This is a genomic window from Rouxiella aceris (genome assembly GCF_012933545.1).
GTDB classification, from domain to species: domain Bacteria; phylum Pseudomonadota; class Gammaproteobacteria; order Enterobacterales; family Enterobacteriaceae; genus Rouxiella; species Rouxiella aceris.
The window spans coordinates 173,015-230,685 of the sequence record NZ_JAADJU010000005.1; the positions used below are offsets into that span (position 1 = coordinate 173,015).

Sequence of the window (57,671 nt, forward strand, 5' to 3'; positions counted from 1 at the left end):
CATGTTTGAGGATAACGCTGCGTTCACGCAGTCCTTTTGCCCGTGCAGTGCGAATAAAGTCCATACGCACGACGTCGAGCATACTGGCTCTGAAATATCGGGTCAGACTGCCGGCCTGCAGCATGACCAACGCCAATACGGGCAAAATCAGGTGGGCACCAACCTGCATCACCCAGCTCCAGCCCGTGGCATCACTGCCGGTATTGGTCATGCCGCCCACCGGCAACCAGTGGAGATCCACGGCAAACCATTTGATCAGCAACAGACAGAGGAAGAAGGTGGGGAAGGACATTGCGGCGAAAATCACCACGCTGACCCCATGATCGAATAGTGAATAGGGTTTTATGGCCGATACAATGCCAACCGCCAGCGCGATGCTCCAATAAAGGATTAAGGCAATCACCGCCAGCAGGAATGAGTTCCAGATATACTGATTAAGCAGTTGGCTGACCGGAATTTGATATTGCAGTGAAAAACCGAGATCGCCGCGCAGTAACAGGCCAAGCCAGTGCAGGTAGCGGCTTAGCAGCGGCTGATCGAGACCATAAAGCGCTTTAAGCTCAGCAGCGCGCTGCGCCGTCAGGGTGACGTTGCCATCAATAAAATCACCGGGGGTTAGCGCAAACAGCATAAAGATCAACAACGAGGCAAGGAATAGCATCGGGATGGTCTGCAGCAATCGTCGCAGAATGAAATTTCTCATGACTTTCTCATTACCGCTGCCGGAACGTATACCGGCAGCGGCTTTGGTGCTGATGATTTAACAAGGCACTATAGCGCCATTATTTGACGATTTTGACGTCCGGTAGGCTGCCGGTAAGGCCGTTATAAATATCCGGTTTGAAACCGGTGACGCGGGCGCTGCTGGCAGAAAGAATTTTACGGTTAGCCAGCAGGATCACTGGCGGATCGTTAGCCAGCACCTGATACAGTTGGTGATAAATCGGCTTACGTTTTTCGATATCCAGCTGGGCGTTGCCCTCATTGATCAACTTATCAACTTGCGGGTTGTGGTAACCCCCATGAGTCGCGGCCTCGGTGCTGTAGAAATCCCAGACACCATCGTGCGGATCGTTAAGGGTGCTGGTGCTGAAGGAGGCCAGGTCGTAATTGCCTGACTTACGCTGTGACATCAGCGCATTAAAGTCCAGCACCTGGGGTTTTAGCAGCACGCCAATCTGGCGGTAGTTTTCTTTGGCAATGGGGATCAGTGCATCGTTGAGCACTTTTTTACTGACCAGCAGCGTCAGTTCAAGACGTTTCCCGTCTTTCTCGCGAATGCCATCGGCACCCACTTTCCAGCCCGCTTCCTCGAGCAGTTTTTTCGCCTGTTCAGGATTGTATTTATACGGGTTAACATCTTGAGCGTTATAGGCCCATGAAATCGGGGCTATAGGTTCATTGGCCACTGAACCATAACCTTGATAAACCGCATCAATCAGTTGCTGACGATCAAGACCGTAGATCAGGGCCTGACGAACTTTCACATCCTGCAGGGCCGGACGTCTGAAGTTAAATTCGATTTCGCTGTAATCACTGGAGCCATAAAGATTGATATTGGCGAAGCCGAGCAACTTTAACTGTTCGATATCATCGGGACGTGAAGTAAAAGCGTCATAATCCGTTTCGCCGGTCTGGAACAGCTGGAAATTGGTGGACGGGTTGGTCACCCGATAGATAAAGCGCGGCGTGGGCGGGACACCTTTGTAGTAATTTGGATTGGCGTGGAAACGGATCTCCTGGCCGGGAATGTATTTGTCGTAAATATAGGGTCCGTTGCCAAGGGGTTTGCCGTGCAGAGTGCGTAAGGTGTCGAGGTTGCCGCGGCTGTAACCTTGGCCGTAGTAGGCTTTCGACAATACCGGCCCACCGATTTTCTGCAATGTGGTGGCACCCACTTCGCTGGTGGTCACCTGCAGAGTTTGCGGGTCGATAACTTTCAGGCCGCTGACGCTGTCCGCTTTTCCTGCCTTGTAGTCATCACCACCAACGATATGTGCGAGGGAAATGTCGGTATCCCCGTCGTATTTCGGGTCATAAAGCACCGTCAGCGTGAAAGCCACATCTGCGGCAGTAAGGGGCGATCCGTCACTGAATTTCAGGTTGGGGCGCAGTTTGATGGTGTAGGTCTTGCCATCCGGCGTAACCGTCCAGCTTTCTGCCAATCCGGGCACAGACTCACCGTGACTGTTCCAGTCAATCAGTCGGGCGAAGATTACGTTAGTAACATTTTCATCCCAGCCATTAACGAAGAAGTAAGGATTGAATATCCCCTGCGGTTCCGAAATACCCGCTACCACCGTGTCTTGACGCAATTTGGCGTTGGCCGGGATTTGGCTGGCGTCAGTCGCCGGGGTAATTCCCTCGTTGAGCAGTTCGGCAGCCATAATGCCAGAGGAGAATAAAATCGTTCCGCACAACAAGGCGATTTTCAGCGGCGTAAAGTGTGACAACCGGCGGGGTTGAAAATGTTGTAGAGACTTTGCCAAATGACATTCCTCATCAAGGGATTAGTTGATTGATATACAAAACATGACAAAGAGTAAGGTCGTGTTTTCTGATTGTCTAACAACGAAAAAATATGGCTTATAGCTAATTTGTACTTGGAACGTGCTGAATAAGGCGAAGGGTGTGGCAGGTTATGCTTTGGATGGGGGTATAAGGGGAGACGTTGGTCTTTATTATTGACAGCGGCCTGCAAAACAAGGCCGCTACGGTATTAGGCTAAACCGATTTTTATTTAAAAATCATATTCTAACGCCAGGCGGTTCTGCCAGAAATCTTTCTCTGATGTTGAGGTAGTCTGCACGCCTGCAAAGTCTGTAATGCTCAGCCCTTTGAGCACACCATCGAAACTGTAGGTGCCATACACCAGATACTCGGACTGATTGCTGCTTGACGCACCCGCGCTGGCGGTTAAATCCATAAAGGAGTAACGGCTGCCCAATGAGATGTGTTCGCTGGCAGTCCAGTTCAGGTCGGTTGAGTAAGCATTGCCGCTGCCGAGATCCTGAGTGCTGGTGAAGAAGGGTTGTGCAAAGTACGGGCCGGAAGAGGTGTTGTGCGCGTAAGGCGTCACCAGCGCACCGTTGCCGTAAGCATTAGCATTGGCAGCGATATGATCGTAATTTAGCGACCATTTCAATACCGGGGTAAAGTTCATCGCAAACTGCGCGCCGTAGCTGGTGCTGTTAACTTCACCAGCCAGCGCTTTGCCTTCGCTCAGGCCACGAATAAACTGAATGCCGATCTTTGGCTGGGAGGCAATGTCTGACCACGACAGAAAGCTGTCGCCATACACCATTTTGCTGTAGTTGTTGTAATCCTCGTACCACAGCTGGCCATTAAGCTTTTTATTATCAAACTTGGCGGCGCGGCCGCCGCCGATACCCCACATGCCGTTGGTGGTGCCATCGGCGTCAGTATAGGCCGTGGTGTCGAGGAACTGGTCGTCGCCCCAGGGTTTATAGCGGGTGATTTTAGTGGCGTGCAGGAAGTTGTCACTGTCTCCGTAGTTGGCGTCAACGCCGCGGAACAGAATCGGGGTGATGCGCCAGTCGTAGTCGCCAACAAACGGGATATTAATACGCTGATCACCGGCAGTAATGCGCAAGTCCTGATAGTGCCAGCTCAGATAGGCCTCTCCCACACCGGTCTCGTTAGGGCCAAGCTCGGTAATCAAATGGTCATCGTTATGAGCGATACCGCGCTGGAAAATACCGCTGACGCCAAGGCTCAGGCCGTAATATTCCGCCGTGGCATACTTCACGCTGCCGCCGTAGCTGACGGTGTCCTGAGAATAGCCCGGTACGAAATACGCATTGTGGGTCGAATAATACAAGGTACGCAAACTGCCGGTTACCGATCCGCAGGTGAACATTTCGCTCAGGGAATCCGCAGTACCCGCGCTGCAACCAGAAGCGACCGGTGTAGCCGCCAGGGCGTGACCCATTAGCAGTGCCTGAGAAACGACAATGGCACCCAACTTTAGCGTAAAGTTGAATTTGTTACTTTTCATTAATATCTTCCTGTCAAAAAATATAAGCTGTTCAGCCGGCAGAAAAGACGGCTAATAATTTTTTATCGGGTAATACGCAACCGTTTGCCACGCTGTTTTTTTATAAGCGGGGAGGATAATAGTTATTTTTATCTGTCAGTCAATAAAAGAGGATCATTATTTAAAACCAAGGTGTCGCGAACTTCCCAGCCCCTGAGCTTGCCGGGGTTAAGTAACCCGTTGGGATCAAGAGATTTTTTCACGGAAACTACTTCGGATTTAATTTCTCCCTGTTTACCATCTTCAATTTTATATACATGCGGGTTATTTATTTTTACGTCATTATCACGGAAAGTAACCATTATTTCATTCAGTCGTTCTTCGCTGGAATAACGTACTAATTGCAATCCGCTGGCGGTTATATTTCCATCATTGTCGCGCAGGAATTCAATATGGGAAATAACTTCATCGCCGAATAAAGCAGCCATATCGATAATCTGCTGACGATAATTTGTATAATTAAACGCCGTCTGCAAATAAGTGAGGGAACTGTCAATTTTAAGCGCGTGCAATGTGGTGTGGTTCCAGCAATATTCCATCAGGGAGGTATTGGTTTCTCGCGCCTCGGCGGCGGATTGGCGCACCGCGCTGTGCCCGCGATATTTCTCCAGCAAATTGCTGCCAACCCCTTCACTTTCTTCAGCAATGACACTGATGACCGCGTGCTGATGTGCCTGATAATGGCCGTTCAGATGGGTGAAATAAGTCGGGATCGGCGCGGCAAACAGTGCCAGCTGGCGTTTTACCAACCCCGGGGATCGGGCAATGGCGTTGGCATAATCCAGTGCGTCACTAAAGTCATCGAACACGTCCAGCCGTTCTATCCATTGGTGAACAGGTGCCAGCGCCAGCTCAACTTCAAGCACGATGCCATTGCTGCCATAGGCGTGATGCAGCAGCAGCGCCTGCGGGGCAGGAATATGCAGAATACGCGGCTCGGCCTCCATGGTCATGACTTTGACACTGAGTACATTGCCTGGCGCACCCAGCGGGCCATAGTTGATGGAGCCAATACCGCCGAAGCCGCCGCCGTAAAGACCGCCGAGGGTGGCAAGCCGGTAAGTTGAAGGCATGCAGCGCAGCTCCCAGCCAGTCGGGCGGGTGATGGTTTCAATCTCGGCCAGACGGCTCCCGGCCTGTGCACGCACCACGCCATTACCCGGTTCACCGATCTGATTGAATCCGGTCATATCCACCAGAATGCCGCCTTGCAATGGCACCAACTGGCCATAGTTGCCGGTGGCACCACCGCGCAGGATCAGCGGTAACTGATGCTGAACGCAGGCTTTAACCACTAAACTCAACTCTTCTTCGTTGCGTGGCCTGACCACGGCATCTGCCTGTTTATCTTCCAGTTGCTGTTTCAGAATCGGGCTGAACCAGTGAAAATCGCGCGAAAGGCGTTTGACCTTTGTCGCCTGCAAAGTCCAGTCGAGATCGGGAAGCGCCTGCTGTATCAGGGCAAGCGCCAGCTTACGTTGTTCACTGTCCATATTTTCCTGCCTAAAGAGTGGATAATGTTAATGAGATTGCACGGCTTCGCTTTCATGCCACGCGCCCAGAACGCGTCGGGTGATCCACGACATCACGCCAAACAATGCGATACCGGTGAGTGAAATTAACAGCAGTGCGGCAAACATCAGGGGAATGTCCAACTGATAACCCGCCTGCAATATCTGGTAGGCCAGACCGGTGTTGTTGCCGCCAGTGCCGGCAACAAATTCGGCGACCACAGCACCAATCAGCGACAGACCGCTGGAAATCCGCAGCGCGCCGAAAAAATAGGGCAGGGCAAAAGGAATGCGCAAACGGATCAGGATCTGCAAGCGGCTGGCGTGATTCAACTGGAAGTAGCTCAGCAGACCAGGCGATACACTCCGCAGCCCCTGGGTGGTGTTGGAAATAATGGGGAACACCGCCATCAGCGTCGAGCACACCACCAACGACAAGGTGGTATCTTTGACCCAGATAATGATCAGCGGAGCAATGGCCACAATGGGTGTCACTTGCAGAAACACGATGTAAGGAAAGATCGCGGTTTCAACAAAGCGGTTTTGCACCAGCACGAAGGCCACCGCTGCGCCGATGATGGTCGACAGCAAAAACGAAATCAGAGTGATTTTCAGCGTAAACAGCAGCGACATCATCAGCGAGCCCAGATTAGTCCACAGGCTTTGTAGCATCACCAGCGGTGACGGCACCAAAAACTGAGGGATTTTGAAATAGCTCACCCAGCCTTGCCACAGCAAAACCACGACGATCGCCACCACCGCCGGATAAAGAACTTTGCGAAACGTGGGGTTATTGATCCACGGTGAGGATTTTTGCGTTTGCATACCGTTACTCCATACCCGATTGGCTGGCTTGCAGCAGGCTATCTTGCAACTGCTTCGCATAGCGTGAAAAACCCGGACTCACACGGAAATCTTCGCTGCGCGGGAAGGGCTCGCTAATGGCGATATCTTCCACCACCCGGCCTGGCCTTGCGGCCATCATGATCACCCGCTGCGAGAGAAATACTGCTTCATGAATCGAGTGGGTGACGAACAGCACCGTCAGTCCCTGCTCACGCCACAGGCGCAACAGATCGCTGTCGAGCTTGTTGCGGGTTATTTCGTCCAGTGCGCCAAAGGGTTCGTCCATCAGCAGCAGTTTTGGACGTGTCACCAGCCCGCGGGCAATAGAGACGCGCATCTGCATGCCGCCCGACAGTTCGCGCGGCAATACATTGGCAAATTTCCCCAGCCCCACCAGTTCCAACGCTTCGCTGACGCGGGTGTTGGCTTCGGCACGAGAGACGCCCGCAAGATCCAGCGGTAAACGTACGTTGTTATGCACCGTGCTCCATGGCATCAGCGTGGCTTCCTGAAACACAAAGGAGAGCGGCAGCTGCGCTTTTTCACGGCTGTCGTGACGCCACAGCACCAGCTTGCCGTCGCTGGGTTCAACCAGACCGGCGACCATTTTTAATAGCGTACTTTTGCCACAGCCCGACGGACCGAGCAGGGTCACGAACTCCCCCTGATTAATGGTGAGATTGACTGGCAGAAGTGCGCGCGTGCCATTGCTGTAAATTTTCTCTGCCGACAGCACCTCGATGGCTGCCACCGGCGGCGGATTTGCTGAGCGGACATGGCTCATCATGGTCAGTTTGGGCGCTGAATTCATGGCATGACCTTCGCGTCTTTAATCATATCGAGGGTATAGGTCTGCTCAAACGGCACTTTATCGGCATCAATCAGTTTGTTTTTCACCAACATGTCCCAGGTCTTTTTCAGACGCGGTTCAGTGATAATGCCGATACCAGCGGTTTGCGCATCGCCGCCGGTGACCAGCTCATACTTTTTCATTTGCGCGATGCCGAAAGCGATCTGGTCGGCTCCCATTCGCGGGTTGTCCTTGGTGATCAGCACATTGCCTGCTGTCGGATCCTGCAAATACTCTTTCCAGCCCTGCATGGAGGCTTTGACAAAGGCGGCTACCGCAGCCGGGCGTTTTTTGACGGTGTCGGCCATGCAGATAATCGAGTTGCCATACGGCGGGTAACCCCAGTCGCTGAGCATGTAGACATAGAAAGGTTTACCGCCTTTTTCGACCGAGAAAGGCTCCGAGGTAACATAGCCTTGCTGCACCAGATTATTGTCCGCCAGGAAAGGCTGCACGCTGAAGGTGTAAGGGCGGATTTTGGCGCTGGCCAGCCCCAGCTCACTCTTCGCCCAAGGCCAGAAGGAGGTGTAGGCCTCGGTAGCCAGCAGGAAGGTTTTATCTTTTAACTCCTGCGCCTTTTCTACTTTGTCATGGCTGATAAAGACGGTTGGTGAATGCTGGAACACCGTTGCTATCGTCACGGCGTGGACGCCAGCCTGCCAGGTTTCCAGCGCCTGACCGTTATCGCCGAGGGTACAGTCAGCCTGACCGGCAGCCATCAGTTGCATCACGTTAACCTGCGGGCCGCCCATTTTGATGCTGACATCCAGCCCTGCCGTTTTGTATAACCCCTTGGCTTGTGCCTGATAAAAACCGCCATGCTCCGCCTGAGCGTACCAGTTTGTGAGAAAGGTAAATTTCTCTTCTGCCATGCTGGTGGTAGAAACCCCGGTCAACAGCAAGGCGAGCAGGGGGTAAGTGGATGTACGCCGTGTTTTCATGGTAAGAGTTCCTTTATTTAGAGGCAAAAGATGACGAAGGTGGAGTAAAAGTGGTTTGCACAAAACCGTTCCAGTGGTGTTTTCCCCAGGTTGGCTCGCTGCGGGTTTTCCATTCCATATGGTGGATTTCAGCGATCGCTTGTGCCCAGCTTGCCGCCAGCGAGTCGAGGATCGCATGTCCCTGTTCGGCAGTTGCCCCGGTCGGGTCGCCGATAACGCCGCTAGGGCCAAAATCATAGGAGACCCAGGCGGCGGCAGGGCGGCCAGATGACAGGGTCGGGCAAGGAAATTCCGGTGGATAATTGGCGACCGCGTGTTCGATGTGGACACATTCCGGTGCCAGTGCCAGCATCACTGCTGTTTCGCTATGACCGGCGTGCATTGCCATTTTCTGCTCCTGTGCGCTCAGGAACTGGTTTTCAACGTTGGGCACACGAAACACGTCGTGGGGGATCATAATCATGTCGCCGTGACGCAGGCGCATTTCCCGCGATGCCATTTGCAGCACCTGCGGCTGCCCGCCGTGGCCATTAATCATCAATAATTTGCGGAATCCGGCGCGGTACAGGGACTCGGCAATCTCTAAAATAGTTTGCAGCAACGTATCACCGGTCAAGGTCAGCGTGCCGGGGAAATTCAAATGTTCATCCGATTTGCCGTAGGTAATTGGCGCAATGGCATAAGCCGGGATCGCTTTTGGCAGCCGTGCCAACGCATGACCCGCCACCCCGGAAGAGATCACGCTGTCAACCGAACACGGCAGATGCGGACCGTGTTGCTCGATAGCGCCGGTCGGCAATACGATCACGGTATTGGCCTTGTCTGGCAGGGCAGCAATCGCCGTCCAGCTCAGAAAGGGGAGAAAACGCTCTGCGGGAATATAGCCGTTAATCATGCGGTGCCTCGTCGTCGGACATTATTGGGTTAAGCGGGATTGCGGTAACCAGGCGGTGGCTTCAACTTCAATCAGCACCTCGGCGCTGGGCAGCATTTCACTGACTTGCACTACGGTAGAGACCGGCGGTTGTCCGGGGTAAAAAAGCTTTCTGACTCGGCTGTAGTACGGGAAGTGATCGAGATTGCGAAAGTACTGCACCAGCTTGATCACATCACTCATTTGCCCTCCGGCCTCTTCAATCGTGTAGCGAATGCTTTCCAGCACATACCAGCTTTGCGCCAGAATCGGCCCCTGTTTGGCATCGGTGGAAAATTCGCCGGTTTCACCCAGCAGCAGGCGTGCTTCCACTGGGATATCCTGAAAACCGCGGACGATAGTCGCGCTCTGCGGGTTGACGGGAATAATGCCGGAGAGAAAGACAAAATCACCGGCGCGACGCCAGGCGGCATATTTGGCGAGCGGTTTACCCGCTCCGCTTTCAAGACTCATGGGATAACTCCGCATTCCAGGTACGTTGCCGGGTCAGCTGGCCGTGGTTGATAACCAGACGGGCTGCACTGTTTAAAGGCCAGGTCGCGCTGTCGCTGCCCGGGAAGATGATCAAGCTGGCGTCGCTGCCGACGGCCAGCGGAAGGGTTGTCTGTTTCTGGCCGGTCAGTGCCGCCACATCGCAAATAAGTCGCGACTGCTGGTCAAAGACATTTGCCAATTGCAAGGCAAACAGGGCGCAACTTAGCGTATCCAGTGGGTCATAGCTGCCTGCCGGACAAAAGGCATCTTGTACGTTGTCGCAACCGAGCAGCACCGGAATGCCCGCTGCCTGTGCTTCCTTCAACAGGGTGATGCCACGCTGGCGCGGCGTACGCTGAGGGACGGCGTCCTGCAACAGCAGGTTGGTCATCGGCAGCGTAATCAGCGTGACAGGTTGTGCTGCCAGCAAGGTCAACACCTCCTGCGCCTGTTGTTCACTGCCGGAGGCCAGTGCACAGCCGTGGCTACAGCAGATGTGGCCGCTAAATTCATTTTCTGACAAGTAGCGCGCCAGCCAGGTCAGGCCGTTTGCCACCGAAGTCAGCTCCTCGTCAATGTGCAGATCCAGATCCAGTTGCCAGCGTGAGGCGCTGCGCATCAGGTTAGTCATCGCCGCCGGATCCCAGTTTGAGGAGTGGATAAAGCCCCCCAACAGACTGTGCTTGCCGCTTTGTGCGACCGTGCGGGCGATACGGTCAGCCGCTTCGGCATCAGCGAAGAAGCTCAGCGGTGCCAGAGCAACTCGCTCCAGCGTGACACCCGGCTGCACGATATTTGCCAGTTCAAACCAGGCCAATGGCGGAATGACGTCGAACCAGTCAATGTGGGTACGCAAATGGGTCACGCCATTAGCGGCCGCCCACGCCAGTCCCTGTTTTGCCCGCTGATGGAGGTCGGCGGCGGTCCAGTGTTGACGGTCTTGATGCATTGTTTCAATGGCGGCCAGCAGACCGGGTTTTGACGGGCGGCTGCGGCCAATGGTGAATGTTTTATCGAGATGTGCGTGCGGCTCAATCAGCCCCGGCAGCGCCAGTGCGCCATGAAGGTTCCATAAATCATCCTGCCGTGGCCGACTGGGCATCAGGGCCGAAATTTTGCCCGCGTCAAAGCGCAAATCAGCCGTCACCGGTTCACCAGCATGCCGTGGCCAGTTGCCGGGAAGCAGCCACGCAGGGAGGCGAATATTAGCAATGCCGTTAAGCGATGATGCGGACGTTGGGGTGTTCATCTTGCGGCTCCGTGGTGATATTACAGGTCAAGGACCAGAACGGGACTTTTGGATCGCGAACAGCACAGCGTAATTTGCCTGTTCTCGGTTTTTTCTTCTTCTGTCAGCACCGAGTCCCGATGATCCGGAATACCGTCAATAACGTCAGTGATACAGGAACCGCAAATACCCTGTTCGCACGACAACATAATATCGACTTTAGCGCTTAATAAGACTTCGGCAATGGTCTGATTAGGGCCCACTAAATAACGTTGCCCGCTGGAGTTAAGCTGGATATGAAATTCCAGCCCGTCACTGTTATGAGTTGAATTTGCGTTGCTGAAACGCTCAAAAGATAATTGGTCGGCTGACCAGTAATGCTGTTGCATAATTGCCTGCAAACGCTGAATAAAACCGTCCGGACCGCAGGCAATCACCTGGGTATTCTGATCGGCAGCACAAAGACTCGGCGGCGTTTTGTGGCGCAGGGAATCGTTTGCTTCGCTGTAATGCAAAAAAACATGCTTCGCCAATGCCGGCGTGTTTAAACGCGGTAAAAAAGCCGTTTGATCTTGCGCTGAAAGATAATAATGCAGTTCAAATTCAATCTGTTGATAAGACATCTGTTCCGCCATGGTCAGCAAGGGCGTGATGCCGATACCGCCAGCAAACAGCAGATATCGCCCGGCGTCGGGCAGCGGAAAATGATTGCGCGGTGCAGAGATTGTCAGATTATCGCCAACCCTGAAATGATGATGGATAAAGTGCGATCCACCGGTGGAGTTTTCCGCCAGTTTTATGCAGATTTCATAATATTCCCTGTTACTTTTTTCGGTGCAAAGAGAATATTGACGGGGGCCAATATCAGGAATGAAAACGTCAATGTGCGCGCCGGGTGAATGCACCGGTAATAATCCCCCTTGCTGCGCAATAAGCTGCAATGAAATATTCCCCTGACCATTGATATCGATCGCCTTGATCGTGACAGGAATTAATGCGGCATCTTTCATCGTTATTTACCGTTTTACTTTGCTGAGTCATTTATAAAAGGGACATTCAATTCGTTCGCCGCACAAATCGTAGTTATCAAACCAGTAACTGCACTGCGTTGGCTTGATGAAGGTGAAACGATTGTTCCCATTGCAATGAAAGCTACGTTATTGTTATAAAAGTGTTGCGTCCAGCACTTTGATTCGCACATCCCGTTGCATAAAAGAGAGCACTAAACTATGTTCGCATTCTCCAGGTTTCTGCTGTACTTCACTGAGGTTGCCCGCCAGGGATCGTTTCGCAAGGCGTCGGAAACCCTGCATGTCGCCGCGTCGTCGATTGACCGGCAGATACTGCGGGTTGAAAAAGAACTGACGATACCGCTGTTTGAGCGCCACCCCACCGGCCTGCGGCTGACCGCAGCCGGTGAGCTGTTGTTACATGCCGCCAACAACTGGAAAAAGGATTTTTCTCGCGTCTGTGAACAGATTGACGACCTGCGCGGGTTGCGCCGGGGACATGTGCGGATTGCCACCATCGATGCCATCAACCGGCAGTTTTTCTCGGCGATGCTCAAGAAGGTGCATGTCGATTATCCAAATATCTCATTCACGTTGATGACCATGAACAACGTGGATATTCAGCAGGCTTTGATATCGGGCGATGCCGACTTCGGGCTTATGCTGAATCCGCAAAGTTCCAGTGAGTTGCAGGTGCGGGCCTTTGCTGAAATTGACCTCGGTATTGTGGTGCCGAAAGGGCATCCGCTCGGCGGCAAAAGCGGTATACGTTTCAATCAATGCATCGAATACCCTTTTATCCTGCCTTCTGCACCGCTGATGCTTGCCGAGCCGGTTCAGGCACTGATGAACATCAACGGCAACATGATTAATGAGGTTGCGGTATCGAATAACATCCATATGATCCGTTCCCTGATTAAAGAGAAAATTGGCATCGGCATTCTGTGTTGGCTCGACATCATGGATGAGGTACAAAACGATGAGCTGCAGTTTATCCCGTTGACCGATCCACACTTAAAAACCTTCACGCTCTCATTGTGTGTTGCCCCTTCCAGACAGCTCTCTCTGGCCGCCTCGATGATGCTTAAACAACTGGAGATGCTATTTAGCCAGATTCAGCCAGCCGACTACGCCAGGCATTGATTTGCACTTATCTGGTGCTTCACGCGCTGTTGTGAATCAAAGGTTGCAAAGCACAACCCGCAGATCCTCTTGGATAGCACTAAGGCTGGGTTGGCATCCTTTTTGTATCATGAAAATGAACAATAAGAATAAGCAGCCTGCGGCGTTATTTAATTGCCTGCCGGCTGGCGCAGCGTTTATCGCAACAAGAGGAGATATTAATGACTATTGCACCAAAACTGGAAGAAAAAGCACGCAAGGAAGGGCAGGAAAGGGCGCCATGCCGAACGGCTGGAAGCCCGACTTGAAATCGCTTGCGCTATGCTGAGCAAGGGGATGGATCACCGCATGGTTATCATGCACTCAGAGGCGACCAGTAAATTGGTGAAATAATTTTTTTGAATCAATAAATTACTCTGAAATTTTGCTCTCATGGACTTGCTGACCAAGCATTCGGGAGCGGCAAATATCCAGAATCTCATCTGCCAGGGCGGAATCATCAGGGCAGGCACGGGACAGCACCAGGGCACCTACAAGATGGGCAATAGTATCGATCAAGTCGGCACGTGTTTCGCCTCCCGCTCCATTTTCATTGGTTAACACGGCCAACTGGCGTTCAATTCCAGCCGCAAATGTCGCCTTAATTGACTCAGATTGACGGGCCGTATCGGTACCCAGTGCCGACATCACACAACCCTTTCCCATAGCATCGCGATGCTGGCGGGAGAGATAATATTCAACAAATTTTTCCCGGTTTACACCCACCGTACTTTCTGCAGATCGCATAAAACCGCAGTTCATCGCCTCAGACATCAAATCAGCTTTGGAACCAAAGTGCTTGTAGAACCCGCCGTGAGTTAAACCTGCCGCTGACATCAGTTCCGCGACACCTACACCGTCATAACCTCGCTCACGAAACAGCACTGAGGCAGTCTCCACAATACGCATTCGGTTTTCACGAACCTGCTCTTTAGAAACTTTCATCGTTTCCACATCCTTCCCTAAAAATTTATGTCACAAGTATACATTGATGATGATCATAATCAAACCGTTTGACTTTTTAGATTATGATCATCATCATTGCGTTTGTGTCTCCAGTTGCCACTTAGCAAGGAAATCAACATAGCGAACCGACCATTTTTTCAACTTTACAACCTGGGGCCACGAGTGGTTCCTGAGACGTTTTGTGGCGGTGGCGCGAAAGGGGACATCACTTACCGAGATCAGCAAGGGGAGCCGCAGGTGCCACGGCGCTATCTGGATCGCATATTGCGGATTCTGTTTACTCACCAGGAAAAGAAGATCAACTTATGACCAAATCAACAGTCCTTATTACAGGCGCTTCTACGGGTATTGGTGCTGTATACGCCGAAAGGTTTGCACGCCGGGGGCATGACCTCGTGCTGGTCGCTCGCGACAAGACAAGACTTGATATCCTTGCAGATCGTCTGCGACAAGACAGGGGTATTTCTGTCGATGTGCTGCCTGCCGACCTCACGCAAACGAGTGATTTAGCCGCGGTCGAAGCTCGCCTGCGTGAAGACACACGGATTGGCATTCTTATCAATAATGCGGGTATCGCGCAGTCCGGCAGTTTTGCAGAGCAGACGCCTGATTCAATTGAAAGCCTTATAGCGCTTAACGTCACGGCCCTGACAAGGCTTGCCAGGGCCGTGGCGCCACGATTTGTGCAAGCAGGGGAAGGCTCGATCGTTAATATCAGTTCCGTCGTAGGCCTGGCCCCGGAATTTGCAATGACGGTTTACGGTGCAACCAAAGCCTTTGTGCTTTTCCTGTCCCAGGGCATGAATGTAGAGCTGTCATCCAAGGGTATTTATATCCAGGCGGTGCTCCCTGCCGGCACTTACACGGAAATTTGGGAACGTGCGGGTATCGATATCAGTAACTCGGCAAAATTCATGGAAGTGGGCGAGTTAGTGGATGCCGCACTGGTTGGTTTTGATCGCCGTGAACTCGTTACCATCCCGCCGTTACATAATGCCGCACGCTGGGACACCCTCGATGCTGCGCGACAGGCTCTGTTTTCTGACATCAGACAGGATGAAGCTGCCGAACGATATAAAGCACTTTAGTCAATAAGGTGCACTCTGCAGAACGGTCTTTTGGCTGTTCTGCAGAGAGGCAAATCCACTAGACATTCCTTGTAGCCCGTCTTCTCATCACCAATGAGAAACCCAAACAACTTATAAAGGCCTTTTTCAGCATGACCAATAAACGTGTAGCACTTGTGACGGGGGCCTCATCCGGCATTGGCGAGGCGTCGGCTAACAAACTGTTAGCGGCGGGTTATACAGTGTACGGCACGAGCCGGCGCAGCACACTGCCTGGTGCACACCCCTTCCCTTTACTGACGCTTGATGTGACGGACGATGCTTCTGTCGAAGCCGCCATTGATGAGTTGCTGCGCTTGGAGGGGCAGATCGATATTCTGGTGAATAATGCTGGCTATGGTATTGCTCCGGCTGCTGCGGAAGAAAGTTCCATCCAACAGGCCAAGAATATTTTTGACACCAACTTTCTGGGCATAGTCAGGCTGACGCGTGCAGTTGTCCCTCATATGCGCCGTCAGGGCAGGGGGCGCATCATTAATATCGGTTCGATATTGGGGATCGTTCCGTTGCCGTATGTGGCACTTTATGCTGCCAGCAAGCATGCCGTTGAAGGGTATTCGGGCGCACTGGATCATGAACTGCGTACGCAGGGCATAAGAGTGTCTGTCATAGAACCTGCCTACATGAAAACACAGTTTGAAAATAATAATATAGAGCCTGACGCAAAGCTGAAAGAGTACGACCAGATCCGGGCGAAGCTGGCGAAAGTGGTTGGCAAGGCAATAGCCGAAGCGGAAAGCCCAGAAGTGGTGGCTGACGTGGTGCTTAAGGCTGCGCAGACTTCTCGTCCAAAGTTGCGCTATACGGCGGGAACATTGGCCGGAAAATTGAATTTTATTCTCAGGTTTGCGCCTGCATCCATCCTGGATAAGGTGGTGCGCCAAAGTCTTCAGTTGGATGCGAAAGAATAACAAAGTGAAATTTTTATCGATAAACATGACAGAGTACGCAATACATGAATGATAAGACTGCCCTGTATTCCGTTGATCAAAACATTGTATTGTGAGTGATAATACCTTCGACCTGATGGCCTCTGTCTGCTGAACGAGGATATTCATTCCTCGTTCATAGTTGCCCAAGTTGCTTCTTACTGTAACTTTGGTAGCAGAGAAAACTTGTAGAATGGCATTGAAACCCTGCAATTAATGAGTCGGAAGACCAGTACAGCTCTATTTCTGACTGTTATTAATTAAATACGGGAAGTATATGCTGGACGACTATCCGTAATATTCCAGGTTGCTTTACTTATCTTTCTGTCGCCGTATCTTTTGTATAGGATCCGACATATCGTATTATGAGTATTAGCTCATTAACAGGAACAGAATGATGCGTGACCTCCCGCCTACAGCCACGCTGCGTGCATTTGAAGTCGCCACCCGCCATACCACTTTTACTTCAGCAGCAGCAGAGCTGTTTATTACGCAAAGCGCGGTCAGCCATCAGTTGAAAAACCTGGAGGACATCTGGGGCCTGCAGCTTTTTGAACGAGGTAAAAAACTTAGCCTGACGCCGGCTGGCGCAGCGCTGGCTCCTCTTGTGCGCGAATTCTTTAGCAAACTGGAAACCACGCTTGCCGATCTTCGTGAGCAAAATGGCCGGATACGGTTGCGCGTTAACACCACATATTCCTTCGCATTGAAGTGGTTGCTACCACGCCTGCCAGATTTGGCGCGTTTGCATCCGGAGATTCTGGTGACCCTGGAAAGCACGGATAAAGCCATTAATTTTGCCAGCACAGAGTCCGATGTCGCGATCCGTTTCGGCCATGGTAATTATCCAGCGCTGCATACGGAGTTTATGTTCCGCGAGCAGCTATTTCCGGTTGCCAGCCCGGCACTATTACAGCGCTTTGGAACACCCGGTGAACCTGCTGAATTACTGCGCTATCCGCTTCTGACGCGTGACGGTGCCGAGCTGGTGCCGAAATGGGGCGTCTGGTTTAAGCTGATCGGTATAAATACTGATGTGTTGCCCGAGAGCGTGCGCTTCGCTGATACGAATATGACGATCGCCGCCGCGTTACTGGGTCAGGGTATTGCCTTGGCGCGCAGTGGGCACGTTGAAAAAGAGATCAGCGATGGCAGTCTGGTGCGACTCTTTGACGTACCTTTTCCTTCTCCGGCCGCCTATTACTTTGTCTGCCCAAGAGGCATCGAAACGCAGCCACACATCATGAAATTCCGTAGCTGGCTATTGGCAGAATCACAGCAAGCGCAGCTCAGTTACCGTTAAATAATGAGTATTTGCTCATGCCTCCATGATGACACTTCACTTTTAATCCAGGTTCGTGCTGTTTAGTATCAGCCCATGCCTGGACACATTATGTTGCTGACGCTATTCGCCGCTCTGCTGCCTGCGGGAACACTTTATTATGTGGCGGTACTGAACGGTTACTGATAATGGACTAATCAAATCAGGAGAACACAAGATGTCTGACCATCCCACTATTGCTCTTATTGGTCCGGGTGCTATCGGTACCACTATTGCCGCTGTACTGTACGAAGTTGGCCGAACGCCAATCCTTTGCGGGCGCACCGCGCATCCTCAGCTAATATTGCGTCACGATGAGGGCGAAGTGGTGGTGCCAGGTCCTGTATTGACCAATTCGTCAACTATTACCCATCCGTTCGATCTGGTATTTGTTGCGGTGAAAACCACCCAGGTTGCTGATAGCGCCAACTGGCTGGCCGCGTTGTGTGATAAAAACACCGTTGTGTGCGCACTGCAGAACGGTGTCGAGCAGAAAACTCAGCTGAAACCCTACGTCAACGGCGCAACGGTGCTGCCTTCGGTAGTGTGGTTCCCGGCACAGCGCGAGCCTGATGCCTCGGTCTGGCTGCGTGCCAAACCGCGTCTTACACTGCCGGATATGCCGCGGGCAACACGTATAGCTGATGCACTCAGAGGGACACGCTGCGCGGTTGACTTGTCAACGGACTTTATCTCCATCGCCTGGCGCAAACTGCTGCAAAATGCGGTCGCTGGTCTAATGGTGCTTGCGAATCGCCGTGCCGGAATGTTCTCACGCGAGGACATAACGGAGCTGGCATTGGCTTATCTGCATGAGTGCCTGACGGTAGCGCGTGCGGAAGGTGCAGTAATGAACGATAACGTTCCGAAGGAGATCGTTAACGGTTTTCATCATGCTCCGGTAGATCTGGGGACCTCCATTCTCGCCGACCGCCAGGCCAACCGTCCACTTGAGTGGGATATTCGCAACGGCGTGATAAAGCGTTATGGTCGCTTACATGGTATTCCTACGCCGGTCAGCGACGTGCTGGTACCGCTGCTGGCAGCAGGGAGTGAGGGGCCGGGTTGAAAATCGTTAACTACAGGAGTGTTGGTAATACAATGGCACACTGAATCGCCAAAGTTTTGGGCGAGATATCCAGGCTAGTAAAATGACGAAATTAATCGGTGGCACGGCTATGCCATCCAGATTGCCCGCCGGATTATTTTCAAGCGAAACCTGAGGCGATTTTCTTGTCATCAAAACACATTTGGTGGTCACTGCATCATCGAACCGCAAATAACCCTCAATCAGCCCCCCGGATTTATCCCGGACGGCAGTCGCTGAATGCAAAAAAGCAAAAAGGCCGCTTTAGGCAGCGACCTGGCGTTGGCGCGTAGACCGTAAGCATCTGTTCCAGGCATTGCTTGCCGAACGTAGAGAGGTATCCATTTCCACCGTGTGGCGTATGGAAAAAGGCGACCTTGATATTTTGGCACACTTTCGCCTGGAGCAGTCTAAATCATACTGGCCAGCGGTTGGAGCCGGGAAACAGTTTCAGGTAGTTGCTGACGTAACAAACAGTCCAGAATCGCCTGACAGCTTTTTCGTACAGTACACAACTAAATATGACAATCAGCAATGAACGAGGTGCGATCTAAACCGTGTTATCTTAAGCAGCCTCGAACTGAAAACCTAAACAGGATGTCATTCCAGTGAAAATAAACAATTGCCAGACCTGTGGCCAACCAATGAGCAAAATACCAGAAACTCTGAATCTTGACTGTGGTGGTGATTGTTTAAGTTGCATGGCTTGTCATGGTGATCCAGACGCAATTGAGATTGTTGAGAGACTTACTGGCGAGAAAGTTAATGACCTTGGATGCACATATCCCTCCAGTAATGTTGAAGGGCAGCAAAAAGCGGAAGTTAGAACTGAAAAATACATTCCTGGTATCAGCGGATCGAATGTTTCAGAATAGAACGTGGAGATTTAGTCAATCCAGGTTGGGTGAAATTTTTATTTCGGTGATAATCAAAACCCGGACAACATAGTCACACAGGGCAATACGGGCAGTATGGATGCTATCTGAAACAATAATAAATAAGGGATTTTAATGTTCCAAAAATCGACTCTGATAACTTTACCCCTGCTGATGACGTCTATATTCCTGCTGACAGGATGCCCCCCAGCCCCGGATCTAACACAGTGGCAGCGTCCTGATACGGATATCGACGGCGTGCGCGTCGCGATGGGTAAATGCGGCGTGCAACTCCCCGGATCCGATATTCCCAAAACGGATAATGAGTCCGTTCTATATTACCAATGCATGGAGAATATGGGGTTTACCCGTAAAGACGGATTCAAAATTTGCAGCGTTCGTGTTTACCATGATACACCAGCCTGCCTCAAGCAAGAACAGGGGTATCCCTTGAGTCAGACTCAGCTAGAAGCGCTGCCTTTTGTCGCAGACAGAGGGTTTCATCCGATTAAGCCGGATTCCGGCGTGAGCAAGTTTTCCTTGATTACCTGGCGTAAAGTGGGAGCCTCGCTGCATTTTTCTCATGAGGTTGAAAACGACAAGCAAGCACTGGCGGTGATGTATCAATGCGGTTATCCGCAACCGTTGGGTTCGACGCCTTACGTGCCGACGCTGCGCAAAGCCGCTAATATTCAACGATGCATGCTGGATAAAGGTTTCGAGCCGAAAAACAAACTCAGTCTAGTATGTCGCAATTACCCGCAGGTCACTGACTGCCCAAAACATCACTCTTACCCCTGAACTAACCCTGAAGAAGCTATATAGACACTGTCGTTATCTCTCCCATATATAATCTCTGAGGAAGCATTTCCATGGGACGTAAAATCCTGGTAGCAGTAACTTTATTATCTTTAATTCCAATATGTTATGGTCATGATAATGGTCCATATGAACAAACTAAGCTATCCGTAATTGATTTTCTAAAAAAAGGGGCGGCCTCTCCGGCTAGTTGTGATTTGTTCAAGGATTTTCTTGCAAAAGATCCTCTAAATGATGGAAAAAGGAAAATGATGGTAGGTTTCTGTAATAGCGATATTGATTTCTCAAAGCCAGTCTCATTTTCCGAAATGCATACACATCAATTTGAGGGACATTTTTATGTGTGTGGTGTCATTTCAGGAAAAACAAAGCTTGACCAGAAAATCGGTGTTCGATTTATTTCCGCAGAACCATATCATCTGGTACTAAACGTTAAATATTCACGTCGTCCCATTGCTTATGCATCGGATGATAGCTTTTTAATTGATGACTATCGCTTACAGCTCAAATCATTTAATGAACTCAACAGCAAATATTGCAAGTGAACGATAACCGCTGTAGTCGAGTAACTCATATATTCGGTTTCTAATGGATACATCCGTATAGTATGGCAATCTACTTGATGTATACCATTACCTGTCCTCTGGCACACAACAGTCAGACGGGATTACAAAGTCCGCTGTGAGCTAAGTTCGGACGTAACCAGCATTCTGCCACATTATTAATTAGGGTGTTGGTGAATGCTGTGTCAGTCAAAAAATGGATGCGTACAATGACTCACTCTACAGAACCTTACTGGAATCGCATGGTTCTTGAGCTGAGCGTAACAGATTTCCCCGCCTATTTACGTTTTTATGCGGAAGTGCTTGGCTTTAAGGTCATGATAATACGCAGCGATTCTGATTTTGCCTATGTGTGTCTCGGTAAGGCGCAACTGATGCTTGAGCAGTATCATGTGGAAGGTTGCAACACAGGAGAATTTATCAGGTCGTCAGATCGAAGTTGATGATATTCAGGACGTTCTTGACCGTCTGACAGTACACAGGGTACCGCTGTATCGGGAACTTAGGAATGTTGCCTTTTCCAGGCAGGATACTTTATGCTGGTCATAATCTCTTTGTAGGATATAACCATGATAACCGTAGAGAAATCAGATCCATTTTCTTCAGAATCCCAGCGATTAATCGAAATGCTGTCAGCAGAACTTGCCGCTATTACTGGTGATAACGGCAAAAGCAATTTCACTGTTGATGCAATGAATGGTGACAGAGCGTTATGGGTATTGGCAAAGAACGCTCATGGCGATGCGATAGGATGCGGCGCTATCAGGCCATTAACGCATAATATTGCCGAGCTTAAAAGAATGTTTTCAGACCGAAGTGTACCAGGCGTTGGTAACGCTTTACTCACTTTTCTGGAAACCTTCGCAAAAGAAATGGGATATCTCGAGCTGAGGCTGGAAACCCGACATATTAACCATCGGGCTGTAACATTTTACGAGAAAAATGGGTATGTCTGTATTGAGAATTATGGCCCATATATAGGCAGAGAAGAGGCAGTATGTTTCTCAAAGGCATTGTGCTAATTACATTAATGGATCCAGATGTCCGCGTTTGGCACCAGAAAAAAGAGTTGTATACCTGTTACGAGCGAAGAGCGGACCTAACATTGTGATATGTTAATTTACGTGGAGCAGGTCACTGGTATCGCAGGAAAAGGGGGAGAATATACATTACTGATAAAGTCTCGAACCGCACGGCCGATAACCACGAAAACTGCTGTTTACCTCTCATGCCATAATGCGATGGCTGGAGTAAGCTCAATACTATGCAAAGCGTTGACGCCGGATAACTATAACGACAGGGGGATGCTGTCAATAATGCCACTACAAATACTGAAAATTATCCACCACAGGGTCAGTATCTACACGCTTTCAATAGTGTTAACATTTGGCGTCCTGTACTGCACAGGACTAGGGGTTTATTACTCCTATATTCATGAAAAAATGGAAGAATATGCTGATTCAATTCTGACACGCAGTGATAGTCTTATCGCGCAGGTAAAACTGATTGACGGACTTCGATGGTCTGCTGGTATCGGAAAACCTGCTGAAGCAGGACTTCATCGCCAGCGGCCCGAACCAGAAGTGGGCGGGTGATATCACGTATCTTCGCTCGGACGTTATCAGGCTAGTCATCCTGGATTAAAACAAGAGCAGCAAATTATTCAGTGCTAAAACGTTGCCGATGCTGGCTGGGTGTCACCCCCATAATTTTGCGGAAGATTTTGCGGAAGGCTGAAGAGTCTGTGTATCCCACTTCCCACGCAATTACATCGACAGCACGCCCTGTAAGCTCCAGCGCGTCCCGCGCTTTCATTATCCTGACCTGTTGCAAGTAATCCGTTGGCCTTAATCCCGTCGCTTTCTGGAAATGACGGAGAAAGGTCCTTGGTGACAGGGACACCCGTTCGGCCATTGTCTCAATACTGTGCTGCTCGGAATAGCAGGCATGCAGATGGTGCTGGACAAGCAAAATCTTGCTGTCGCCATGCTCAAAATTAGGGATAAATACGGAATAGGGACTTTGTTCACGCCTTGGAGGATCGACCAGCAAAAATCGGGCAGTGGCATGCATTGTGCCCGTTCCTGATATTTTCTCGATCAACGTTAGCCCCAGATCTATCCAGGCAAGAATGCCGCCAGCGGTAATAATATCGCCATCGTCGATAACCATTTTTTCCGCAACAACGTCTATCTTTGGAAAACGATCTGCTAACGTTTGCGCAAAGGCCCAATGCGTTGTTGCGCGGCGGTGATTAATCAACCCGGTTTCGGCCAGAACAAATGCACCTGCGCAAACCGAACACAGTGTGACCCCCTTGTTGTAGAGTGTATTCATCCAGTCAGCAGATACCTTCATTGAGGTCATCAGTGCCGGCATCACCAGGCTTGGCGGCGCAATCAGATAGCTCATGCGATGGGGTTCATCTGGATGGCTGTCCCAGACACATTCCACCGTATCATCTCCTTCATTTACCTTCCAATGCGAAACGCGTATCGCCAGTTTGCGATCCTCTCCGGAAATGCTTATAGCCCAATCAGTGGCGATCCTGAACATATCGCTCAGGCCGTACACTGCGGCGAGTTGGCAGTCCCGGTAAATCAACAGGCCAATCTCGGCGACGACCGTATTTTTAGCTGAATTTATATTTGTCATTTTTAACACTTATAATGTCATATATGACAAGTGTATTCGCTTACGTATTGCCTGACAATATGTTCAACAAGCCATCACCGCGATGACCTGAAAAACTGTAAAGGAGCGCATATGTCAGGCGCAGAAATTGAAAAGTTAAATATTTCAAGGCGTGACCTGTTGATCCTTGGCAGCACACTGTCGGCAAGTATTGGGCTCTCTCACTCATCCTTCGCCCAGGGTATAACATTATTATCATTACCTTCAGGAGATATCTCTATGAGCAACGGCATCATTACTACCAAAGATGGCACCCGGATTTTCTACAAAGACTGGGGCCCGAAAAATGCACAACCTGTCGTTTTTCACCACGGCTGGCCGTTAAGTGCTGATGACTGGGACAATCAGATGCTGTTCTTCTTATCTGAAGGTTTTCGCGTGATCGCTCATGATCGCCGTGGTCACGGACGCTCCGATCAAACCGATACAGGTAACGATATGACTACTTACGCGGCAGACGTGGCCGAACTTGCCAGGGTGCTGAATTTGAAGGATGCCATTCATATCGGTCACTCTACTGGCGGCGGCGAAGTGGCGCGTTATGTCGCACATGCTGAGAAAGGCAGGGTAGCAAAGGCTGTTTTGATGGGGGCTGTACCCCCAATCATGCTTAAAACCCCCGCCAATCCGCAAGGCTTACCATTAACAGTATTTGACGGTTTCCGTTCTGCTCTGGCAGCTAACCGCGCACAATTTTATATCGACGTGCCAGCAGGCCCATTTTATGGCTTCAACCGCCCTGGCGCGAAAGTCATCCAGGGATTGATAAACAACTGGTGGCGGCAGGGAATGGCTGGCGGTGTTAAAGCGCAGTATGACTGTATTGCCGCATTTTCAGAAACTGACTTTACGGAAGACTTAAAAGCTATCACCGTGCCTGTATTGGTGATGCATGGCGAAGACGACCAGATAGTGCCCATTGATGACTCCGCATATAAGTCAGTCAAATTGTTGAAGCATGGCACCCTGAAAACCTATCCGGGTCTGCCACATGGAATGTTCGCGACCCATCCTGAAAAAATCAACCCTGATTTGCTGGCTTTCGCCAGGAGTTAAAGATTAGGACCGGGGGATGAGTGGCAATGACCTGATAGAACCTACGGGGGATTCAACTGTTGCCAGTCATAAGAAATTCGAAAGTGCAGTTCGTGACCCAAGCATTGAGGTCGATGACGCATTGGAGATATCTGAGCCAATTGAAGTCTGAGTTTACAGGGCTGCAACAGCAGCCCTGTGCCAAAGCGGACATGGTCAATATCATCCTGTGTTAATCCATGGAGAGAAGGTCACGAGTTTTCGTTTTGGAAAAAACGTAAAAATTGAACGGTTTGCTGATTCATGGTTTCAATGGCCGCCAGATGCTCAGATTTTTTCCAGTTAATGCCAATAATGTGCAGTAAGTCCCGATAAAAAATACTAAATTTTCCCCAAGGGTAAAAGAGTAGCCCCCAATCAGCCCTCAGATTTCTCCCCGGCGGCAGTCGCTGAATGCAAAAAAGCAAAAAGCCCGCTTAAGTTTCCTTAAGCGGGCTTTTCTAAATTTGGCTCCTCTGACTGGACTCGAACCAGTGACATACGGATTAACAGTCCGCCGTTCTACCGACTGAACTACAGAGGAATCGTGTGAACGGGCCGAATACTAACGAGGGGCGAAGGGCTTGTCAAAGCCCTTTTTCACAATTTCGTTTGAATGCTGAAGAATTCAGCAAATATCGGTAATGTCGCACAAAATTTTAGCCCTGAATGCGTTTTGCCCAGGAAGAGATCTCGTCACCGCTGCCAATATCTGCCTGCACCAGCCCATTAACCATAAAGGTTGGTGAAACATGGATACCGTTTTGGCGTGAGTATTTGCAGTGCCATTTAATGGCGTTTTGCAATTCCGGCTGGGCAAAGGGTTCGCGGGCATTGATGCCGCTGTATTGTTCCAGGCGGTTAATAATGTCGTTTGGCGTGGCGTCCATATTGGGTCCGGCGCAGTGACCGGCAAACTCAAACTCTTCGCGGTGGTCGGCAACCGCCTGCAGCACGGCTTTGGCCGCACTTTTGCCCGCTGGCAGTGTTGATGCGGCCAGAATATAACGCACAATCACGCCGGAATAGAGGTGCCATGGCTGCGACTGCAGATGAATTTTCAGCGTCATATTCTCTTCACCCACTTCGGCCAGCAGCGCGTCCAGTTTATTAAAGGCGCGAACGGAAAAAGGGCAGGTCGGTTCAAGAAAGACTTCAAAAAGGTTTTGGCCGTGTCCCCAAACCAGCGGGTCAGCGTGTAGCGTTGGGTTTGTGCTCATCGCAAGCTCCTTATGACAGCAGTTTTATTGAATATCAATGAATAAGCCCATCTTGGCAAATCCCGCCGCTTAGCTCCAGTGCTGACGAAAACTATTGCTGCTTTTTCCGTTAATAAAAATTACCGAGCCGCCAGCATAAGCTTGCACTGCGCTTGGGAAAATTCGCCTGATTATTGTGCAACGCTAACGCAGGTGTCACATTTTGGTAACTTTTTTCACCGGGAGGACTGGAGGGGAAATTGATAGCTGAATGATTTATAAGTCATTATTAACGCCCTGGTATTTTTTGCTGAGGTTGGCATAGCTGTTGCTTTGTTATTGCGATAACAAAGTGTCTCAGCTTGATAACAAACCAACAGGGGCTTATGGCAGATAATCTCGATGTGATGGCTCAAATTCAGGCTTCTTTTGCTGCGCAAACCCCCACGGGCAAGCGTATCGCTGGCTATTTACTGGCCAATCTGGCGCAGATCCCTTTTGAGACCGCCGATAGCATTGCGCGCAGCACGGCGACCAGCGGCATCTCCGTCGGGCGCTATTTGCGCAGCCTGGGTTATCGCAACCTGGATGACTTTAAACAGACGCTGCGCCAACAGGCTAGCGGTGCCAGCTATCAACCCTGGATGGTCACCGATCGTCTTGGTGCCTATCGCCAGCGCAGCAGACAGCCGCAGCAAGAGAAATTTCAGCAGGCACTGACGCTGGAGCTGGAAGCCATTACCCATGTCTATCAACTGGCACAAAGCGAAAGCTTTGCCCGTATCAGCCGTGGGCTGGCGGAAGCCGATGCAGTATTTATTCTCGGTATTCAGTCGGTGCGCGGTATCGCCAATACCTTCTATAGCCACCTGGAGTACCTGCGGCCCAAGGTCTATTTCGCTGACGGCCAGTCTGGCACCTATGTCGAGTCGCTTAATTCAGAGTTTGCGGCACCTTATTTGCTGGTGACTGATACCCGGGCCTATTCGGTGATCGCGCAAAAATATTGTCAGGCCGCCTGTGAACGCGGTCTGCAAGTGGCGCTGATCACCGATATCTATTGCCCCTGGGCCCATGACTATCCGTTGGATTTATTGCAGCTAAAAACCGATACCGGCCAATTTTGGGACTCGATGGCACCGCTAAGCTGTCTGTTTAATCTGCTCTCTTCGGCGGTGTTGGAGTTGCGCGGCAGTGAGGTAGAACAGCGTCTGGCTAATAATCGTATTTTGCAAAAAGAGTTTGGGCAGTTTGCCTCCTGAGCGGCGGCGCTGTGCATTTTTATTATAAGGGCAGCAGAACATTATTATGAATAACCAGGATATCACTTTGATTGATGTGGCCGCACTGTTACCCGAGGCGGTGATTGATCTGAAATATGCCACGCAAGACAACCTGACCGGGCAAGTGGTGTATTGCGAAAGTCGCTGCCTGCTCCATCCCGATGCCGCCAAAGGGCTGGTGCGCTGTTTTCAGGTCGCCAGATTAGCCGGATACAATCTGAAAATTTTTGACGCCTACCGTCCACAGCAGGCGCAGCATATCTTTTGGGCGCATCTGCCCGATCCGCAGTATGTTGCCGATACCCGGCAAGGGTCGCACCACAGCCGTGGCGTAGCCATTGATCTGACGCTGCTCGATGAGCAGGGGCAAGAGCTGGATATGGGCGCCGGTTTTGATGAAATGACCGAGCGTTCGCACCCTTTTTATCCCCATCTTCCGGTTCAAATGCAACGTAATCGCCTGCTGCTTAATGCGGTGATGGCCGCCGGCGGCTTTCAGGGGATTGCCAGTGAATGGTGGCACTTTGAGCTGCCGGATGCGCTGACTTATCCGTTGCTGGCCGATCTTTTTGACTGTTTTCCACCCAAAAACCTTGCCTGAATCCTGGCATTTTATGCATTGCTATCCTTATTAAAGCAGGAGTTTGCCCATGCGTATTACCACAGCGAAGTCGTTATTTAAGCAAGTCATCGCCCAAAAAACCGTCGTCAGCACTGCCGTGTTGTTGGCGTTATCTGCCCTGACGCTGAATGCACAAGCCGCCGTACCCAAGGATATGTTGGTGATTGGCAAGGCTGCCGATCCCCAGACGCTTGACCCGGCGGTGACCATCGACAATAACGACTGGACGGTAACCTATCCGGCCTATCAGCGGCTGGTGGGTTATAAAAGCGAAGGGGGTAAAGGGTCGACGCAGGTGGCAGGCGATCTGGCTGCCAGTTGGACGGCGTCGGCGGATCAGTTGGTATGGACTTTTGTCCTTAAACCTGGCGCGAAGTTTGACGATGGCAGTGAGGTAAACGCCGAGGCGGTGAAATGGTCATTTGAGCGATTGATGAAGATTGCCCAGGGACCGTCAGAAGCTTTCCCGAAAGATATGCAGGTGACGGTGGTCGATCCGCTCACCGTACGCTTTACGTTGAAAACCCCCTTTGCCCCTTTCCTCTATACGCTGGCCAACGACGGGGCAGGGATCGTCAATCCGGCGATTGCCAAAGCCAATCCCGAGGATGAAGGCAAAGCCTGGCTGGCCAGCCATACTGCCGGTTCAGGTCCGTACAAACTGGAACGCTGGCAGAAGGGCCAACAGTTGGTGCTGGTCCCCAATACTTACTACAGCGGCGAAAAACCGGCTTTTAAACGAGTGACGGTAAAAATCATCGGCGAAAGCGCCAGCCGCCGTTTGCAGTTATCCCGCGGTGATCTGGATATTGCCGACTCTCTGCCTGTCGACCAACTGGCAGCGTTAAAACAGGAGAATAAGGTGGCGGTTGCCGAGTATCCCTCGCTGCGCGTTACCTATCTGTATTTGAATAATGGCAAAGCGCCAATGGACCAGGTGGATCTGCGCCGTGCTGTCTCTTATGCCGTCGATTATCAGGGAATGGTCAAAGGTATTCTCGGCGGCAATGCCAAGCAAATGCGCGGGCCAATTCCTGACGGCATGTGGGGATATGATCCGCAAGCCATGCAGTACAGCAATGATATAACCAAGGCCAAAGCGGCGTTAGCCAAGGTGAAAACGCAGCCAAATACACTGGATTTTCTCTACTCCGACAGCGATCCCAACTGGGAGCCCATTGCCCTGTCGGTGCAGGCCAGCCTGGCCGCTGCCGGGGTTAACGTGAAGCTGGAGAAACTGGCCAATGCCACCATGCGCGATCGTATTGGCCACGGGGACTATGACATCTCCATCGGCAACTGGAGTCCGGACTTTGCCGACCCCTATATGTTTATGAACTACTGGTTTGAGTCGGATAAAAAAGGATTGCCGGGCAATCGCTCTTTTTACAGCAATCCGGCGGTGGATGACTTACTGAAAAAAGCCGTGGCGGTCACCGATCAGCAGCAACGCACCGACTATTACCAGCAGGCACAAAAAATCGTTATCGACGAAGCGGCGTACGTCTACCTGTTCCAGAAAAACTATCAGGTAGCCCTCAATAAAGAGGTTAAAGGCTTTGTCTTCAACCCGATGCTGGAACAGGTGTTTAACATCGGCGAAATGAGCAAACAGTAGGTTGCGCAGCAAGATATTGTTTGCGGGTTGAGAGTGGCCTGGCATCGGAGTGACAGGCTCCGGTGCTGTGTTTGGGGGAGTGCTATGACTTTTTGGACCATTATTCGCCAGCGTTTGTGGGGACTGGTTTTAGTGATGGTGGGGGTATGCATTATCACCTTTATTATCTCGCATCTGATCCCCGGCGACCCGGCAAGATTGCTGGCCGGCGATCGTGCCAGTAATGAGATGGTGCAGCATATGCGCCAGCAACTGGGGCTGGATCAACCACTGTACGTACAATTTTATCGCTATGTGACCGCCTTGCTGCATGGCGATCTTGGCACTTCCATCCGTACCGGCCGACCGGTGCTGGAAGACCTGCGGACGTTTTTCCCGGCCACGCTGGAGCTGGCGCTCAGCGCGCTGCTGCTGGCTATCGTGCTGGGGATCCCGTTGGGGGTGTTGTCGGCGGTATATCGTAATAAATTTGCCGATCATCTGGTGCGCATGCTGTCGGTGATTGGCATTTCAACGCCGGCATTTTGGCTCGGGTTGGGGGTGATTATTCTGTTTTATGGCCATCTGAATCTGTTACCCGGCGGCGGTCGGTTGGATGACTGGCTGGATCCGCCCACATCGATCAGCGGTTTTTATCTGCTTGATGCCTTGTTGACCGGCAACCGCGAGGCACTGTGGAACAGTCTGCAACATTTATTATTGCCTGCGCTAACGCTGGCCTTTGTGCATATGGGCGTAGTTGCGCGGCAGATCCGTTCCGCCATGCTGGAGCAACTGAGTGAGGACTATATCCGCACCGCGCGTGCCAACGGCCTGTCGAACTGGCGGGTGATCTTGAGTCACGCCTTGCCGAATGCGTTGATCCCCTCGGTCACCGTCCTCGGGCTGGCGCTGGGGGATCTACTGTATGGCGCGGTATTGACCGAGACAGTTTTTGCCTGGCCGGGGATGGGGGCTTATGTGGTCAGTTCAATCCAGGCATTGGATTTTCCGGCGGTGATGGGTTTTGCGGTGGTGGTCTCCTTTGCCTATGTGCTGGTGAATTTAGGCGTGGATTTACTTTACGTGTGGATAGACCCGCGTATTGGCAGAGTGAGGTAACGCTATGTCACTGCTTGAGCCGGAGGTGGGCCGCGGTCGCGCCAATTGCGCCCCGGTCACCTCAAAACGTCCCTTTACTGCCTGGCGGCGAAGGGCGCATCAACTGAGCCGCAGTCCGCTAACTCTGCTGGGGCTGGCAATTATGCTGCTGGTGGTATTGCTTATGCTGTGTTCACCCTGGCTGGTGCCGCACAACCCAAATGCCATCGATCTAGCCGCGCGCCTGCAGGCACCCTCGACGGCGCATTGGTTTGGTACTGACGAGGTAGGACGCGACCTGTTTAGCCGGGTGCTGATTGGCAGCCAGCAGTCGGTGGCCGCCGGGCTGGCGGTGGTGATCCTTGCCGGATCTGTCGGTTCGCTGCTTGGCTGTTTTTCCGGGGTGATGGGCGGGGTGCTGGATGCGCTGATTATGCGCGGGATGGACATTATGCTGTCGGTGCCTTCCCTGGTCTTGACCATGGCACTGGCGGCGGCTCTTGGGCCTAGTCTGTTTAACGCCATGTTGGCAATTGCCGTTGTGCGCATTCCGTTTTATGTGCGCCTGGCGCGCGGGCAGACGCTGATGCTACGCCATCAGGCCTATATGCAGGCCACCCGCACCTTTGGCGCATCGCGCTGGCATCTGATCACCTGGCACGTATTACGCAACGTATTGCCGCCGCTGGTGGTGCAGGCTTCGCTGGATATCGGTACTTCCATTCTGATGGCTGCCACACTGGGTTTTATTGGCCTGGGGGCACAACAGCCTACTGCCGAGTGGGGAGCGATGGTGGCCAATGGCCGCAACTATATTCTCGACCAATGGTGGTATTCCGCCTTTCCCGGTATGGCGATCCTGATCACCGCTACCGGGTTTAACCTGTTCGGTGACGGTCTGCGTGACCTGCTGGACCCGAAAAGCGGAGGGCGTTGACAATGGCCGCATTATTACCTGCCTCGACGGCGGCTACTCCGGTGTTGGAAATCGACGGTTTACAGCTGGTTTTCCCGGTTTACGACGGCGAGGTCAAGGCCCTGAATCAGGTCTCATTACGGGTTAATGCCGGAGAGATCGTCGGCGTGGTCGGCGAGTCCGGCTCCGGCAAATCGGTAACGGCAATGATGGCGATGCGTCTGTTGCCGCCGGAAAGTTTTACCATCAAGGGTGGCAGCCTGCACTTGCTGGGTAGCGATGTGCTCCAGGCCAGCGAAAAGCAGATGCGTCAACTACGTGGTGCGCGGGTGGCGATGATTTTTCAGGAGCCGATGAATGCTCTTAACCCAACGCGTAAAATTGGCCGTCAGATGTGTGAAATTATCTGCCTGCACCAGCAACTGAGCCGTCAGCAGGCGCATAACAAGGCCGTCGCTCTGTTGCAGGAAATGCAGATTGCCGATGCCGAACAGGTAATGGCGCGCTACCCTTTTGAACTTTCCGGCGGCATGCGCCAGCGAGTGCTGATCGCCATGGCATTTTCCTGCGAACCCGAGCTGATTATCGCCGATGAACCCACTACTGCGCTGGATGTCACGGTGCAACGTCAGGTACTGCGTCTGTTGCAGCGTAAGGCTCTCAACAGCGGTACTGCGGTGCTGTTTATTACCCATGATATGGCGGTGGTTGCGCAGCTATGCGATCGGGTTTACGTGATGTATGCCGGTCATGTTATTGAAAGTGGCGGCACTGAGCAGGTGATCGGCCATCCGGCACATCCATACTCCATTGGTTTGTTGCAGGCGGCGCCGGAGAATGCTGAACCGCGTACTTTATTGAAAGCCATTGCGGGCACGGTGCCCAGTTTGACCCATCTCCCCCAAGGCTGTGCCTTTCGTGAACGCTGCAGTCATGCGGATGCCCGCTGTATGCAGACGCCACCCTTGACCCCGATGTCTGCAGGATCGTCACAGCAGGTGGCCTGCTGGCATCCTCAGCCCGGAAATCTGCCGAGCAAACAGGAGCAAGCCTGATGAATGCCGAAGCCTTGATGGAATTACAGGATATTCGCGTACGCTTCCCGGTAAAATTTAACTGGCTGGGGCAGCCGAGGGGCTATGTGCATGCCCTTAATGGTGTGGATTTGAATATTATGCGCGGCGAAACCCTGGGTATTGTCGGCGAGTCTGGCTGCGGCAAAAGCACGCTGGCACAATTGCTGATGGGGCTGCAAACGCCCAGTAGCGGTACCTTGCTGCGCGCCCGTGCGGCGGGATCCTGGTTTGGTTCCGGCATGCAGATGGTGTTTCAGGATCCACAGTCTTCGCTGGATCCGCGTTTGCCGGTGTGGCGCATTATTACCGAGCCGGTTTATGTGCAAAAGCATAACTCGGCCAGTGAGCGCCGTAGCCTGGCCGAGACGCTCGCCGAGCAGGTAGGATTACGTAAAGAGTCACTGGATCGTCTCCCTCATGAATTTTCCGGCGGCCAGCGCCAGCGCATCTCCATTGCCCGCGCGCTGTCGTCACAACCGGATATTATCGTGCTTGATGAGCCCACTTCGGCGCTGGACATCTCAGTGCAGGCGCAAATCCTCAATCTATTGGTAGCGCTGCAGCGTCAACGTAATCTGACCTATGTGCTGATCTCCCACAACGTCTCGGTGGTACGGCATATGAGCGATCGCGTGGCAGTGATGTATCTGGGACAGATTGTTGAGTTGGGACCGACGGACAAAGTGCTGGCCCGTCCTCAGCATCCCTATACCCGGCTGCTGCTGGACTCGGTGCCACAGGCCGGGCGATCGCTGGCAGAGGGACAGGAAGACCGAAAAGGCGAACTGCCAAGTAATCGCCAACTGCCGCAGGGCTGTTACTTTCGCGAGCGCTGCCCTTATGCGGGCAACGGTTGCCAGATGCCACAGGATTTGCGGGTCAATCTGTCAGGTGTGGCGGTCAGATGTCATCGGGTCAGTTAACGGCAAGGGCGGGCATGATTGGATCTCGTCGAGGCATGCTGTAAACCTGCCCTGGATAGAGCAGGTCACAGTTACTGCAATTTGCGCACTGCGTTAAAAGCTGACGCTGCTGCGGTTTTTGCCTAACTTGTTAATAAGCAACGCGAGATCAAAGGCTTTATCATCTTTGCTGTTACTGCCGCATTTTGCCGGAAGGTAATCGAGGAAAGTTTTCCTGTCGTTAGTATCCGCGGGTAACTTTACCGGATGTTTTTGGATAGTTGCTGGAAAGGATGACTCATCACGAATTCCAGGCCCTTGTGGGGATGAGAAAGGGAGTGGCATGCGTGCTATGGTGCCTTTCGATTGAGCCAAACGATCGTGGAGATAATCGATAGTCGCTGATTGCACATCAGCGATGGTGTAAGGGTTTGATGTGCATTTTTGCGTGTTTAATAAAGAAATATCCATAGGTTATAATAGAAGCTTTCCCGCCTACGTGAAAGTTTAGGTTTTCACGTAAGCTTTCAAGTTCTCTCCTTTAATAGGTTAATTTGCTATTACTTCTGTAAATAAAAATATGTCATAATTTTCATATTCATAGGGTGTTTTTTCATTGTCGAGAGCAGGGTATTTATATTCCTCTCCCTTTGTTGTTATTATTTTTGAGCAATGATCCGATATTGTGCCATTAAAGCCAGATCTCCCTCTTCGGAGAGATCTGGCTGCTATTTTACCTTTTAATAAGCAACCGGGCCCGGTGAGCGGGGATTGAGAGCCTCTCCCAAACCCTGGCGCTGAAGCATACTAAGCAATTGCGTATTATCGGCAGACCCGCAAGCGGTTTGGCCAATTTGTCTGCTATCAAAAACGGTCCCCGGCGATCTCGGATTAAGTGGGGAAGCCGTTGTACGCGTCATTTGACAAAGAACGCCATCTGACATTTGATAGTTGTTGCGTGGTAGAACATGAGATAATTGCGTCGACATAGATCATCACAGAAACTTTCCCGCTGGCGCGAAAGTCAGGCTTTCGCGTAAGCTTTCAAGTTCTCTCCTTTGGTTTGGTTAATAGTGCATTATGTCTGTTACTAAAAAGCCCATAGGAGTTCCATGTTGATTCGGTATATCGTTTTTTAATGACAAGGCTGGGCTGATTATGAACGTTTCTCTTTTTCATCGTTATCATGGTTTGGGCAATGACTATCTGGTTTGTCATCAAAGCGTGGCGGCGCAATTGTCCGTTGAGCAAATTGTACGTCTCTGTGACCGTAATTACGGCATTGGTTCAGACGGTCTGCTTATCGATATTGATGATGAAGAGATATCCCGGGTACGTATCATCAATCCTGATGGTTCTGAGGCAGAGAAAAGTGGCAATGGCCTGCGGATTTATGCGCGCTATCTGTTTGATATCAAGAGAGTCGGTCATCAACCCTTTTTGGTTAACACCCTTGGCGGCCAGGTAAGCTGTGAAGTGACGCCAGGCGCGCACCAGATTATTGTTGATATGGGGCAGGCGAAGTTTGCGCCGTCGGCGCTTCCCGCCAATATTGACGGGGATGAAGTGCTCGATCGGCCACTGGTGGTGGGGGGCCATCATCTTAAGGTGACTCTGGTTTCCATGGGCAATCCGCACTGCGTGGTGCGGGTCGATAAACTGGATCTGGCGCTGGTGCAGCAGCTAGGGCCACTGATTGAAACGCTGGCCCTGTTTCCCAAACGCACCAATGTACAGTTTGTCGAGGTGATTGACCGGGCGAATATCAGCATTGGTATCTGGGAACGCGGTGCCGGTTATACGCTGGCCTCCGGCAGCAGCAGCTGTGCGGCGGCCAGTGCCATGCGCAAACTTGGGCTGGTGGACGATCGTGTCACTGTCACCATGCCGGGCGGCCAGTTGGCGATCGCCTTCTCCGGAGATTTTATGGTTAATATGCGCGGGCCGGTGCAGAAAATCGCCACCATTACCCTCGATGACGATTGCTTTTATGATTTGCAATAACCTGCCTGTCAGCCGGTAACGGCCATTTTTAAGGTCAGGTCTTATCTGGCCTGGCCTGTTGCCAACGCGACTGTCGGGGTCTGAGGATCTTCTCGGCAATCAGCAAAATGCGCCGCCGGGTAACCAAGCGAGACAACTGCCCCAGCAACCAGTTTTGGCCGCCGGTGATAATATAGTTTCGTTGCTTATCCAGCGCGGTTAATGCCATGCTCACCACCACTTCCGCAGGCATCCTGCTACCCACCGCCGCCTCTTCGGCATTGACCACCGCAAAAAATGCCGTATCGGTAGCTCCGGGGCACAGTGCCAGGACGCGGACGCCGCGCTGTCGATTCTCTGCCCATAACGCTTCCGAAAATGACAGCAAAAATGCTTTACTGGCACCGTAAATCGCCATGTAAGGATCAGGCTGCATGGCGGCAGTGGATGCCACATTAATTACGACACCGCAGCCACGAGCCAACATGGCGGGCAGCAGGGCATGGGTCAGCGTAACCGGCAGCAGGCAGTTAAGGCGTATCTCTTCTTGTTGACGTTGTAGTGAAATTTGTTCAAATACGCCATAGGTAGCAAAACCGGCGTTGTTGATAAGAATATCCGGGGTCAGATCCCAGTCCGTCAACCGATCGAGCACTGCGCTGCTGGCTTCGGCGGCAAGCAGATCCTGGGGCAGTACCCAGATGTTGATGCCGTGCTGTTGCCTTAGCCGGTCGGCCAGTTGCTGGAGTTTATCGGCGCTGCGCGCCACCAAAATCAGCGCCGTACCGCGCGCTGCCAACTGTTCGGCAAAGGCCAGGCCAATACCAGAGGAGGCACCGGTGATCAGCGCCGTTTTGCCAGAGTAATCAAAAGAGGCCATGCTTGTTTTCCTGTATCGGGGTATGCTGCGCTGAGCATAAACCCGGGACTTGGGTCCACGGTCAAGCAGTTTGCTAATGGAGAAAACAATGCGTATTGGCGAGTTATGTGCAAAAGCAGAGTTGCCCAGAGATACAGTGCGTTATTACGAGCGACAAGGTTTGCTGGAAAAGATCCCGCAGCCCAATGCCAGCAACAACTATAAAGTCTATTCGGCGGTGGATCTGCAGCGGCTGAAGATGATCAAGCATGCCAAAATGCTTGGTTTTACCCTGGCCGAGATAGCCGATGTGCTCAATATCTGGGTGGAAGATCGCTTTAGCGTTGAGCAAAAGCGCGCCAGCCTGCAACGCAAACTGGCGCAAATCGACGAAAAAGAAGCTGCCCTTACCGCGTTACGTGCCGGGATTGTTCAAGCGCTAAACAAGGTTGGTCAGCCCTGTGATGACGCCTTTTGAGGGGCGCTATAAGAAAAAATCCCCAGGCTGGGGGATTTATTCTATTGTCTTTAAACTGATCCGCCGCACACTTACCGCAGTCGGCCCAGCACTGAGGCCCCGACCAGTCCTCCGTGATCGACAAAACGGCCCGGAACAATCAGCGGTTGGGGATAGCTATGCAGCGTGGCGGTGCGTACCTGCTGGTCGAGAGCGGTGATCAGCGGGGTAACCGACGCCAGACCACCGCCGACCACCACTTTCGACGGACCGATAATATTGATTAATAGCGCCAGCGGTTCACTGACCAGCAGCAACCACGCCTGTAGGGTTTGCGCGGCTTGCGGCTCGTCATCCTGCCACTCCTGAATAATCTGATGGCTGTCCGCCTTTTGCTGATGCAACTGCTGATGCAAGCGCTCGATACCGCGCGCACCGCCATACATATCAAGACAGCCGGTTTTGCCGCAGCCGCACAGCAGGCGTGGCAGTTGGATTAAACGGTTATCAAGCAGCAGTTCCGTGCGGGTAATGGCACCGTGGCCCCATTCACCGGTGACCCCGCCGTGACCGCGCAACAGTTGCCCGTTAATGATAATGCCGCCGCCGACGCCGGTGCCGAGGATAAGACCCACTACGATCGGCAACCCCTGGCCTTCGCCAACGTGTGCTTCCGCGAGGGCAAAGCAGTCGGCATCGTTGGCAATGCTGACTTTGCGAGCCAATAGGTGCGTCAATTCTGCCGCCATATTATGTCCGGCAAAACCGGGGATATTGCTGGCCATCACCTCGCCACTTTGCGGTGAAACCAGCCCGGCGGTTGAAATTGCCAGCGGGGTATCTTCTGGCTGCTCCTGCTGATGGTCGGCCAATAACTGCTGCAACGCGGCCACAAAATCGTTCCAGGAATCGGTGGGGGTGGCAACTTTAGCCAACTCATCTACCTCGCCCTGACGACGGGAGATGCCAAACTTGATAAAAGAACCGCCGATATCGGCACAAAATACCGTTGTACCTGTGTTAACCATCATGACTGCTTGTCCAGTAAGTCGTGCCGTTCATTGCCCGCTCGCCAGGAGTCAGGCACGGTCAGCCTTATTGGCAGACCGCAAAACCGCGAGAGATAGAGAGATGCCGAAAGCCTTCCGACCCTTGCCGTGCATTGTAGCTTATTCAGGCATTGGCCGCTGCACGTCGTGATCCGTAAATAACCGCATTGATTAAGGCGCATAACCGGGATGAAACATTTGGTTGAAAAACTTGCTACGCAAAGATAATTACTTCTGGCGAAATTATTATAAAATGGCCTCCGTTTGCCAGTTCCGGCGTTCTCCTAGCCGCCCTTGCTTCTCTTTTTATCGTAGTGCGTATTGAAATCGCTTTTTTCAGGAGTATTCATGTCAAATCAGTTCCCGAGTTTACGTCCCCGTCGTTTGAGACAGTCTGATTCTCTGCGTGCCTTGTTTCAGGAAACCACCTTCAGCGTTAACGATCTTGTACTGCCGATCTTTGTTGAAGAAGAGACTTCCGAATACGCTGTTATTGAAACCATGCCTGGCGTACTGCGTATTCCTGAGTCAAAACTGGCCTATGAAATCGAACGCTATGCCAAAGCGGGTATCCGCTCGGTCATGACCTTTGGTATTTCCCACCATATGGATGCCACCGGCAGCGATACCTGGAATGAAAATGGCCTGGTTGCGCGTATGGCGCGCATTTGTAAAGACACCGTGCCCGAGATGATTGTGATGTCGGATACCTGCTTTTGCGAATATACCTCCCACGGTCACTGCGGGGTATTGCATGACCACGGCGTAGACAACGACGCCACGCTGAAAAATCTTGGCCGGCAGGCGGTAGTGGCGGCGGCGGCGGGTGCGGACTTTATTGCCCCTTCTGCTGCCATGGATGGTCAGGTGCAGGCGATCCGCAGCGCACTGGATGAAGCCGGATTTATTGATACTTCAATCATGGCTTATTCCACCAAATTTGCCTCATCGCTGTATGGACCTTTCCGCGAGGCGGGGGGCAGCCTGTTGCAAGGCAACCGTAAAAACTACCAAATGAACCCGATGAACCGCCGGGAAGCGATCCGTGAATCGCTGCTGGACGAGCAGGAAGGGGCGGATGCCTTGATGGTTAAACCGGCTGGGGCATATCTGGATATTATCAGTGATATTCGCGCGGCGTCACGTTTGCCATTGGCGGCTTATCAGGTTAGCGGTGAATACGCGATGATCAAGTTTGCGGCCCAGGCGGGAGCGATTGACGAGCGTAAAGTGGTGCGCGAAACCCTGGGTGCCATCAAGCGCGCCGGTGCTGATATTATTCTGTCCTATTTTGCGATGGATATTGCCGAGCAAGGCGTCGAGTATTAATTAAGGCGCGCTACGCTGCCTGAGCATAGCGCTCGTTTTTAGACAGAAGCCTGACCTTTGCGTCAGGCTTTTTTGTTGTTTATCGCGAGTTACCGCCGATACTATCGACCTTCATGCCATATATGCCGGCAAGCCGCCCTTAGTTCATTGCCGCTTCAACAAATACCTGACGGTAGCGGCGCAGCGTATACAGCGCCAGTGCCAGGCCAATAACGGCAAAGCCACCGCCGACAAAACCGATATCGGACATATTCAAATAGAGACTGACCTGGCTGCCGATCAGGGCGCCGCCGCCAATCGCGATATTATAAATCCCCGACATCAGCGACATGGCAACGTCGGTGGCGTCCGGTGCCATTGACAGCACTTTGACTTGCAGACTGAGGCCGATAATGGTCATGGCCACGCCCCATAGCACCGACAGTACAATCAGACTGGTGATGTTAAACGACAGCGGCAGCAACAGCATTAAACTCAGTAGCAATATCGTCAGAGAAACGATCAGCAGTCCGGAAGGGAACTTGCTATTCAAGCGGGTAAAAACAAGGCTGCCGATAATGCCTGCCAGCCCAAACAGCAGCAGTAACAGGGTAGTAAAGTTGTCATTAACCTGCGACACCTTCTGCAAAAAAGGTTCGATATAGCTATAGGCAGTATAGTGGGCGGTAACGGTGATCACCGTCAGCAAATACACCAGCACCAGTGCCGGACGCTTAAACAGCTCGGGAACGCTTTTTAACGAACCTGAGTTATTACTCGGCAGAGGCGGCAGTAGCTTAATCAATAATATCAGTGTGGCCAGTGCGCCGAGGCCGATAATCAGGAAGGTACTGCGCCAACCGAGCAGTTGGCCAATAACGCGGCCCAGCGGTAGTCCCAGCACCATTGCCAGGGCGGTACCGGTCGTCAACAGCCCGAGTGCCTGAGCTTTTTTACCCGGTGGGGCAACGCGTAATGCCAGTGAGGCAGTGATCGACCAGAAAATGGCGTGCGACAGGGCTATGCCGGTACGGGCGATCATCAGCACCATAAAACTCCAGGCAAATCCGGAGAGTACATGGCTGGCAATAAACATCACAAATACGCCAATCAGCAGCTTGCGACGCTCGATTTTGCCGGTTAGCAGCATTAAGGGCAGTGAGAACAGCGCCACAACCCAGGCATAAACGGTGAGCATAATTCCCGCCTGCGCGGCGGTCATGGCAAAGCTTTGCGCAATGTCGGTCAACAGACCGACCGGCACAAACTCAGTGGTGTTAAAAATAAATGCCGCCAGAGTCAAACTCAATACTCTGAACCAGCCCTCTGAGCGTGAAGACATCGATGTTTGCATAAATAAAACCAGGAAAATTTAAGTGATCGGTCATCTGAACCCGGCCCGGAGGTCTGGCCCTGCGATGATTCCGTTGCCAATCGGTTAATAACTTGCGCAATTGGCGGAGTAAGGGTAGACCATAGCGTTGGAAAATGTGATCTAACGCACAACTTTTGCATTCTACTCTGCGAATTAATGCCTTGTCGTTGGTTTTTTATCTTCCGCGGCTGTTTTTGCTCTGCAGCCCGCGGCGGGACTGGCTGCACCTGTTTTGTTCACTGGTTAACCATAGTGGGTAAATAAGCAGCAGCGTTGTTGATCAGTGCCAAGACGATGGTTTAATTATTACTGCTCCAGGGGAGTGATTGAGCCACCACCTCGATCCTGCGTGTATTATTTAGGATAGATATTATGTTTTGTTGGATAAATCAGATTAAGAAGAGATATTCCTCTGCCTGTCATCACCTCAGGTAAAAAAATAATTTCTGGCATAGCGGCTCGCACTATTTATTTTTAATGTTGCTGCAAGTTCTCTATAGATTTCGCTGAGTTGATCTCTAAAGGTTCGAATCTATACTTGACTGTACTCCCCCCCAGGATATGCCTGCATGACTACATACCCGATGCCATCTAATGAGACAGAACGGCTGAATCTGCTGTATATCCTTAATCTTTTGGATACGCAGGAAGAACCCGTGTTTGATCATATAACGCGGATGGTAGCCAAAATATTAGATGTCCCTATTGTGTTGGTTTCATTGGTTGATGCCGATCGGCAGTGGTTCAAGTCACGGGTGGGGTTGGCGGCGACCGAAACGCCGCGTGAACTTGCCTTCTGTGCGCATACCATCATCGATACCACCCCGCTGATCGTGACAGATACCACGCTGGATGCGCGTTTCAAAGATAATCCACTGGTGACCGGGGATCCGCACATTCGCTTTTATGCTGGTGTGCCCCTGCGCAGTTCCGGGGGGCTGGCAATTGGCACCTTATGTGCCATCGATTCAAAACCCCGACTCTTAAGCGAGGATGAAACCAATATCCTGATTGATATGGCCGCATTGCTGAGCAGGGAAGTGCAATTGCGTGAGTCGGTGATCCTTATCCGCAATCAGATGTCTCATTCAGAGCAGGCTATCGAAGCCGTTGAGGCGCGTTTTCGCACGGTATTTGAACGTGCCGGTGTCGGGATTGCCCTGGTTGCTGCGGATGGTGGCTGGATACGCGTCAATGATGCGCTGTGCCAGACTCTCGGTTATAGCCAGGAGGAATTAATCAAACTGACCTTTGTGGATATTACCCATCCACAGGATCTTGACAGCGATTTCTATCTTTTACAGCAGTTAATCGGCAATGAAATAGACCGTTACCAACTGGAAAAACGCTATATCAATAAAAGCGGGAATATTGTCTGGGTTAACCTGATCGTCACCAAGCAGATGAGTAAACAGGGGGAACTGGAATATTTTGTGTTGATTATAAAAGATATCCAGGCACGTAAGGAAGCCGAGGCCTCATTGGCGGATCTGCGCAAGGATCTGGAAGAGCGGGTAGAAACCCGAACCCAAGACTTACGTTTGGCCAATACCATGCTCTCTTCCTCCATGGAACAACAATTGCGCTCCGAGCAGGAATTACGCAAACGTGAAGCTGAATTACAGATGGTTATCGAAAACGCCAACGATGCTTATGTCTGTATCAACCATATCGGACTGATCACCGACTGGAATCGACAGGCTGAACAAACCTTTGGCTGGAGTAGACAAGAAGCTATTGGCCGTAGACTTGAAGATATGATTATTCCGGCGGCAATGCGTAAAGCTCATCGAGAAGGCATGAAACGGTATCTGAACACCGGCGAACACCCGGTATTGAATCAACGGATAGAACTGACTGCGGTACGGCGCAATGGTGAAATGCTACCGGTAGAGGTTCGCGTTTGTGCTTTGTCCATTGATGGCAAAACCATTTTTAGTGCTTTTCTGCATGATATTACCGACCGGAAAAGGGCTGAGGCCATCCGCGACCACGAGGCATTGCATGATGCATTGACCGGGTTACCCAACCGTCGTGCTCTGTTCAATCTTTTGCCGCAGGCGGAGGCGCGGGCTAAACGGAGTCAGGTAGCCATGGCACTGTTATTTATCGATCTTGATGGTTTCAAGGCGATCAATGATAGCCAGGGACATGAAGCCGGGGATATGGTGTTACGTGAAGTAGCTTCCCGCCTGCATAAATGTATTCGACAAACCGACACGGCAGTGCGTCTGGGCGGGGATGAATTCACGGTTGTTCTGGAGAATCTGGTGAACGACGCCACTGACGCCAATAAGGTTGCCAAAAAAATACTGGCTGTTATTCAAAGACCAATACGTCTTGGCACGATGACAGTCAATATCAGCGCCAGTATAGGTATTGCCGTGCATTATCCCAATGAAGTCAATACCGCCGATCAGCTGGTTAACAGAGCGGATGCTGCGATGTACGAAGCAAAGCGCGCGGGTAAAGGGCGGGTCTTTTTACAGTAATGATGACCAGGCGCCCGCAGGGGGCGTTTAGTCAGGCTGTGATAGGTTATAAACTCTTTCGTTGCTAAAGTTAACGCTTGTTTGGCCAGCCACCGTCTAATCACCGCAGAAATGAAAAAACTCATCCAGCTAACGTAATTATTAAACTTATTTAGTAAACACCCTTTACTCATCAAAATCGTAAAATAAATACCCATGAAATAATAATGATTCATTGGTTATTTATTCACTATATAAATACTTCCTCTCTTATCATTTCTTTTTCTATTTTTATGACAAAAAATAAAGATATGGCTATAATTTGTTTTTCGCTACTCCCTCAAAACAAAAAACAAGGAATTTAAATGTAATCAATAAGCCGAATTGACATTTTAATCCGATTCGAACTTAATCGCGTTTTGAGGTACTTATGTTTTCTATTTTAGTACGATCAGTAAAAACCTATGATTGGCTGAGAACCTTATTGTTGGCGCTAATTTGCAGTTCTGTCGGCTCCGGGCTTACCTTTATTATGGTATTTGCCGAGCTTGCCAGACTGCATGCCGGGCCATCTTCATTTGCCATTGCCTTTATTCTCTCTACCTCACCGGGTCTGCTGGGTAGCATAATTGGCAAGGCCTTGTTACAGCAAGGCGAAACAAAATATTGCCTGATTGCTGCGGAATGCATTGGCGCTCTGGGGCTACTCATCCCCTGGTATGGATTACGCCATGACTCGGTAGCATTTTTGCAGCTCGCCGGGATCGCTTCTTCAATCGCCGCCGGTATGACACTGCCTGCAATAAACCACTATACCAAGGCGAAACTGGCACCGGAGGACATTGGTGCCGGTGCGCTGATCGATACCCTGGTTTTTGCCTGCCAGGTACTGTTTGGTATTGGCATCGGGGCCTTTATTTACGGCAAGGTCAGCAGTGATACTTATTTGCTGGTTAATTTAATCAACTATCTGCTGGCGATACTCTTTATTGCATCGCTGCCCAGACTGGCTAGCTTTACGCACGAGAGGGGGAGAGCCCACTGCCTGCCTCGGGAGCTCTCTGCAAAACAACGCGCCAGCTTGTATCTGCTTCCGGCGTTGGCAATGACCGGGGCACCGGCTATGTCACTGTTGCCAACCTTAATCAAAACAGACAATAGCGAACAAGAAACCCTACTGTTATTACTCTTCGCTCGCAGCCTCGGTCAGCTATTAGGACCCTTTTTGGTAAAAGAGGATCGCTATAAAAACCAGTCTGCACTATTTATCATTGGCTGTTTGGCGGCATTTATTATCTGCTACATCTTTGTGCCATTTAGCCCGCTGGTGACAATTTCGTTGCTGCTGGTGTTTCTGGCGCATATTTTTTCAAATATTATTTACAGTATTGGCTGGTACAGCCTGCTGACCCATTTTGAAAAACACCAGGTTGCCGCCGCTTCGGCAAGCAGCTACCGCAAGCAAATTATCATCGGGGCTGCCGTGAGCATCGTGGCCGGCTGGCTTGCGGAACGGATTGGCAGCCATAGCTCGTTGATCTTCTGTTCAGGCGTTGGGCTGCTGTTATCATCGACTCTGATCCTGTATGTAAAACGTCGGCAATAAGTCCTTAAGAGACCGGCTGCGGCTGGTCTCTTTTTATCGGCTTTGATGAAAAAAACCGGCCACCGAGCAGCGCAGGTGGTCCCCGGCATCGGCCTCGACTTTTTTAACACAATGTGAATAGTTGGGTTTGACTACTACCAGTCTGTTCGGCCTGGGGTAAATCAGCGAACCAATGCCAGCTTCACTGATGGCTCTTTCTCGCAACGTCCAGCCAAATTCAGGCCCGACCGCGCCACTGCTTATGCCGGACATTCGCAGAATGTCTTCCGAGGCACGATAGATGTTTTCTGACAAACCGGCACTGGGTTTGACCGGAGCGGCCATAACGCACAACTCACCCCCCCAATTGGGTTTCCATTCAGGATGGGTATAGTAGATATAGGCCCCTTGATATTGCGCATCATCTTCGTGCCAGCCAAGACCACAACCGGCAGGATAAAGAAATGTGGTTAATGAAAAGGCATCCCATTCCTGACCAAGAAACTCACGCAATGGCTCAATAATGGCATTAAGCTTTTGGCCAAGGATATCAATACCGGCAGTGATTAACACACCATTGCCGGTAGTGGCCATGGTATCCAGTGAATAGATATAGCTGCTACTGACCAGTGGTTCTCCGTCAGAAATACGCCATGATTTTGACCAGCCTTGAGAGTGAACATGCTGATAATCCTCAAACTGCATATATAACTGCAAGGCAAAAAATTCATCTTCAGTGAGAAAATCGTCGTAAATCAAATAGCCTTTTCCTTTTACTATTTTATTCATTCCCATCACCCTTTTATTTTTTATGGCCATTTTATGCAGATAAATAGTCGCCAATAATGACAAGGTTTTAGCTTACTTATCCGTGGCAACAATCAGAGGTTGAGGACTTTCTGCTTGTGTCTGCAAGTACCAGGTTTCAATTAGCCCTTGCCACGGCGGCAGAAAAGCCTCTTTAACGGCAAATAGTGCACCGGCCAGCGTCAACCACATCATTCTTGCCGAGCTGATCGCTTCACTTAAGGGAGCAGTGTTGTCGATATGAGCAAGATATTCTGCCATCTTGCCTCTGAATCTGATTATTTCGCCGTAGACATAGCAGGCATTAAACGCCTGAGCGTAACTGAATGAACGGTCGGTTCGGTAAGGAAACCACAGTTTGTTGTGGTCAAGATTGTCTTTGCAATAATATGGTTGTTTAAAGGCGCAGTAACTATGAACCTGATGATGAAGTGCCTCATGATATAAATTTTCGATCAATCCTATGACCCCCAGTTCTCTGGACAGCGAGTGACAGGGCGGAATAAAAAATAGCGCAGCATCAGAAATAAAGGCGACATGAGGAATTTCATAAAATGACGCACTGCCATAGTTTGCGGTCTTCTGGGCAGGGGATAACCAAACCCACGCAGAAATAAAATCAGCGATAAAGGCAAGTTCCTGTTGGCAGACGGGGGCGAGGCTTTTTATCCCCTGATGGATAAAGTCAAGTCGTCGATCACAAGCGGAGATCGCATTCACCCCTTCGATATCCATCAATAGACTCAAGGTATGGCCCGCCTTGGCATTTAACCAGTAAAAATGATGGTTCCCGAGGCTTACCTTTTGCACATCCTGTTTTTGCAGAGTAAATGGCATATGTGAAAATAACACAGGATCTCTTAGGCTGGCACAGGTGGGAGGCCATAATTCACTAATTTCTGCTTGTTGCGCTGCATGCTGACAACAAGAGGAGTAATCTGCCAACATATCTTCACGGTGATAATTAAGGAGGCTCATTACAGATCCTTGTTAGCTTTAGGTGATATTAATTTCTTTTAAAAATTCATAGTTGACCCGCATTTTGTTCGGCAGGGACGCGGGGATATATAAACTATGTCGATAAGTAACATGCGCTAACAGATCTTCAAGTTGCGAGAGGGTCCCTTCAATTTTATCGGGGGCTTCTTCATCACAGGTTGCCGCACTGAACAAGAAAATTTGCTGTGTTCGTTGATAATGTTTGAGTAGTTTGGATTTAAGATAACTTACTTTGTTGGACTTTTGCGGTATTAAGTAATCAGTTTTGATATTACCTATTGAACACACATGATAAATAAAGTAATTAATACAGGGCTCCATCATGTAGTCATAGATAATTAATCGATTGGCATCTAACAGGCTAGCGCCTTCCTCCAGCGGATCAAGCCATATATCATTAATCATGGCGTCGAAACTCGATATTCCGGGAAAGCAAAAAAGTTCAAAACCGCCACTTTGTGATAATTGTTGTAATTGCTGAACTATAGTCACCCCGATCTGTGGATGCCCGGGTACAACAAGACACAGGTGTTCGCAATCGTTAACCTCTCTGATTAAATAGGCAATAATTCTAATGTAGTTATCCGTGTCGCGTTTGCCCTCCTCATAGAGATAGGAAAGGTTATGATGGGCGATGGAAGCATCGGATAAGTAATGTTCCAGTCCGGCGATTTCTCCAATCCAGAAAACTTTACTGGCGGTATGGATAACAGAAAAACCATGGCGCGTGATTTGGTTCACCCCCAGCATGCCGCTGCCAATAACAGATAATTTATTCATGCCAAGATCCTTTAAAAAATGCCCCAATATTATCTATTGAGGCATGCGGTTTTCCTTATTGGAAATCTCCGATTACTCGGGCCAGATTCATTGGTGCTGCAGCCTGCAAGCGAGGGTGCAGTCCTTTTCCTGAATCAAAATCACCCATTACTCGGGCAAGGTTCATTGGTGCTGCAGCCTGTAAGCGGGGATGCAATGCTTTGACTGCGTTGGCATTTCCCATGACCTTGGACAGATTATTGGGTGCAGCAGCCTGGAAGCGAGGATGCATTTTACGGTTTGAGTTTTTCATATATTTCCTTATTTTTCTCAAGTTAATGTGATTTATCTCTGTCAGAGCTTAGTGCTATCTGTGATGTGTTTTCATAAAGCCAGAAATATCATGCTTGTCCTTAAGTATCTATATCGATAAGCCTGTTCAGGCTGCGATGCAGACAAGTTACATATATAGTAAAAATAATCGGCATTGCAACACTAATTCGAAATAAATATTAAATATCACTATAATTCAGTGCGTTAAAAATAACGATATTTGCTAGCGATAAGGGGTGTTGAATTTATTTAAATATATCGAATTGATAATGTTTTTTAGTGATCTTGTCGTTACCCAATTCTATTGTTCTATACCGTGATTGTTTGGTTTTTTAATATTTATTGTTGTTGGTATTATGCTGATTTATCAGGATTTTTATTATATATCGAAAGTTGAAATTGTAGGTTGTTAGAAATAAAAAACTATAGATATATACTTGTATTACCTCCCTTAATGGCCTGTCTGTTGACTTTTTTGGCAATATAAACCGGTTTATAAGGAAAGCAGAGCCATGGTGTATTGTCGAGTGTAATTGACTTAGGAGGCAATGAGATTACAAAGCAAAGCATCTAGTTTATCGGCAGCATAATTTTGATCAAAAAATCGCTTTTTTTGCTTTGAATTGCCGGACCGCTAACGTTTTCAATTAATATGTCACCGCGGAGCTGGTAGTCGTTACGTTTGGCATATTGCAGTAAAGTCCATACTTGCTGGTTATTCTCAAGGCTGCCAGCACTGTATTGGCTCAGATAGCGTCCGGCTGGCAAATGCTGGCTATGGTAAGCAATAATATTGGGTTCATCGCAATAAAAACTGACTAATGGATAGCCCGTAGCCTGGATCTGCTCTGCAGCCAGTAAAAAACCATAGCGATAATGCAAGTACCAATCAGGCAGGGCATGATGCTCAATAACTGTCTTAAAAAAGTCACCGATATCTTGTGTATCAAGGGTGATAACACCTACCAATACCGAGCTGTTATCTTCAATAAAGGGGGTGTCCAGTCGTTTACTGATTGTCTGAACCATTTCTATTTGATCTATTTGCGCGGCGATCATCGAATTGGCCAGTTGTAAGGTGTCGATATAGGCAGTGAGCTGTTGTTGTGCCTGTTTTAGAATATCCATACCCTGTGGGAGAGTGTAGTTTTTTAGAAGGGTCTTGATCTGCGCATTAGATAACCTGGCGCTTTGCAGTATGGTGATCATCCGCGCTATCGCTATCTGTTCCTGATGATAGACCCGATAGCCATTGGCACTGCGCCGGGCAGGCAATAAATCGATTTGATCGAAATAACGTAAGTTGTATTCGCTAATACCGCTAAGAACAGCAAATTTCTGAATGCTATAAATCAATGTTGTCATGGCAAAACACGCTTCTGGCTGAAAACAGACTAAACCGTTGACCTTAGAGTTACTTTAACCTTTATGCTTGGCAATGAACATGACTTTAGGGAGCAAAGGGATAAAATGAAAAGATCAGTTGGATATGTTTTACTCGCGGCGTTTTTTGCCAGTACGATGCCAGGTTACGCTGCCGATGTCGCTATGCCGCCAGACTGGCAGGGGAAAAAAATCATAGGTCCGCCACAAGGGCCAAACGCCTGCGGTCAGGCGCCAGATATTACGAGGATCCAAAACAAATATCTTGATGTCAGCTATGCCAATGCGTCACCTTCCGAAAAAATGGATATCTTCCTTCCGGATCAATGGAAGTTAAAGTACCCGGTGATTATCAATGTGCACGGCGGCGCTTTTTTTGGTTGTGATAAAATGGACAACCAGTTGGTGCCAGCCCTTTATGGTCTGCAAAAGGGCTATGCTGTCGCCAATATCAACTATCGTCTTAGCCCGGAAGCACCATGGCCGGCGCAAATCAATGATTTAAAAGCGGCGATAAAATTCGTTCGTGCCAATGCCAAGAAATATAACTTCGACCCGGATAATATTATTCTGATGGGGGGATCGGCAGGGGGAAATCTTGTTGCGCTGGCAGGGGTGTCGGCAAATGTCAAAGCGCTGGAAGATCCCAAGTTGGGTAATGCCGATGTTTCCACTCGTGTGCAGGCGGTTGTTGCCTGGTATACGCCGATCAATTTTTTGACCATGGATCAGCAGTGGAAGGAAATTGGTATTGATGGGCAAAAACACTCAACCGAAGACTCTTTTGAGTCCTTTTTGATGAGAAAGCAAATTGCCAAAGTTGATAAGAAGATTATGGATACCACTAATCCAGAAAACTATATCACGGCAGACGCTCCACCATTCCTGATCCAGCACGGTTATCTGGATAACACTATCCCCCGTTTGCAAAGCGAGCAGTTTGCTGCGCGCCTTGCACAGGCGATTGGTAGCGATAATGTGGAATATAATTTATTGATGAGCGCTCATCATGCCGAAGACTTATATTTCCATACTACCAATAACCTGGAACGTAATTATCAGTTCCTGGCACGTCATATCCATTAATCTGATTTTTCTTGTGGGGCGGTGTGTTCAGTAGCAGAGGACACACTGCCCCATATTACGATTGAATCTTAAAGGTGGTTATAGAAATTTATAAGATTTTTCGGAAAAATATTATCCTGGGCAAGAATATAGAAAGGTTCAACCTATTCAAACAGGCACTGATACTTACTCTATTTGGTTATTCGCCTCGCATCGACCGCCCAATTCTCAATGCCTGGTTTGGTGCTGTACATTTAAGCCCTGCCATGACGCCGCCTAGTGTCTCCAACCTTAGCCTGTACTGCACAAAATTCCCGCATTTCAATAATACGCAGGGTACTCAAGCCAACTATCAGCGTAACGGAGGGAAGCTTTTAGCGGCACTGTCATTGATGGTCACCGCCAAACACCCTGGTCAGGCATATTATTTCCTCAGCACGTGGGCATTTGAATTCACTGTGGGGGCCAGTGCATTTCTTCTGATCTGCCTTGTGTCAACGTGCGTACTCCAGTTGCAAGTCTGTTAGGGATTACTGCATTTTGTCTGCTAATTATGGTGGCGCTAAAGTCAGGGGTGATTGATATCTATCCTGATATTTATTGATCCCAAAGACGTTCAGTGTCCCAACGGTTACTGTGGTAGTGCGATAGATACCATTGGGTTTTACTGCTCTCGGTTGCTGAACGATTTTAATTGATACCCTAAGGTTTAATGCCCTGACTATATCGAATCAGCATGTCGCCAGTGTAACTTGGGTGACAGGTAACACTGCTTCTGTTCAACCGGTTGTTCATTGATAAGATCAATGATCATAGTAAAACAATGTATGGCCAGCTCCCGGCAGTCCTGCGCCACGGTATCAATTTTGACCGTTAAGGAATCATAGAGATAATGGTCATCGAAGCTGCATAAATGAATATCGCTATCCAGCAGCTTATGTTGGCTCATATAGCGCAATACCCCTTCCATCAGGCCGCATGAGGCGACATAAAGCGCTTTCGGCGGCCGTCCCAGGCGGGCACATAGGTTGGCAAACATTTCGTAGCCGGAACTTGGATGATAATTGCCGTATTGGATCCACTCGGGGTTGAGGCGAACACCTGCGCGCTCAAGGCCAAGCTGAAAACCGGCCAAACGATCGCGGGTCGGGGAAATACGCGGCTGACCGCCAAGAAAATAAAACTCATCCTGATGGTTTTTTGCCACTCTGGCCACCAGTTCGGCTGAAGCCTCTATCGCTTCACAGACTACCAGCGGCAGTAGGGTGTCTGGCATATGACGGTCAAACAATACCACCGGCAGTTGCTGGCTGATTTTCACGTATTCGGCATCGTGAAGCATACTCGATGCCACGATCAGGCCATCAACCTGACGCTGGATCAGGTTATTCACCACCATGGTTTCCTGGCTGGTGTTTTCATCTGTACAGGCGATCAGCAGTTGCATGCCGTTTTCGCGGCAGAGTGTTTCCAGTTCGTTGGAGCAGGCGGCAAAACCGTAGTTGGTCATTTCCGGCACCACCAGTCCCAACGTATAGCTGCGGGCTACATTGAGGGAACGGGCGTGAATACTGGGCTGATAATGATGTTCGGCTGCTACCGCGAGTACACGGTCGCGGGTGGCATCGGAAATACGAAACTGTTTACTGTGCCCGTTAATGACCTGACTGGCAGTCGATTTCGACACGCCAGCCAGTTCCGCTATGCCACTGATAGTGATGCGTTTGCTCTTTTTCACTGCGCCATATTCTGTTGTCCGGAAAGACGTTTATTCTATCACGCAATCCGCTAACGACCAGTGGCGCAGTGTAATCTGCCGATCGCCTTTCAAGGTTAACCGGGCGGGCAGGGCAGGAAAATAGCGTGACGACATCACAGATTCGCCGCCGTTGATAAAAATCTCGATACTGGAACGGTCGCTCAGCACCGACAAATGGCGTAAATGGCCACGCCAGACCCGCTGCTCCGGCAATCCGCTGCGGCGGTTGTTACGCGTCAGGCGCAGCCATTCGCCGTCCCATTGCAGTTGCAAATCACTGCCAAAATCGGCGCTGAAGGGGTGATCAGTCTCTATTTCTACCTCGGCCTGTGTGATATCCCATATTGGCGCATCCATGGCGATCCCCTGCCATTGTTGCATGGTGCCGCGAAGTTGTTGCAGTTCACGGGCCGGTTGCTGAATGATTTTACCGGCAACCAGCGTCAATTCACGCGGACAGGTCATGGTATGGATCCATCCCTGTTCCACCGTTGGCTGGTAAAATTCATCACCATCCGGTATGCCCATCCAGCCAATTAGCAGGCGACGGCCATCGTCGGTTTGCGTAGTTTGCGGTGCATAAAACTCAAAGCCGAGATCGAGCTCCGAGAAATCTCCGTGTGGAAAGTGAGCCGATTGGTGATCCAACTGCCCAACAAAATATCCCGACTGAAAGGTATTGAGATAATGGTCAGCTTCAGCGGGCAAACCTTGCGGGCAGCACAGTAGCACGTCGTGATCTGCCAGCCGGAACAGATCCGGGCATTCCCACATATAACCAAACTCGCCCAAGCCGTTAAGCCCTGACCCGGCAATTTCCCCCAGAGTGTGCCAGCTCAGTAAATCTTCGGAACGCAGTAACAGTACCTTGCCGCGCAGGGTAAGATCCTGCGCGCCCAGCACCATATACCAATGGTTATTATGCCGCCACACTTTGGGATCGCGCACATGACCGCTATAACCGGCAGGCAAATCCAGCACCGGCCCGATTTTATCGAATCCCCCTTCGGCATTTTGCCGCGCCAGACATTGAAACGCTGTGCGGCTGCCATCGGCGTATTTTACGTTGCCGGTGTAGATAAGCGTCAGTTGGCCATGATCTGTCACCGCCGAACCGGAATAACAGCCGTGGGACTCGAATGCCTCCGACGGTGCCAGCGCCAGCGGTTCATGACGCCAGTGCAGCAAATCAGCGGAGCTCCAGTGTCCCCAGAATTTTGCCCCGTGCGCACAGGCCAGCGGATTCCATTGATAGAACAGATGATAACGGCCGTTATGCTGGATAAAGCCGTTAGGATCGTTGAGCAATCCTACCGCGGGCGCCAGATGCCAGCCGGGACGGTAGGGATCCGCCGCCGCCGGCACCTGGCCGGACATCACCTGGCGCAAGGCTTGTTTCAGCAGAGTGCTTTCCTTCATTACTCATTCTCCGTTTTATATTTCAGCAGCAAAGCGAGCAGGAATGCGCTGCCGAAAGCGATCACCAGACCGACCAGATAGCTGAGGAAGGAGCTGGCCTGCACAATCGCCAGACCGGGAATGCCGGTCAGGCCGACCGCCGTCATATTGACGTGCATCGCCACTACCCAGGCACCACCGATTGCGCCGCCGGCCAGCGCGGCCAGAAAGGGTTTCATAAAGCGCAAATTGATACCAAAGATCGCCGCTTCGGTAATGCCCAGCATCGCCGAGAAGGCGGAGGGCAGCGCAATCGCTTTGATTTTGACGTCACGGGTCTTGAAGTAGACCGCCAGGCAGGCACCACCTTGCGCGACGTTAGCCATTGACCAGATCGGCAACAGGAAGTTGACGCCAATATGCGGGTTACCCAGTAATCCGGCTTCAATGGCATGAAAGCTGTGGTGAATACCGGTGATCACGATAACCGAATATAATCCGCCAAATACCAGACCGGCAACCCAGCCAGCATGGGCAATCAGTGTGCTTAGCAGCAACGAGATACCGTCACCGAGCGCGCGACCGGCAGGACCAATAAGCAGGAAAGCGATAAATCCGGAAATGATTACCGTCAGAAACGGCGTCAGAATCAAATCCAGGGCATCAGGTATGACTTTGCGCAGGCGTTTTTCAATAAAGCTCATAAACCACACCGCCAGCAGCACCGGGAAAACCGTACCCTGATAGCCGATCATCGCAATCTCGATACCAAAGAAATTCATAGTATGGAAACCGGCGGCGACGCCCCAGGCGTTGGTGAGAGCAGGGTGGGTCAGAATGCCGCCCAGCGTGGCCCCCAGGAACGGATTGCCGCCAAACTCGCGGGCGGCGGTAAAGCCAATCAGGATCGGCAGAATAATAAACGCCGCCGAGCTAAACATATCAAGCATGATAAAAATAGCGCTTTCCGGGTTGGCCCAGCCATAGGTTTTTACCATACCGAGCAGGCCCATCAACAGACCGGAGGCAACAATCGCCGGGATAATCGGCACAAAGATATTCGACAGGACGCGCGCTATGCGTTGGAACGGATTAAGTTTCTGCGCCGCAATGTTTGCCGCTTCTGATTTGCTGGATTCACTGATACCCGCCACTTTAATAAACTCGGCGTGCACTTTATTGACCAGGCCGGTACCAAAGATGACCTGGATCTGTCCGGCATTGCTGAAACATCCTTTTACGCCCTCGACTTTTTCGATGGCGCTTTTGTTAATCAGACTGTCATCCACCAGGACCAGTCGCAGACGTGTTGCACAATGGGCTGCGCTGGCAATATTGTCTTTGCCTCCCAGTAATGGCAGCAGTTCTGTGGCGATTGCATTGATATTCATAATTTTCCTTTTTATCCTCAACAATAACGCCCGATCGGCTCAGGCGTGTCACGATAATGCACAGGCTGCTTTTAGAACCAGGTTTCCATCTGGATGCCGAAATTCCACTGTCCACCGGCGGTAAAGCCATCGGTGCCAAAGGAATCGCTGCTGGAATAACTGTCGAGATTTTTGTTCCAGTCCATATAGCTGGCGAAGAAACGGATTTCAGGACGACTAAGCATGTTACTGATATCGCCTACCTTAAAGGTTGGTGCAAACGTCAGTTTATAGAAGCCTCCCTTCACTTTGTTGTTATTGCTAAAGCCCTGCGGATCGAGATCCATATACTGATAGCTGCCCTCATACGCCAGTTCGAAATTGTCGGTGATTTTCTGGATCAGGCGAGTATTAAGGGTTACCCATTTGTAGTCATCGCCGGAGATATAGCGATCTTTACTCTGCTGGGCCAGAACGGCGGGGGCGATGCTCCAGTCTTTACTTAATGGCGTCATGCCGTAGGTTGCCAGACGTAGCGTACTGGCTTCACTGATAAGATAACCGTCTGAGCCAAGGGATTTCACTTCCGCACCCAGCCCGTGGCCATACAGCAGGGCGGTTTTGGATGTCCCTTCACGCAGGCCGTAGAAACTGTCGCCGTGATAAGCCAGCATGGTGTGGTAGCCGCTATCTGCCGCATTGCTATTCCTCAGAGTGCCGCTGTTTTCTCTCTCCTGATTGTTTTTAGCGCGCAGCCCGCTGACCATCCACTGGAATGGTCCGGCAAAGTTGTTGGCCGTAACGATATAGTTCTCAATGAGCGTGTCGTTATTCTGTTTATTGGTCAGATCGTCAAAGTTGCGGCCATAAAGCGAGAAGTTGCTTTTCAGGTTATCGCCCCATTTGACGTCATAGATCCCGCCCCCGGTCCCGGCAAGAAAAATGACATCGGAATCGAGCCAGTGAATATCGAAATTATCGCGGTCAAAGCGTTTACCTGCCCACAGCGTCGAGTCTTTCCACGGACCGGTAAAGGTTGGCAAGGATCCCAGTTCGACAAAGGCCTGGCGAATATTCAGCGCACTTGTGGTTCCGGTCCAGTCGTTATAGTTACGCTGCCCATCGGCCAGCATCACTTTATAACGAGAGGTCGCGCCGCTGGCCATGGTCTGTTTATGTTCCAGATTTAGCTCAACGTAAGTGTTATTTTCGTTACCCAGACGCCCAACGGCACCGCCGGTCTGCCCGGCCGGAGTGACGTAAGGACCACTTTCTGTCGAGGTGCCGGAATTATTCATGATGACGCCGGAGCGTGCATAACCAGAAAATTTGAAGCCGCTGTTATCGTTGCTGTTATTGCTGGCTAACGTCTCAGTCTTTTTAGCCACTTCGGCCGTTTGTTGTTGGGTGACTTCAGCACGCTTCGCCACCTGGCGGGTTTGTTGTTCATTGCTGGCAGTACGCGTCTCCAGCTTTTTGACCTGTTGTTCTGCTTCGCTGGCGCGCGCTTCTGCCGTAGCAGCGCGGTTCTCCGCCAGCTGTAGTCTTTTTTCAAGGAGATCAAAACGGGCTTCAATGGCGCTGGCCGAGGTGTCAGCGCCCTGCGCGGTGCTCGAAAGCAGTAATCCAATAGCCACAGCAAGGTAGTGAGGTTTCATCATCATTTTTATCACTCAGAGGCGGTTTGATTATTATGGGAAAATGTTTTAGCTAAATTGCTAAACTGGTTTTCCTGAGCACAATAATCATCCCTCAGCCCTTTTAGCAACGAAGTTTTGCCGTTTTGTCTTGTAATTGTGATCTTGTTGGCAAATCCTCAGTTAATCTGAATAATTCATTTGTACTTGATTAGCTAAACCGGTTCTTCTATTTTATCAACCATGTTGTCTGATACGTATTGAACAGGGAATGAAGATGAAAAACCGAATTTGGGTGCTGGGTGATGCGGTGGTTGATTTGATCCCGGAAGCAGATGGCCGATTACTGCAATGTCCGGGCGGCGCGCCTGCCAATGTGGCTGTGGGAATAAGTCGCCTGGGGGGCGATAGCGCATTTATTGGCCGCGTAGGGGAGGATCCTTTCGGCAAGTTTTTGCTTAAAACGCTGGATGATGAGGGAGTAAATACGCAATTTATGCAACTTGACCCTGACCAGCGTACCTCAACCGTGGTGGTGGCCAACGACGCCGAAGGAGAGCGATCCTTTACCTTTATGGTGCGCCCGGGGGCAGATTTATTCCTCCAGGGCACAGATCTGCCGACCTTTAGCGCCGGACAATTTCTGCATCTGTGTTCGATTGCCTTGTCCGCAGAACCTTCTCGTTCTACGGCACTGTTGGCGATGACCCGGATGAGAGCGGCCGGAGGCCATGTCTGCTTTGATCCCAATATCCGCCTTGACCTGTGGACAGATGAGGATGAGTTACGTAACTGCCTGGATCAGGCGCTTGCGCTGGCAGATATTATAAAAATTTCACAAGAAGAACTGGCATATCTGACGGGGGAGGTGCGGTTATCGGAAGGGATTTTACGTCTGTGTGAACGGCATAATCCTGAACTGCTGCTGGTCACACAAGGTAAAAATGGCGTATTGGTCTATCGTCGAAAAGATGCATCATTGACGCAATATCCAGCTCCGCAAGTAAAAGCGCTCGATACCACCGGGGCAGGGGATGCCTTTGTTGCCGGACTGCTTGCCGGACTGGCACAGCACTGGCCAGTGAGTTCAGAACAGATCTGGCAGCAGATAATCCGTCAGGCACTTGCCTGTGGCGCCCTGGCCACCACGGCCAAAGGGGCGATGACGGCATTGCCGAACAGTTTACAATTGGCGGCATTTTACTCGTCTACAGACTAAATAGCGCCGAGGGATATTGCCAGAAAAGTCGTGCCCCGTTTAAGTGTTTTTAAGTGGGGCCTCCAAGGATGTCAGCGTCGGAAGCTGCGAGCAAGTGCTTAGTGAAAGGTTTCCCGGCCGGTAAAGTGTCCTACCCAACCTTCGGGATTGGTGAAAATACGAATAGCGACAAAGTCCGGGTACTCGCCGCAATCAAACCAGTGTGGCGTATTGGCCGGAACCCGCAAAAGATCCCCTGCTTCGCAGGTTAACTGGAAAACCTGGTCGCCCATCGGCACAAAAAAAGTTCCGCTGCCACGCACGAAGAAGCGAACCTCGTCCTCACTGTGAGTATGTTCCTGAAGAAATTTTTCTCGCAGCGTTTTTCGTTCGGCATGCTCTGGCGTCAGGCTGATCACATCGGCAGAGGTATAACCTTCCTGTTGTTTCAGCCGTTCAATCTCGGCACGATGCTGATGCAAAATAGCTTCGCTATTGGCATCCGCCGTCGGAGCGTTTGTCTGCCAATGTTCCAGTTGGATACCAGCACTGGCGAGTAACGAGGCAATATCGTCAAAGGTGGTCAGCTGTTGCATCGGTTGGCTAATTTGCGGACGGTGATAGATTGATAATGTTGTCATAGTGGTTATTCCCCAGTGGTAGCTGTGAGTATTCACCATTAACTTTATGCGGATAAAAAACAAGACGGGTTA

General features: G+C 50.7%; 54 protein-coding genes and 1 tRNA gene (1 of these 55 cut by a window edge). 26 read left to right on the forward strand and 29 right to left on the reverse strand.

From position 1 onward, the window contains the following. From GW590_RS10995 to GW590_RS11045, 11 genes are all read right to left on the reverse strand, one after another. Window positions 1-703, reverse strand: partial view of an ABC transporter permease gene (locus GW590_RS10995; protein ID WP_169403101.1) — the 5' portion only. The gene continues 257 nt to the left of window position 1, outside the view; only the first 703 of its 960 coding nucleotides appear in the window; the start codon lies at window positions 701-703; its stop codon lies off the left edge, out of view. Between the two features lie 79 nt (window positions 704-782). Next, window positions 783-2,387: an ABC transporter substrate-binding protein gene (locus GW590_RS11000; RefSeq protein ID WP_169403316.1), complete on the reverse strand. Its 1,605-nt coding sequence runs from the start codon at window positions 2,385-2,387 to the stop codon at window positions 783-785. 353 nt (window positions 2,388-2,740) lie between these two features. Next, entirely contained in the window at window positions 2,741-4,018 is a 1,278-nt protein-coding gene (locus tag GW590_RS11005; protein ID WP_169403102.1) for an OprD family outer membrane porin, read from the reverse strand. Window positions 4,019-4,146: 128 nt separating this feature from the next. Further along, a complete protein-coding gene (locus GW590_RS11010; RefSeq protein WP_169403103.1) occupies window positions 4,147-5,550 on the reverse strand; it encodes an FAD-binding oxidoreductase in 1,404 nt (467 codons plus the stop codon). Between the two features lie 27 nt (window positions 5,551-5,577). Further along, window positions 5,578-6,393: an ABC transporter permease gene (locus tag GW590_RS11015; protein WP_169403104.1), complete on the reverse strand. Its 816-nt coding sequence runs from the start codon at window positions 6,391-6,393 to the stop codon at window positions 5,578-5,580. 4 nt (window positions 6,394-6,397) lie between these two features. Continuing rightward, window positions 6,398-7,225, reverse strand: a complete 828-nt coding sequence (locus tag GW590_RS11020; protein WP_169403105.1) for an ABC transporter ATP-binding protein — start codon at window positions 7,223-7,225, stop codon at window positions 6,398-6,400. Further along, window positions 7,222-8,136 carry an ABC transporter substrate-binding protein gene (locus GW590_RS11025; protein ID WP_408014933.1) on the reverse strand — a complete coding sequence of 305 codons (915 nt, stop codon included), beginning with the start codon at window positions 8,134-8,136 and terminating at the stop codon, window positions 7,222-7,224. The genes GW590_RS11020 and GW590_RS11025 overlap by 4 nt, the downstream gene beginning before the upstream one ends. Before the next feature lie 82 nt (window positions 8,137-8,218). Further along, complete coding sequence (locus GW590_RS11030) at window positions 8,219-9,100, reverse strand: creatininase family protein (protein ID WP_169403107.1); 882 nt, start codon at window positions 9,098-9,100, stop codon at window positions 8,219-8,221. Between the two features lie 21 nt (window positions 9,101-9,121). Continuing rightward, window positions 9,122-9,592, reverse strand: coding sequence for a RidA family protein (locus GW590_RS11035; RefSeq protein ID WP_169403108.1), 471 nt, complete (start codon window positions 9,590-9,592; stop codon window positions 9,122-9,124). Further along, on the reverse strand, window positions 9,582-10,862 hold the full coding sequence (locus tag GW590_RS11040; RefSeq protein WP_169403109.1) for an amidohydrolase family protein: 1,281 nt from the start codon (window positions 10,860-10,862) through the stop codon (window positions 9,582-9,584). The genes GW590_RS11035 and GW590_RS11040 overlap by 11 nt, the downstream gene beginning before the upstream one ends. Before the next feature lie 20 nt (window positions 10,863-10,882). Then, complete coding sequence (locus tag GW590_RS11045; protein WP_169403317.1) at window positions 10,883-11,857, reverse strand: PDR/VanB family oxidoreductase; 975 nt, start codon at window positions 11,855-11,857, stop codon at window positions 10,883-10,885. A gap of 213 nt (window positions 11,858-12,070) precedes the next feature. On the opposite strand from GW590_RS11045, the gene GW590_RS11050 reads away from it, so the two are divergent. Further along, a complete protein-coding gene (locus tag GW590_RS11050; protein WP_169403110.1) occupies window positions 12,071-12,994 on the forward strand; it encodes a LysR family transcriptional regulator in 924 nt (307 codons plus the stop codon). A 390-nt stretch (window positions 12,995-13,384) separates the two neighbouring features. On the opposite strand, the gene GW590_RS11055 is transcribed toward GW590_RS11050, so the two are convergent. Next, a complete protein-coding gene (locus GW590_RS11055; protein ID WP_169403111.1) occupies window positions 13,385-13,957 on the reverse strand; it encodes a TetR/AcrR family transcriptional regulator in 573 nt (190 codons plus the stop codon). Window positions 13,958-14,283: 326 nt separating this feature from the next. Between GW590_RS11055 and GW590_RS11060 the strand changes: the two genes are divergently transcribed. The 10 genes from GW590_RS11060 (at window position 14,284) to GW590_RS24185 (ending at window position 22,294) form a co-directional block, all read left to right on the forward strand. After that, window positions 14,284-15,066 (forward strand): SDR family NAD(P)-dependent oxidoreductase, encoded by a 783-nt coding sequence (locus GW590_RS11060; protein ID WP_169403112.1) that lies wholly within the window; start codon window positions 14,284-14,286, stop codon window positions 15,064-15,066. A 131-nt stretch (window positions 15,067-15,197) separates the two neighbouring features. Further along, window positions 15,198-16,016 (forward strand): oxidoreductase, encoded by an 819-nt coding sequence (locus tag GW590_RS11065; RefSeq protein WP_169403113.1) that lies wholly within the window; start codon window positions 15,198-15,200, stop codon window positions 16,014-16,016. Between the two features lie 415 nt (window positions 16,017-16,431). Then, on the forward strand, window positions 16,432-17,337 hold the full coding sequence (gcvA, locus tag GW590_RS11070; RefSeq protein WP_169403318.1) for a transcriptional regulator GcvA: 906 nt from the start codon (window positions 16,432-16,434) through the stop codon (window positions 17,335-17,337). Between the two features lie 196 nt (window positions 17,338-17,533). Continuing rightward, a complete protein-coding gene (locus GW590_RS11075) occupies window positions 17,534-18,424 on the forward strand; it encodes an oxidoreductase (protein ID WP_169403114.1) in 891 nt (296 codons plus the stop codon). A gap of 626 nt (window positions 18,425-19,050) precedes the next feature. Beyond that, entirely contained in the window at window positions 19,051-19,317 is a 267-nt protein-coding gene (locus GW590_RS11080; protein WP_169403115.1) for a hypothetical protein, read from the forward strand. A 135-nt stretch (window positions 19,318-19,452) separates the two neighbouring features. After that, the gene (locus tag GW590_RS11085) at window positions 19,453-20,118 is read left to right on the forward strand and encodes a hypothetical protein (protein ID WP_169403116.1); all 666 of its coding nucleotides are present in this window, start codon (window positions 19,453-19,455) and stop codon (window positions 20,116-20,118) included. 71 nt (window positions 20,119-20,189) lie between these two features. After that, a complete protein-coding gene (locus GW590_RS11090) occupies window positions 20,190-20,681 on the forward strand; it encodes a hypothetical protein (RefSeq protein ID WP_169403117.1) in 492 nt (163 codons plus the stop codon). A 227-nt stretch (window positions 20,682-20,908) separates the two neighbouring features. Beyond that, window positions 20,909-21,142 (forward strand): VOC family protein, encoded by a 234-nt coding sequence (locus GW590_RS11095; RefSeq protein ID WP_169403118.1) that lies wholly within the window; start codon window positions 20,909-20,911, stop codon window positions 21,140-21,142. A 126-nt stretch (window positions 21,143-21,268) separates the two neighbouring features. Further along, entirely contained in the window at window positions 21,269-21,721 is a 453-nt protein-coding gene (locus tag GW590_RS11100) for a GNAT family N-acetyltransferase (RefSeq protein ID WP_169403119.1), read from the forward strand. 90 nt (window positions 21,722-21,811) lie between these two features. Next, window positions 21,812-22,294 (forward strand): hypothetical protein, encoded by a 483-nt coding sequence (locus GW590_RS24185; protein ID WP_211186747.1) that lies wholly within the window; start codon window positions 21,812-21,814, stop codon window positions 22,292-22,294. A 64-nt stretch (window positions 22,295-22,358) separates the two neighbouring features. On the opposite strand, the gene GW590_RS11110 is transcribed toward GW590_RS24185, so the two are convergent. Next, window positions 22,359-23,354: a GlxA family transcriptional regulator gene (locus GW590_RS11110; protein ID WP_169403120.1), complete on the reverse strand. Its 996-nt coding sequence runs from the start codon at window positions 23,352-23,354 to the stop codon at window positions 22,359-22,361. A 258-nt stretch (window positions 23,355-23,612) separates the two neighbouring features. Between GW590_RS11110 and GW590_RS11115 the strand changes: the two genes are divergently transcribed. Continuing rightward, entirely contained in the window at window positions 23,613-24,449 is an 837-nt protein-coding gene (locus tag GW590_RS11115) for an alpha/beta fold hydrolase (protein ID WP_169403319.1), read from the forward strand. A gap of 486 nt (window positions 24,450-24,935) precedes the next feature. On the opposite strand, the gene GW590_RS11120 is transcribed toward GW590_RS11115, so the two are convergent. Together GW590_RS11120 and GW590_RS11125 are read right to left on the reverse strand one after the other, a co-directional pair. Next, a tRNA-Asn gene (locus tag GW590_RS11120) sits at window positions 24,936-25,011 on the reverse strand. A gap of 115 nt (window positions 25,012-25,126) precedes the next feature. Further along, complete coding sequence (locus GW590_RS11125; protein WP_169403121.1) at window positions 25,127-25,687, reverse strand: DsbA family protein; 561 nt, start codon at window positions 25,685-25,687, stop codon at window positions 25,127-25,129. Window positions 25,688-26,052: 365 nt separating this feature from the next. On the opposite strand from GW590_RS11125, the gene GW590_RS11130 reads away from it, so the two are divergent. The 7 genes from GW590_RS11130 to GW590_RS11160 all read left to right on the forward strand — a co-directional run bounded on the left by GW590_RS11130 (window position 26,053) and on the right by GW590_RS11160 (window position 33,184). Beyond that, window positions 26,053-26,928: a MurR/RpiR family transcriptional regulator gene (locus GW590_RS11130; RefSeq protein ID WP_169403122.1), complete on the forward strand. Its 876-nt coding sequence runs from the start codon at window positions 26,053-26,055 to the stop codon at window positions 26,926-26,928. A gap of 46 nt (window positions 26,929-26,974) precedes the next feature. After that, window positions 26,975-27,550, forward strand: a complete 576-nt coding sequence (gene ddpX / locus GW590_RS11135; RefSeq protein WP_169403123.1) for a D-alanyl-D-alanine dipeptidase — start codon at window positions 26,975-26,977, stop codon at window positions 27,548-27,550. Window positions 27,551-27,599: 49 nt separating this feature from the next. After that, a complete protein-coding gene (locus tag GW590_RS11140) occupies window positions 27,600-29,189 on the forward strand; it encodes an ABC transporter substrate-binding protein (protein WP_169403124.1) in 1,590 nt (529 codons plus the stop codon). 84 nt (window positions 29,190-29,273) lie between these two features. After that, complete coding sequence (locus tag GW590_RS11145) at window positions 29,274-30,290, forward strand: ABC transporter permease (RefSeq protein ID WP_169403125.1); 1,017 nt, start codon at window positions 29,274-29,276, stop codon at window positions 30,288-30,290. A gap of 4 nt (window positions 30,291-30,294) precedes the next feature. Next, window positions 30,295-31,206, forward strand: a complete 912-nt coding sequence (ddpC, locus tag GW590_RS11150) for a D,D-dipeptide ABC transporter permease (RefSeq protein WP_169403126.1) — start codon at window positions 30,295-30,297, stop codon at window positions 31,204-31,206. 2 nt (window positions 31,207-31,208) lie between these two features. Next, window positions 31,209-32,240, forward strand: a complete 1,032-nt coding sequence (locus GW590_RS11155) for an ABC transporter ATP-binding protein (protein WP_169403127.1) — start codon at window positions 31,209-31,211, stop codon at window positions 32,238-32,240. Beyond that, window positions 32,240-33,184 carry an oligopeptide/dipeptide ABC transporter ATP-binding protein gene (locus GW590_RS11160; protein ID WP_169403128.1) on the forward strand — a complete coding sequence of 315 codons (945 nt, stop codon included), beginning with the start codon at window positions 32,240-32,242 and terminating at the stop codon, window positions 33,182-33,184. The genes GW590_RS11155 and GW590_RS11160 overlap by 1 nt, the downstream gene beginning before the upstream one ends. Window positions 33,185-33,277: 93 nt before the next feature. On the opposite strand, the gene GW590_RS11165 is transcribed toward GW590_RS11160, so the two are convergent. Next, window positions 33,278-33,634: a hypothetical protein gene (locus tag GW590_RS11165; protein ID WP_169403129.1), complete on the reverse strand. Its 357-nt coding sequence runs from the start codon at window positions 33,632-33,634 to the stop codon at window positions 33,278-33,280. 687 nt (window positions 33,635-34,321) lie between these two features. Between GW590_RS11165 and dapF the strand changes: the two genes are divergently transcribed. Continuing rightward, entirely contained in the window at window positions 34,322-35,167 is an 846-nt protein-coding gene (gene dapF / locus GW590_RS11170; RefSeq protein WP_169403130.1) for a diaminopimelate epimerase, read from the forward strand. Between the two features lie 34 nt (window positions 35,168-35,201). On the opposite strand, the gene GW590_RS11175 is transcribed toward dapF, so the two are convergent. Beyond that, the gene (locus GW590_RS11175; protein WP_169403131.1) at window positions 35,202-36,026 is read right to left on the reverse strand and encodes an SDR family NAD(P)-dependent oxidoreductase; all 825 of its coding nucleotides are present in this window, start codon (window positions 36,024-36,026) and stop codon (window positions 35,202-35,204) included. A gap of 76 nt (window positions 36,027-36,102) precedes the next feature. Between GW590_RS11175 and GW590_RS11180 the strand changes: the two genes are divergently transcribed. Continuing rightward, window positions 36,103-36,483, forward strand: a complete 381-nt coding sequence (locus GW590_RS11180) for a MerR family transcriptional regulator (RefSeq protein WP_235955920.1) — start codon at window positions 36,103-36,105, stop codon at window positions 36,481-36,483. Between the two features lie 71 nt (window positions 36,484-36,554). Here GW590_RS11180 and GW590_RS11185 read toward each other — a convergent pair whose 3' ends face one another. Then, window positions 36,555-37,493: an ROK family protein gene (locus GW590_RS11185; protein ID WP_169403132.1), complete on the reverse strand. Its 939-nt coding sequence runs from the start codon at window positions 37,491-37,493 to the stop codon at window positions 36,555-36,557. A gap of 366 nt (window positions 37,494-37,859) precedes the next feature. Here GW590_RS11185 and hemB point away from each other — a divergent pair, with 366 nt between their 5' ends. Next, entirely contained in the window at window positions 37,860-38,840 is a 981-nt protein-coding gene (gene hemB, locus GW590_RS11190) for a porphobilinogen synthase (RefSeq protein ID WP_169403133.1), read from the forward strand. 139 nt (window positions 38,841-38,979) lie between these two features. Here hemB and GW590_RS11195 read toward each other — a convergent pair whose 3' ends face one another. After that, entirely contained in the window at window positions 38,980-40,173 is a 1,194-nt protein-coding gene (locus tag GW590_RS11195; protein ID WP_211186728.1) for a sugar transporter, read from the reverse strand. A gap of 590 nt (window positions 40,174-40,763) precedes the next feature. Here GW590_RS11195 and GW590_RS11200 point away from each other — a divergent pair. Together GW590_RS11200 and GW590_RS11205 are read left to right on the forward strand one after the other, a co-directional pair. Further along, window positions 40,764-42,686: a sensor domain-containing diguanylate cyclase gene (locus GW590_RS11200; RefSeq protein WP_169403135.1), complete on the forward strand. Its 1,923-nt coding sequence runs from the start codon at window positions 40,764-40,766 to the stop codon at window positions 42,684-42,686. 409 nt (window positions 42,687-43,095) lie between these two features. Further along, a complete protein-coding gene (locus GW590_RS11205; protein WP_169403136.1) occupies window positions 43,096-44,271 on the forward strand; it encodes an MFS transporter in 1,176 nt (391 codons plus the stop codon). A gap of 33 nt (window positions 44,272-44,304) precedes the next feature. Here GW590_RS11205 and GW590_RS11210 read toward each other — a convergent pair whose 3' ends face one another. The 5 genes from GW590_RS11210 to GW590_RS11230 all read right to left on the reverse strand — a co-directional run bounded on the left by GW590_RS11210 (window position 44,305) and on the right by GW590_RS11230 (window position 48,513). Continuing rightward, entirely contained in the window at window positions 44,305-45,039 is a 735-nt protein-coding gene (locus GW590_RS11210) for a 2OG-Fe(II) oxygenase (RefSeq protein WP_169403137.1), read from the reverse strand. Window positions 45,040-45,111: 72 nt separating this feature from the next. Further along, window positions 45,112-46,005: a hypothetical protein gene (locus GW590_RS11215; RefSeq protein ID WP_169403138.1), complete on the reverse strand. Its 894-nt coding sequence runs from the start codon at window positions 46,003-46,005 to the stop codon at window positions 45,112-45,114. A gap of 48 nt (window positions 46,006-46,053) precedes the next feature. Further along, window positions 46,054-46,836, reverse strand: a complete 783-nt coding sequence (locus tag GW590_RS11220; RefSeq protein WP_169403139.1) for an SAM-dependent methyltransferase — start codon at window positions 46,834-46,836, stop codon at window positions 46,054-46,056. A 55-nt stretch (window positions 46,837-46,891) separates the two neighbouring features. Continuing rightward, on the reverse strand, window positions 46,892-47,128 hold the full coding sequence (locus GW590_RS11225) for a hypothetical protein (RefSeq protein ID WP_169403140.1): 237 nt from the start codon (window positions 47,126-47,128) through the stop codon (window positions 46,892-46,894). Between the two features lie 590 nt (window positions 47,129-47,718). Next, window positions 47,719-48,513 carry a MerR family transcriptional regulator gene (locus GW590_RS11230; RefSeq protein ID WP_169403141.1) on the reverse strand — a complete coding sequence of 265 codons (795 nt, stop codon included), beginning with the start codon at window positions 48,511-48,513 and terminating at the stop codon, window positions 47,719-47,721. 183 nt (window positions 48,514-48,696) lie between these two features. Here GW590_RS11230 and GW590_RS11235 point away from each other — a divergent pair, with 183 nt between their 5' ends. Further along, window positions 48,697-49,617 (forward strand): alpha/beta hydrolase fold domain-containing protein, encoded by a 921-nt coding sequence (locus tag GW590_RS11235; RefSeq protein ID WP_169403321.1) that lies wholly within the window; start codon window positions 48,697-48,699, stop codon window positions 49,615-49,617. 700 nt (window positions 49,618-50,317) lie between these two features. Here GW590_RS11235 and GW590_RS11240 read toward each other — a convergent pair. The 4 genes from GW590_RS11240 to GW590_RS11255 all read right to left on the reverse strand — a co-directional run bounded on the left by GW590_RS11240 (window position 50,318) and on the right by GW590_RS11255 (window position 55,787). Then, window positions 50,318-51,334 carry a substrate-binding domain-containing protein gene (locus tag GW590_RS11240; protein WP_169403142.1) on the reverse strand — a complete coding sequence of 339 codons (1,017 nt, stop codon included), beginning with the start codon at window positions 51,332-51,334 and terminating at the stop codon, window positions 50,318-50,320. A gap of 30 nt (window positions 51,335-51,364) precedes the next feature. Then, window positions 51,365-52,774 (reverse strand): sucrose-6-phosphate hydrolase, encoded by a 1,410-nt coding sequence (locus tag GW590_RS11245; protein WP_169403143.1) that lies wholly within the window; start codon window positions 52,772-52,774, stop codon window positions 51,365-51,367. Continuing rightward, window positions 52,774-54,144: a sucrose-specific PTS transporter subunit IIBC gene (locus GW590_RS11250; protein WP_169403144.1), complete on the reverse strand. Its 1,371-nt coding sequence runs from the start codon at window positions 54,142-54,144 to the stop codon at window positions 52,774-52,776. Before GW590_RS11250 ends, GW590_RS11245 begins: the two co-directional genes overlap by 1 nt. A 71-nt stretch (window positions 54,145-54,215) precedes the next feature. Next, the gene (locus GW590_RS11255; protein WP_169403145.1) at window positions 54,216-55,787 is read right to left on the reverse strand and encodes a carbohydrate porin; all 1,572 of its coding nucleotides are present in this window, start codon (window positions 55,785-55,787) and stop codon (window positions 54,216-54,218) included. Window positions 55,788-56,037: 250 nt separating this feature from the next. Here GW590_RS11255 and GW590_RS11260 point away from each other — a divergent pair, with 250 nt between their 5' ends. Continuing rightward, complete coding sequence (locus GW590_RS11260; protein WP_169403146.1) at window positions 56,038-56,979, forward strand: aminoimidazole riboside kinase; 942 nt, start codon at window positions 56,038-56,040, stop codon at window positions 56,977-56,979. A gap of 98 nt (window positions 56,980-57,077) precedes the next feature. Here the strand turns inward: GW590_RS11260 and GW590_RS11265 are convergent, their stop codons facing one another. Continuing rightward, entirely contained in the window at window positions 57,078-57,599 is a 522-nt protein-coding gene (locus GW590_RS11265) for a 1,2-dihydroxy-3-keto-5-methylthiopentene dioxygenase (RefSeq protein WP_169403147.1), read from the reverse strand. Window positions 57,600-57,671 lie beyond the last annotated feature (72 nt).

Bases quoted from the DNA above. Each gene is read 5' to 3' on its own strand.
- GW590_RS11000 (WP_169403316.1), bottom strand. From the start codon at position 2,387: ATGGCTGCCGAACTGCTCAACGAGGGAATTACCCCGGCGACTGACGCC.
- GW590_RS11005 (WP_169403102.1), bottom strand. From the start codon at position 4,018: ATGAAAAGTAACAAATTCAACTTTACGCTAAAGTTGGGTGCCATTGTC.
- GW590_RS11010 (WP_169403103.1), bottom strand. From the start codon at position 5,550: ATGGACAGTGAACAACGTAAGCTGGCGCTTGCCCTGATACAGCAGGCG.
- GW590_RS11015 (WP_169403104.1), bottom strand. From the start codon at position 6,393: ATGCAAACGCAAAAATCCTCACCGTGGATCAATAACCCCACGTTTCGC.
- GW590_RS11020 (WP_169403105.1), bottom strand. From the start codon at position 7,225: ATGAATTCAGCGCCCAAACTGACCATGATGAGCCATGTCCGCTCAGCA.
- GW590_RS11025 (WP_408014933.1), bottom strand. From the start codon at position 8,136: ATGGCAGAAGAGAAATTTACCTTTCTCACAAACTGGTACGCTCAGGCG.
- GW590_RS11030 (WP_169403107.1), bottom strand. From the start codon at position 9,100: ATGATTAACGGCTATATTCCCGCAGAGCGTTTTCTCCCCTTTCTGAGC.
- GW590_RS11035 (WP_169403108.1), bottom strand. From the start codon at position 9,592: ATGAGTCTTGAAAGCGGAGCGGGTAAACCGCTCGCCAAATATGCCGCC.
- GW590_RS11040 (WP_169403109.1), bottom strand. From the start codon at position 10,862: ATGAACACCCCAACGTCCGCATCATCGCTTAACGGCATTGCTAATATT.
- GW590_RS11050 (WP_169403110.1), top strand. From the start codon at position 12,071: ATGTTCGCATTCTCCAGGTTTCTGCTGTACTTCACTGAGGTTGCCCGC.
- GW590_RS11055 (WP_169403111.1), bottom strand. From the start codon at position 13,957: ATGAAAGTTTCTAAAGAGCAGGTTCGTGAAAACCGAATGCGTATTGTG.
- GW590_RS11060 (WP_169403112.1), top strand. From the start codon at position 14,284: ATGACCAAATCAACAGTCCTTATTACAGGCGCTTCTACGGGTATTGGT.
- GW590_RS11065 (WP_169403113.1), top strand. From the start codon at position 15,198: ATGACCAATAAACGTGTAGCACTTGTGACGGGGGCCTCATCCGGCATT.
- gcvA (WP_169403318.1), top strand. From the start codon at position 16,432: ATGCGTGACCTCCCGCCTACAGCCACGCTGCGTGCATTTGAAGTCGCC.
- GW590_RS11075 (WP_169403114.1), top strand. From the start codon at position 17,534: ATGTCTGACCATCCCACTATTGCTCTTATTGGTCCGGGTGCTATCGGT.
- GW590_RS11085 (WP_169403116.1), top strand. From the start codon at position 19,453: ATGTTCCAAAAATCGACTCTGATAACTTTACCCCTGCTGATGACGTCT.
- GW590_RS11090 (WP_169403117.1), top strand. From the start codon at position 20,190: ATGGGACGTAAAATCCTGGTAGCAGTAACTTTATTATCTTTAATTCCA.
- GW590_RS11095 (WP_169403118.1), top strand. From the start codon at position 20,909: ATGACTCACTCTACAGAACCTTACTGGAATCGCATGGTTCTTGAGCTG.
- GW590_RS11100 (WP_169403119.1), top strand. From the start codon at position 21,269: ATGATAACCGTAGAGAAATCAGATCCATTTTCTTCAGAATCCCAGCGA.
- GW590_RS24185 (WP_211186747.1), top strand. From the start codon at position 21,812: ATGTTAATTTACGTGGAGCAGGTCACTGGTATCGCAGGAAAAGGGGGA.
- GW590_RS11110 (WP_169403120.1), bottom strand. From the start codon at position 23,354: ATGACAAATATAAATTCAGCTAAAAATACGGTCGTCGCCGAGATTGGC.
- GW590_RS11115 (WP_169403319.1), top strand. From the start codon at position 23,613: ATGAGCAACGGCATCATTACTACCAAAGATGGCACCCGGATTTTCTAC.
- GW590_RS11125 (WP_169403121.1), bottom strand. From the start codon at position 25,687: ATGAGCACAAACCCAACGCTACACGCTGACCCGCTGGTTTGGGGACAC.
- GW590_RS11130 (WP_169403122.1), top strand. From the start codon at position 26,053: ATGGCAGATAATCTCGATGTGATGGCTCAAATTCAGGCTTCTTTTGCT.
- ddpX (WP_169403123.1), top strand. From the start codon at position 26,975: ATGAATAACCAGGATATCACTTTGATTGATGTGGCCGCACTGTTACCC.
- GW590_RS11140 (WP_169403124.1), top strand. From the start codon at position 27,600: ATGCGTATTACCACAGCGAAGTCGTTATTTAAGCAAGTCATCGCCCAA.
- GW590_RS11145 (WP_169403125.1), top strand. From the start codon at position 29,274: ATGACTTTTTGGACCATTATTCGCCAGCGTTTGTGGGGACTGGTTTTA.
- ddpC (WP_169403126.1), top strand. From the start codon at position 30,295: ATGTCACTGCTTGAGCCGGAGGTGGGCCGCGGTCGCGCCAATTGCGCC.
- GW590_RS11155 (WP_169403127.1), top strand. From the start codon at position 31,209: ATGGCCGCATTATTACCTGCCTCGACGGCGGCTACTCCGGTGTTGGAA.
- GW590_RS11160 (WP_169403128.1), top strand. From the start codon at position 32,240: ATGAATGCCGAAGCCTTGATGGAATTACAGGATATTCGCGTACGCTTC.
- GW590_RS11165 (WP_169403129.1), bottom strand. From the start codon at position 33,634: ATGGATATTTCTTTATTAAACACGCAAAAATGCACATCAAACCCTTAC.
- dapF (WP_169403130.1), top strand. From the start codon at position 34,322: ATGAACGTTTCTCTTTTTCATCGTTATCATGGTTTGGGCAATGACTAT.
- GW590_RS11175 (WP_169403131.1), bottom strand. From the start codon at position 36,026: ATGGCCTCTTTTGATTACTCTGGCAAAACGGCGCTGATCACCGGTGCC.
- GW590_RS11180 (WP_235955920.1), top strand. From the start codon at position 36,103: ATGGAGAAAACAATGCGTATTGGCGAGTTATGTGCAAAAGCAGAGTTG.
- GW590_RS11185 (WP_169403132.1), bottom strand. From the start codon at position 37,493: ATGATGGTTAACACAGGTACAACGGTATTTTGTGCCGATATCGGCGGT.
- hemB (WP_169403133.1), top strand. From the start codon at position 37,860: ATGTCAAATCAGTTCCCGAGTTTACGTCCCCGTCGTTTGAGACAGTCT.
- GW590_RS11195 (WP_211186728.1), bottom strand. From the start codon at position 40,173: ATGCAAACATCGATGTCTTCACGCTCAGAGGGCTGGTTCAGAGTATTG.
- GW590_RS11200 (WP_169403135.1), top strand. From the start codon at position 40,764: ATGACTACATACCCGATGCCATCTAATGAGACAGAACGGCTGAATCTG.
- GW590_RS11205 (WP_169403136.1), top strand. From the start codon at position 43,096: ATGTTTTCTATTTTAGTACGATCAGTAAAAACCTATGATTGGCTGAGA.
- GW590_RS11210 (WP_169403137.1), bottom strand. From the start codon at position 45,039: ATGAATAAAATAGTAAAAGGAAAAGGCTATTTGATTTACGACGATTTT.
- GW590_RS11215 (WP_169403138.1), bottom strand. From the start codon at position 46,005: ATGTTGGCAGATTACTCCTCTTGTTGTCAGCATGCAGCGCAACAAGCA.
- GW590_RS11220 (WP_169403139.1), bottom strand. From the start codon at position 46,836: ATGAATAAATTATCTGTTATTGGCAGCGGCATGCTGGGGGTGAACCAA.
- GW590_RS11225 (WP_169403140.1), bottom strand. From the start codon at position 47,128: ATGAAAAACTCAAACCGTAAAATGCATCCTCGCTTCCAGGCTGCTGCA.
- GW590_RS11230 (WP_169403141.1), bottom strand. From the start codon at position 48,513: ATGACAACATTGATTTATAGCATTCAGAAATTTGCTGTTCTTAGCGGT.
- GW590_RS11235 (WP_169403321.1), top strand. From the start codon at position 48,697: ATGCCGCCAGACTGGCAGGGGAAAAAAATCATAGGTCCGCCACAAGGG.
- GW590_RS11245 (WP_169403143.1), bottom strand. From the start codon at position 52,774: ATGAAGGAAAGCACTCTGCTGAAACAAGCCTTGCGCCAGGTGATGTCC.
- GW590_RS11250 (WP_169403144.1), bottom strand. From the start codon at position 54,144: ATGAATATCAATGCAATCGCCACAGAACTGCTGCCATTACTGGGAGGC.
- GW590_RS11255 (WP_169403145.1), bottom strand. From the start codon at position 55,787: ATGATGATGAAACCTCACTACCTTGCTGTGGCTATTGGATTACTGCTT.
- GW590_RS11260 (WP_169403146.1), top strand. From the start codon at position 56,038: ATGAAAAACCGAATTTGGGTGCTGGGTGATGCGGTGGTTGATTTGATC.
- GW590_RS11265 (WP_169403147.1), bottom strand. From the start codon at position 57,599: ATGACAACATTATCAATCTATCACCGTCCGCAAATTAGCCAACCGATG.